Origin of the sequence: Enterobacter sp. 200527-13, assembly GCF_027924865.1 — a bacterium.
GTDB classification, from domain to species: Bacteria; Pseudomonadota; Gammaproteobacteria; order Enterobacterales; family Enterobacteriaceae; genus Enterobacter; species Enterobacter ludwigii.
The window spans coordinates 1,550,516-1,606,324 of record NZ_BSCM01000001.1 but is presented as its reverse complement, the minus strand read 5'-3'; the positions used below and the strand labels follow the sequence as shown (position 1 = coordinate 1,606,324).

59 protein-coding genes and 1 pseudogene (2 of these 60 only partly in view) are annotated in these 55,809 nt (G+C 54.2%); 38 read left to right on the top strand and 22 right to left on the bottom strand.

Annotated features, from left to right (window positions below; genetic code table 11):
• The 18 genes from QMG44_RS07620 to QMG44_RS07535 all read left to right on the top strand — a co-directional run.
• A protein-coding gene (locus QMG44_RS07620) for a hypothetical protein (protein ID WP_281853030.1) crosses the window boundary here: on the top strand, positions 1 to 28 show its 3' end. 401 nt of this gene lie to the left of the window's left edge; 28 of the gene's 429 nt are visible here — the last part of the coding sequence; the start codon falls outside the window, past its left edge; the stop codon is at positions 26 to 28.
• The gene (locus tag QMG44_RS07615; protein WP_281853029.1) at positions 15 to 959 is read left to right on the top strand and encodes a hypothetical protein; all 945 of its coding nucleotides are present in this window, start codon (positions 15 to 17) and stop codon (positions 957 to 959) included. Before QMG44_RS07620 ends, QMG44_RS07615 begins: the two co-directional genes overlap by 14 nt.
• Positions 959 to 2,284, top strand: a complete 1,326-nt coding sequence (locus tag QMG44_RS07610; protein ID WP_281853028.1) for a hypothetical protein — start codon at positions 959 to 961, stop codon at positions 2,282 to 2,284. Before QMG44_RS07615 ends, QMG44_RS07610 begins: the two co-directional genes overlap by 1 nt.
• Before the next feature lie 22 nt (positions 2,285 to 2,306).
• Positions 2,307 to 2,735, top strand: coding sequence for a hypothetical protein (locus tag QMG44_RS07605; RefSeq protein ID WP_281853076.1), 429 nt, complete (start codon positions 2,307 to 2,309; stop codon positions 2,733 to 2,735).
• On the top strand, positions 2,735 to 3,367 hold the full coding sequence (locus tag QMG44_RS07600; protein ID WP_281853027.1) for a hypothetical protein: 633 nt from the start codon (positions 2,735 to 2,737) through the stop codon (positions 3,365 to 3,367). The genes QMG44_RS07605 and QMG44_RS07600 overlap by 1 nt, the downstream gene beginning before the upstream one ends.
• A gap of 64 nt (positions 3,368 to 3,431) precedes the next feature.
• Positions 3,432 to 5,300, top strand: a complete 1,869-nt coding sequence (locus QMG44_RS07595) for a lytic transglycosylase domain-containing protein (RefSeq protein WP_281853026.1) — start codon at positions 3,432 to 3,434, stop codon at positions 5,298 to 5,300.
• A 3-nt stretch (positions 5,301 to 5,303) separates the two neighbouring features.
• Positions 5,304 to 5,975 (top strand): hypothetical protein, encoded by a 672-nt coding sequence (locus QMG44_RS07590; RefSeq protein WP_281853025.1) that lies wholly within the window; start codon positions 5,304 to 5,306, stop codon positions 5,973 to 5,975.
• An 8-nt stretch (positions 5,976 to 5,983) separates the two neighbouring features.
• Positions 5,984 to 6,250, top strand: coding sequence for a hypothetical protein (locus tag QMG44_RS07585; RefSeq protein ID WP_281853024.1), 267 nt, complete (start codon positions 5,984 to 5,986; stop codon positions 6,248 to 6,250).
• Positions 6,250 to 7,254 carry a hypothetical protein gene (locus QMG44_RS07580; protein WP_281853023.1) on the top strand — a complete coding sequence of 335 codons (1,005 nt, stop codon included), beginning with the start codon at positions 6,250 to 6,252 and terminating at the stop codon, positions 7,252 to 7,254. Before QMG44_RS07585 ends, QMG44_RS07580 begins: the two co-directional genes overlap by 1 nt.
• A complete protein-coding gene (locus QMG44_RS07575) occupies positions 7,251 to 7,970 on the top strand; it encodes a phage baseplate protein (protein WP_281853022.1) in 720 nt (239 codons plus the stop codon). Before QMG44_RS07580 ends, QMG44_RS07575 begins: the two co-directional genes overlap by 4 nt.
• 2 nt (positions 7,971 to 7,972) lie before the next feature.
• Positions 7,973 to 8,320, top strand: coding sequence for a hypothetical protein (locus QMG44_RS07570; protein ID WP_281853021.1), 348 nt, complete (start codon positions 7,973 to 7,975; stop codon positions 8,318 to 8,320).
• 27 nt (positions 8,321 to 8,347) lie between these two features.
• The gene (locus QMG44_RS07565; protein ID WP_281853020.1) at positions 8,348 to 8,566 is read left to right on the top strand and encodes a hypothetical protein; all 219 of its coding nucleotides are present in this window, start codon (positions 8,348 to 8,350) and stop codon (positions 8,564 to 8,566) included.
• A 52-nt stretch (positions 8,567 to 8,618) separates the two neighbouring features.
• A complete protein-coding gene (locus QMG44_RS07560) occupies positions 8,619 to 9,848 on the top strand; it encodes a baseplate J/gp47 family protein (RefSeq protein WP_281853019.1) in 1,230 nt (409 codons plus the stop codon).
• Positions 9,829 to 10,455, top strand: coding sequence for a hypothetical protein (locus tag QMG44_RS07555; protein ID WP_281853018.1), 627 nt, complete (start codon positions 9,829 to 9,831; stop codon positions 10,453 to 10,455). The genes QMG44_RS07560 and QMG44_RS07555 overlap by 20 nt, the downstream gene beginning before the upstream one ends.
• Positions 10,452 to 12,221, top strand: a complete 1,770-nt coding sequence (locus QMG44_RS07550) for a pyocin knob domain-containing protein (RefSeq protein WP_281853017.1) — start codon at positions 10,452 to 10,454, stop codon at positions 12,219 to 12,221. Before QMG44_RS07555 ends, QMG44_RS07550 begins: the two co-directional genes overlap by 4 nt.
• Positions 12,222 to 12,231: 10 nt before the next feature.
• On the top strand, positions 12,232 to 12,729 hold the full coding sequence (locus QMG44_RS07545) for a tail fiber assembly protein (RefSeq protein ID WP_281853016.1): 498 nt from the start codon (positions 12,232 to 12,234) through the stop codon (positions 12,727 to 12,729).
• Positions 12,730 to 13,104: 375 nt separating this feature from the next.
• On the top strand, positions 13,105 to 13,344 hold the full coding sequence (locus QMG44_RS07540; RefSeq protein WP_281853015.1) for a DNA polymerase V: 240 nt from the start codon (positions 13,105 to 13,107) through the stop codon (positions 13,342 to 13,344).
• A gap of 1 nt (position 13,345) precedes the next feature.
• Entirely contained in the window at positions 13,346 to 13,732 is a 387-nt protein-coding gene (locus tag QMG44_RS07535) for a S24 family peptidase (protein WP_281853014.1), read from the top strand.
• A gap of 301 nt (positions 13,733 to 14,033) precedes the next feature.
• Here the strand turns inward: QMG44_RS07535 and QMG44_RS07530 are convergent, their stop codons facing one another.
• The 4 genes from QMG44_RS07530 to QMG44_RS07515 form a co-directional block, all read right to left on the bottom strand.
• Entirely contained in the window at positions 14,034 to 15,731 is a 1,698-nt protein-coding gene (locus QMG44_RS07530) for an NAD-dependent malic enzyme (protein ID WP_020884079.1), read from the bottom strand.
• Positions 15,732 to 15,907: 176 nt separating this feature from the next.
• Positions 15,908 to 16,045 (bottom strand): stationary-phase-induced ribosome-associated protein, encoded by a 138-nt coding sequence (gene sra / locus QMG44_RS07525; RefSeq protein ID WP_013096533.1) that lies wholly within the window; start codon positions 16,043 to 16,045, stop codon positions 15,908 to 15,910.
• A 95-nt stretch (positions 16,046 to 16,140) separates the two neighbouring features.
• On the bottom strand, positions 16,141 to 16,356 hold the full coding sequence (gene bdm, locus QMG44_RS07520; RefSeq protein ID WP_020884080.1) for a biofilm-dependent modulation protein: 216 nt from the start codon (positions 16,354 to 16,356) through the stop codon (positions 16,141 to 16,143).
• A 231-nt stretch (positions 16,357 to 16,587) separates the two neighbouring features.
• Positions 16,588 to 17,439: a Vmh family MBL fold metallo-hydrolase gene (locus tag QMG44_RS07515; protein WP_281853075.1), complete on the bottom strand. Its 852-nt coding sequence runs from the start codon at positions 17,437 to 17,439 to the stop codon at positions 16,588 to 16,590.
• Between the two features lie 111 nt (positions 17,440 to 17,550).
• Between QMG44_RS07515 and QMG44_RS07510 the strand changes: the two genes are divergently transcribed.
• Positions 17,551 to 18,426, top strand: a complete 876-nt coding sequence (locus QMG44_RS07510; protein ID WP_281853013.1) for a LysR family transcriptional regulator — start codon at positions 17,551 to 17,553, stop codon at positions 18,424 to 18,426.
• A 23-nt stretch (positions 18,427 to 18,449) separates the two neighbouring features.
• Here QMG44_RS07510 and QMG44_RS07505 read toward each other — a convergent pair whose 3' ends face one another.
• On the bottom strand, positions 18,450 to 19,409 hold the full coding sequence (locus QMG44_RS07505) for a hypothetical protein (protein WP_086532483.1): 960 nt from the start codon (positions 19,407 to 19,409) through the stop codon (positions 18,450 to 18,452).
• Between the two features lie 127 nt (positions 19,410 to 19,536).
• Here QMG44_RS07505 and QMG44_RS07500 point away from each other — a divergent pair, with 127 nt between their 5' ends.
• On the top strand, positions 19,537 to 19,965 hold the full coding sequence (locus tag QMG44_RS07500) for an OsmC family protein (protein WP_050736852.1): 429 nt from the start codon (positions 19,537 to 19,539) through the stop codon (positions 19,963 to 19,965).
• Between the two features lie 77 nt (positions 19,966 to 20,042).
• Here QMG44_RS07500 and QMG44_RS07495 read toward each other — a convergent pair whose 3' ends face one another.
• The 3 genes from QMG44_RS07495 to QMG44_RS07485 form a co-directional block, all read right to left on the bottom strand.
• Complete coding sequence (locus QMG44_RS07495) at positions 20,043 to 20,462, bottom strand: hypothetical protein (protein ID WP_020884084.1); 420 nt, start codon at positions 20,460 to 20,462, stop codon at positions 20,043 to 20,045.
• Positions 20,440 to 20,832 (bottom strand): polymorphic toxin type 44 domain-containing protein, encoded by a 393-nt coding sequence (locus QMG44_RS07490; RefSeq protein WP_086532484.1) that lies wholly within the window; start codon positions 20,830 to 20,832, stop codon positions 20,440 to 20,442. The genes QMG44_RS07495 and QMG44_RS07490 overlap by 23 nt, the downstream gene beginning before the upstream one ends.
• A gap of 147 nt (positions 20,833 to 20,979) precedes the next feature.
• Complete coding sequence (locus tag QMG44_RS07485) at positions 20,980 to 21,885, bottom strand: LysR family transcriptional regulator (protein ID WP_086532485.1); 906 nt, start codon at positions 21,883 to 21,885, stop codon at positions 20,980 to 20,982.
• Positions 21,886 to 22,038: 153 nt separating this feature from the next.
• Between QMG44_RS07485 and QMG44_RS07480 the strand changes: the two genes are divergently transcribed.
• The gene (locus QMG44_RS07480) at positions 22,039 to 22,788 is read left to right on the top strand and encodes an SDR family NAD(P)-dependent oxidoreductase (RefSeq protein WP_020884087.1); all 750 of its coding nucleotides are present in this window, start codon (positions 22,039 to 22,041) and stop codon (positions 22,786 to 22,788) included.
• Between the two features lie 29 nt (positions 22,789 to 22,817).
• On the opposite strand, the gene QMG44_RS07475 is transcribed toward QMG44_RS07480, so the two are convergent.
• Genes QMG44_RS07475 through QMG44_RS07445 form a run of 7 tightly spaced genes read right to left on the bottom strand, consistent with a single transcriptional unit; the run spans position 22,818 to position 29,652 of the window.
• Positions 22,818 to 23,747, bottom strand: coding sequence for an ABC transporter ATP-binding protein (locus QMG44_RS07475; protein ID WP_086532486.1), 930 nt, complete (start codon positions 23,745 to 23,747; stop codon positions 22,818 to 22,820).
• Complete coding sequence (locus tag QMG44_RS07470) at positions 23,740 to 24,726, bottom strand: ABC transporter ATP-binding protein (protein WP_086532487.1); 987 nt, start codon at positions 24,724 to 24,726, stop codon at positions 23,740 to 23,742. Before QMG44_RS07470 ends, QMG44_RS07475 begins: the two co-directional genes overlap by 8 nt.
• A complete protein-coding gene (gene ddpC, locus QMG44_RS07465; RefSeq protein ID WP_020884090.1) occupies positions 24,723 to 25,619 on the bottom strand; it encodes a D,D-dipeptide ABC transporter permease in 897 nt (298 codons plus the stop codon). The genes QMG44_RS07470 and ddpC overlap by 4 nt, the downstream gene beginning before the upstream one ends.
• On the bottom strand, positions 25,616 to 26,638 hold the full coding sequence (locus QMG44_RS07460; protein WP_014170162.1) for an ABC transporter permease: 1,023 nt from the start codon (positions 26,636 to 26,638) through the stop codon (positions 25,616 to 25,618). Before QMG44_RS07460 ends, ddpC begins: the two co-directional genes overlap by 4 nt.
• A gap of 23 nt (positions 26,639 to 26,661) precedes the next feature.
• Complete coding sequence (locus QMG44_RS07455) at positions 26,662 to 28,194, bottom strand: ABC transporter substrate-binding protein (RefSeq protein WP_086532488.1); 1,533 nt, start codon at positions 28,192 to 28,194, stop codon at positions 26,662 to 26,664.
• A gap of 15 nt (positions 28,195 to 28,209) precedes the next feature.
• Positions 28,210 to 28,785: a D-alanyl-D-alanine dipeptidase gene (gene ddpX / locus QMG44_RS07450; protein WP_014170160.1), complete on the bottom strand. Its 576-nt coding sequence runs from the start codon at positions 28,783 to 28,785 to the stop codon at positions 28,210 to 28,212.
• Between the two features lie 12 nt (positions 28,786 to 28,797).
• Positions 28,798 to 29,652, bottom strand: coding sequence for a MurR/RpiR family transcriptional regulator (locus tag QMG44_RS07445; protein ID WP_014170158.1), 855 nt, complete (start codon positions 29,650 to 29,652; stop codon positions 28,798 to 28,800).
• Positions 29,653 to 29,918: 266 nt separating this feature from the next.
• On the opposite strand from QMG44_RS07445, the gene QMG44_RS07440 reads away from it, so the two are divergent.
• From QMG44_RS07440 to QMG44_RS07405, 8 genes are all read left to right on the top strand, one after another.
• Positions 29,919 to 31,400, top strand: coding sequence for a carboxylesterase (locus tag QMG44_RS07440; RefSeq protein ID WP_151887474.1), 1,482 nt, complete (start codon positions 29,919 to 29,921; stop codon positions 31,398 to 31,400).
• 93 nt (positions 31,401 to 31,493) lie between these two features.
• A complete protein-coding gene (locus QMG44_RS07435) occupies positions 31,494 to 32,705 on the top strand; it encodes a diguanylate phosphodiesterase (protein ID WP_074439230.1) in 1,212 nt (403 codons plus the stop codon).
• A gap of 89 nt (positions 32,706 to 32,794) precedes the next feature.
• Positions 32,795 to 33,700 carry an aminoimidazole riboside kinase gene (locus tag QMG44_RS07430; protein WP_086532490.1) on the top strand — a complete coding sequence of 302 codons (906 nt, stop codon included), beginning with the start codon at positions 32,795 to 32,797 and terminating at the stop codon, positions 33,698 to 33,700.
• A 173-nt stretch (positions 33,701 to 33,873) separates the two neighbouring features.
• Positions 33,874 to 35,391 carry a carbohydrate porin gene (locus QMG44_RS07425; protein WP_014170154.1) on the top strand — a complete coding sequence of 506 codons (1,518 nt, stop codon included), beginning with the start codon at positions 33,874 to 33,876 and terminating at the stop codon, positions 35,389 to 35,391.
• A 67-nt stretch (positions 35,392 to 35,458) separates the two neighbouring features.
• A complete protein-coding gene (locus QMG44_RS07420) occupies positions 35,459 to 36,829 on the top strand; it encodes a sucrose-specific PTS transporter subunit IIBC (RefSeq protein ID WP_014170153.1) in 1,371 nt (456 codons plus the stop codon).
• Positions 36,829 to 38,235: a sucrose-6-phosphate hydrolase gene (locus QMG44_RS07415; protein ID WP_086532491.1), complete on the top strand. Its 1,407-nt coding sequence runs from the start codon at positions 36,829 to 36,831 to the stop codon at positions 38,233 to 38,235. The genes QMG44_RS07420 and QMG44_RS07415 overlap by 1 nt, the downstream gene beginning before the upstream one ends.
• A 28-nt stretch (positions 38,236 to 38,263) precedes the next feature.
• The gene (locus QMG44_RS07410; RefSeq protein ID WP_086532492.1) at positions 38,264 to 39,280 is read left to right on the top strand and encodes a LacI family DNA-binding transcriptional regulator; all 1,017 of its coding nucleotides are present in this window, start codon (positions 38,264 to 38,266) and stop codon (positions 39,278 to 39,280) included.
• A 97-nt stretch (positions 39,281 to 39,377) separates the two neighbouring features.
• On the top strand, positions 39,378 to 40,928 hold the full coding sequence (locus QMG44_RS07405) for a methyl-accepting chemotaxis protein (protein WP_086532493.1): 1,551 nt from the start codon (positions 39,378 to 39,380) through the stop codon (positions 40,926 to 40,928).
• 221 nt (positions 40,929 to 41,149) lie between these two features.
• On the opposite strand, the gene QMG44_RS07400 is transcribed toward QMG44_RS07405, so the two are convergent.
• The gene (locus QMG44_RS07400; protein WP_165764045.1) at positions 41,150 to 41,320 is read right to left on the bottom strand and encodes a hypothetical protein; all 171 of its coding nucleotides are present in this window, start codon (positions 41,318 to 41,320) and stop codon (positions 41,150 to 41,152) included.
• A gap of 175 nt (positions 41,321 to 41,495) precedes the next feature.
• On the opposite strand from QMG44_RS07400, the gene QMG44_RS07395 reads away from it, so the two are divergent.
• Complete coding sequence (locus QMG44_RS07395) at positions 41,496 to 42,284, top strand: hypothetical protein (RefSeq protein WP_281853012.1); 789 nt, start codon at positions 41,496 to 41,498, stop codon at positions 42,282 to 42,284.
• Here QMG44_RS07395 and QMG44_RS07390 read toward each other — a convergent pair.
• On the bottom strand, positions 42,261 to 43,745 hold the full coding sequence (locus QMG44_RS07390) for an SIR2 family protein (RefSeq protein ID WP_232937365.1): 1,485 nt from the start codon (positions 43,743 to 43,745) through the stop codon (positions 42,261 to 42,263). The genes QMG44_RS07395 and QMG44_RS07390 overlap by 24 nt on opposite strands.
• Positions 43,746 to 44,000: 255 nt before the next feature.
• On the opposite strand from QMG44_RS07390, the pseudogene QMG44_RS07385 reads away from it, so the two are divergent.
• From QMG44_RS07385 to dsbG, 7 genes and pseudogenes are all read left to right on the top strand, one after another.
• Positions 44,001 to 44,483, top strand: a pseudogene (locus QMG44_RS07385) (phage baseplate assembly protein V); the annotation flags it as partial.
• A 221-nt stretch (positions 44,484 to 44,704) separates the two neighbouring features.
• Positions 44,705 to 45,124, top strand: coding sequence for a hypothetical protein (locus QMG44_RS07380; RefSeq protein WP_014170113.1), 420 nt, complete (start codon positions 44,705 to 44,707; stop codon positions 45,122 to 45,124).
• A gap of 5 nt (positions 45,125 to 45,129) precedes the next feature.
• Entirely contained in the window at positions 45,130 to 45,687 is a 558-nt protein-coding gene (locus QMG44_RS07375) for an RNA polymerase sigma factor (RefSeq protein WP_172425432.1), read from the top strand.
• Positions 45,688 to 45,774: 87 nt separating this feature from the next.
• A complete protein-coding gene (locus QMG44_RS07370; protein WP_086532496.1) occupies positions 45,775 to 46,146 on the top strand; it encodes a hypothetical protein in 372 nt (123 codons plus the stop codon).
• A 47-nt stretch (positions 46,147 to 46,193) separates the two neighbouring features.
• A complete protein-coding gene (locus QMG44_RS07365; RefSeq protein WP_086532497.1) occupies positions 46,194 to 48,227 on the top strand; it encodes a protein-disulfide reductase DsbD in 2,034 nt (677 codons plus the stop codon).
• 7 nt (positions 48,228 to 48,234) lie between these two features.
• Positions 48,235 to 48,846, top strand: coding sequence for a DsbA family protein (locus tag QMG44_RS07360; protein WP_014170108.1), 612 nt, complete (start codon positions 48,235 to 48,237; stop codon positions 48,844 to 48,846).
• 43 nt (positions 48,847 to 48,889) lie between these two features.
• The gene (gene dsbG / locus QMG44_RS07355; RefSeq protein ID WP_032678179.1) at positions 48,890 to 49,648 is read left to right on the top strand and encodes a thiol:disulfide interchange protein DsbG; all 759 of its coding nucleotides are present in this window, start codon (positions 48,890 to 48,892) and stop codon (positions 49,646 to 49,648) included.
• Positions 49,649 to 49,695: 47 nt separating this feature from the next.
• Here the strand turns inward: dsbG and QMG44_RS07350 are convergent, their stop codons facing one another.
• The 3 genes from QMG44_RS07350 to QMG44_RS07340 form a co-directional block, all read right to left on the bottom strand.
• Positions 49,696 to 50,988, bottom strand: coding sequence for a glycoside hydrolase family 10 protein (locus QMG44_RS07350; RefSeq protein ID WP_014170106.1), 1,293 nt, complete (start codon positions 50,986 to 50,988; stop codon positions 49,696 to 49,698).
• Between the two features lie 7 nt (positions 50,989 to 50,995).
• On the bottom strand, positions 50,996 to 51,283 hold the full coding sequence (locus QMG44_RS07345) for a VF530 family DNA-binding protein (protein ID WP_014170105.1): 288 nt from the start codon (positions 51,281 to 51,283) through the stop codon (positions 50,996 to 50,998).
• 153 nt (positions 51,284 to 51,436) lie between these two features.
• The gene (locus tag QMG44_RS07340) at positions 51,437 to 52,927 is read right to left on the bottom strand and encodes a UbiD family decarboxylase (RefSeq protein WP_086532498.1); all 1,491 of its coding nucleotides are present in this window, start codon (positions 52,925 to 52,927) and stop codon (positions 51,437 to 51,439) included.
• Positions 52,928 to 53,042: 115 nt separating this feature from the next.
• Between QMG44_RS07340 and QMG44_RS07335 the strand changes: the two genes are divergently transcribed.
• Positions 53,043 to 53,927 (top strand): LysR substrate-binding domain-containing protein, encoded by an 885-nt coding sequence (locus QMG44_RS07335; RefSeq protein ID WP_059306093.1) that lies wholly within the window; start codon positions 53,043 to 53,045, stop codon positions 53,925 to 53,927.
• Here the strand turns inward: QMG44_RS07335 and QMG44_RS07330 are convergent.
• On the bottom strand, positions 53,918 to 54,829 hold the full coding sequence (locus QMG44_RS07330) for a LysR family transcriptional regulator (RefSeq protein WP_086532499.1): 912 nt from the start codon (positions 54,827 to 54,829) through the stop codon (positions 53,918 to 53,920). The genes QMG44_RS07335 and QMG44_RS07330 overlap by 10 nt on opposite strands.
• Positions 54,830 to 54,842: 13 nt before the next feature.
• A protein-coding gene (locus QMG44_RS07325; RefSeq protein ID WP_014170098.1) for an MBL fold metallo-hydrolase crosses the window boundary here: on the bottom strand, positions 54,843 to 55,809 show its 3' portion. It continues 20 nt past the right edge of the window; only the last 967 of its 987 coding nucleotides appear in the window; its start codon lies off the right edge, out of view; its stop codon occupies positions 54,843 to 54,845.

The following is a 55,809-nucleotide window of genomic DNA, read 5'->3' as shown; positions in this document are numbered from 1 at the left end:
ATGGATAGGTAACGATGCCGAGTCTTGATGAAATTGCCGAGAATACCGGCACCCAACTCTCGAGCGTTCTCCAGGCTGCAGTCGAAACAATCTCATCCGGGCAGGAGATCACCTTTCGCCTCTATGTGCGCCAGGTGCTCCCGCTCGACGGTTTCGTGTACTGGATAAACGCTGAGATTATCAATCCTGATGAGCTGGTGCGGATGGGGATCGCAAACCCTCTAACCACGACGATTAAGGGAAGCCTGCACCGTCAGGTGGTCACTGAGCAGTCCGAAAGCCATTCGCGAGATATCAACAATATTATTTTCACGCCAGTGGAGAAAGCGGACGATTTTAACGTCGAAAGTCCAAACGCTATTTATCTGGGGGAATACGAGGGAACGCAGTTTGCCTTTTCGCGTATGGAAAGCCGGTACACACAATCCGGCATTTTTCACTACCGGGGAATGGCAATCCTGCCCACCATGCGGTCGCAGATTATCGACTGCCCGGACGACATCAGCGACGAGCTAATTATTTCGAACAGCACACCCATCTGGTTGTCGCTGAAGCAGTTCGCGACGGTCTACCCGTCGTTTCTCGTTCCTTCCAACCTTAAACCGCCGTACATCGCGGCTGATGTTCGCGCTACTACGCCACTTCAGATGGCTCCGCTGGTGGTGAATGGCGTGCGCTACCAGCACACGCAGGACACTGTACGCATCACCCTCTACGGATTCAGCAACCAGCGGGCGCTGGATTTCGTCGATTACGTGGTGAGCGCGGCGCTGGAAGATGAGGTTTTCGGCATTACCAACATCCCGGTCGTGAGTGACGCCAAATCCAGCCAGGTGGAAATCAACGCGCTGGCGAAAAAGAAAACCGTCGATTTTGACGTCAATTACTACCAGACCACGACGCGCGAGATATCTCAGCAGCTCATTAAAGAAGTTATTTTCAACTACGAGGTCAAATAATGTCCTACCGTATTGTCACCGTTAACGTCTCGCAGACCATCGGCGCTATCCCGTCGAACCTGCAACAAATGTCCGCCATTTTGTCCTTCGGCGGAACCCTGCATGAGCCGGGTAAGCCGGTTCTTCTCACTCAGGATGAGGATATCACTGACCTCGTACACAACAGCATCGGCTCACTCAATGCCGAAGAGCAGTCTTTTGGCTCTGACTTCACCATGACGTTACCGGCTGGGGTGACCATTGACCGCGAAACGGGCAGCGAGGTTGCTGTGACGATTTCGGGTTGCTTCCCGTCGGCCTGGAACGGCGACTACACGGCGACGCTGGTTGATGACAGTACCCTGACATGGACTGTTATCGGTTCAACGCTGGACGGCCAGCCGGCAACGTTGGGTAAGTTTGCCCTCGATGACGGCAGCGACCTTGTTACTGCGGTCGATGCCTTCTTCGCTCAGGGAAATTCAGTGGGCACGTATCTGCTGGAGCTGGGGTGGCAGGAAGACATTGCAGCACAGACGGCAGCGCTCAAGGAATACATGGACGACCCCCTGAAGCGCTTTTATGCCTACCTGGTACCGGAGGCGTGGGATGGAGACCAGGCCTTTATCAACCTGGCGAAGCTGTATACCGCCGATACCGCGATGCAGTATTTCTTCACCCTGACCGAAACGGCGGCGGACACAAACTACCTGTCTCCGTATGCAGGCATTAAATCCATCGTGCCCACGGCGGATGACACCTGGCCTGTCACCAACGCCGCTGCTGCTGCCATGTGGAATCTGGTTTCTGCCTCACCGTCAGAAATCAACAAGGTGCCACCGATGGCGTTCCGCTACCTGCAGGCGGTGAACGCGAACAAGGCGAAGGCCAGCATTCTCAGGGTCATGACGCAGCAGAACGTCAACTATGTTGATACCGGCGCAGAAGGGGGGATTTCCAACACCATTCTGGTGAAAGGGGTCACCAGCGACGGCAACGACATGACGTACTGGTATTCGGTGGACTGGGTGCAGATTAACGTCGATATGATGCTGGCGAATGCCGTCATTAACGGCAGCAACAACCCGATTAACCCACTGTATTACAACCAGGACGGCATTGACCGTCTGCAAATGGTGGCGCAGGGCGTGTTCAATACCGGCATTTCTTACGGGCTGGTCAACGGTCCCGCGCCTGTGAATGCGATCCCGTTCAAAACCTACGTCAAGGACAACCCGAACGACTACGGCATTGGCCGTTATGCCGGGTTTTCCGCCACCTACACGCCGATGCGCGGTTTTGTGTCCATCATCTTCAATATCAACGTGACCATGCAGCCGTCATAAGGAATCAACCGTGCCAAATCCAATGATTAGCCCTGGTACGCTTAACCGCGTCCGGGCCAGCGTTAAGTTTACCGACCATCCTGAGCTGAATGTCTCTGCGTCGTATCTTTCCAAACAGGGCGTCGAACTTTCGTTTCAGGGCAATATCACCGATTTCCTGCCCGCGATGACAGGCGCGGTCCAGTCGCCGCAGCCGTACCTGATTATGCAGGCGAAAGTGCACCTGCTGCGCAGCCAGGCGCTGGCGGCACAGTACAAAGTGCAGTGGGAAGCCAACTCTGCCATCGGCGACGCGAAGCTCTACTCGGACAGTTCAGTGTTTGGTGATTTTGAAGTCTTCAATACCGCTATCACGAATGTGCAGGACATGACGTTTGCGGGCGGCGAGCCCGGTGTGGCCCTCACCATCACCGGGACCTATTACGTGAACTCTGAAATGTGGGATCTCTGATGAAAATTGCACGAAACATGAACCTTGTGCTCCCGGTACAAACCGAGATGGGCAGCGCTTACATCCACGCCTCACCGATTTCGAAAGAAGTGTACCGGGAGCACTTTTTTATTCTCGGAAAAGTGTTCTCAGCCATTTTCTCGGAAGGGCTGGGTGTGGTGGCCGGGCCGCGTGTGGCGTACCTGATGCTGGAGCGCATTTGCCTCGGAACCAAATCCGGTGATCCCAATATCTGGGATGGTGAGAACGGGGTCAGGAATACGCTGGTTAACGAGATTATTCGTCTGTCGAATCTGGTCTACCCGCTGAAAGATAAAGGCTGGGACACCAAGCCGCTGGAGGTGGCGCTGGAGCGCGAGATTGTGGATCTGGACGACGTTATCGGTGAGCTTGTTTTTTTTACATGCGTCTCGTCGATCAACAAGCCCGCGCAGGCGTCTGGAGTGATGGAAGCGGTCAGTGGAATGTGGAACAGTCAGACTTCATCCTTGAGTCTTACGGACTGGATGCGTTCATTGCCGACGTCGAAGCCGGGCGACAGTTCTGGCGAGACGGTGAACACGTTATCAGCGACATCCTCGACTACAGCGCAGGCACCGGATTTAGCGAAATCTGGCTTAATACCGGAATAAACCTGAAATCGGCAGCTCAGCTTCGTGAGCTGCTGAAGTTCAAAACACCACGAGGGCCTTTCTGATGGCAGGTGATCAGTTACCCGTCCTGACGCTCGACTTTGACGACGAGAAAATCAAAGCCCTTCAGGATATTTCAGAGCAATTTAAAGCGGCGTTTTCCGTCGGGCCGGGCGGTTTTCCAATCCCGCAGCCGTTGCCGCCGGCGCACCCGGAACCCCATCCCGGCTCTGACGGGAAAAAGCCAGAAGTCCAGAGTACCTTTGACAAATTCATGAAGTCACTGAACAAGGATGCTCAGGGCACGCTCAAGACCTTCACCCTGATCAACAAAACGCTCGGGGCGACCACATCGACCTTAAAGGGGCTGTTTACCGAAACGGTGTCATGGGGCGCGCGCATTGCCGCGATTGGTGGCGGTGGGCTGTTTGGCTACGGTTTCATGGCCCAGCATGTGAGCAACCAGTACAAGTCGTCTCAGGGGCTGGCTATCACCACCGGCCAGATGCAGGCGGCACATAACGTCTATGGCTCCCGCATATCGGGTACCGGCAACATCATGCAGGCGCTGGCGGCAGCGCAGAATGACCCGACCAGTGCAAACTATGCTGGTCTGGTGAATATGGGGATTAACCCGCAGGAGGGCGCGGCGGCTAATATGCCGCAGCTGCTGTCTCGAGTGTCGCAGCTGCTTCAGCAATACAAAGGGACGGGGGTGTCTCAGACCGCTCTGAAGGCGAACGGCCTTGATGGTCTGATTGATGTTGCCACCGCGAACCAGGTGCTGGCAAACAGTGATCGCCTGCCGCAGCTTAACCAGCAGTTCTCTGACCAGTCTCAGCGACTCGACAGAGATATGGGAAGCGGCACGCAGCAGAACTGGCAGGATTTGTCTGCGAGGTTTATGGCGAACGCTGACAGCATCGGCAATACCTTCCTGAATGCGCTGGCGAAGCTCAATGGTCCAATGAGGAGAATATCGGATGAACTGACGGTCGATATTGAAAAATTCCTCAATGGACGAAACGGGAAGGCGCTGTTTGATACGCTGGCAAATGGCCTGGAAAAACTCGGTAAATGGCTGGGGAGCGATGATTTTCAGCACGATTTAGACACGTTTTCGACAGCGGTTAAGAATGTCGCTGCTGCCATTGGAGACGTCATTACGTGGATTGCGGGTAACGTACCTGGAGTAAATTTAAACGGTACCGGAGTCGGAGTGGGAACCGGGACTGATAAAGACACGGCAGATCCTGCACTGGTCAATTTTGGGAAAAAATATCTCAACGGAAATCTGCCTTACTCCGATCCGGGAACGAATCAGTACACGAGTATTTTTCCTGCCAATAAGGTCTATGAAGACTACAGGATGCCTGGAGTCCTTAAGGATAATATCCAGAACTTCGTCAATCAGACCAATGATACCTACGGATTGCCGAAAGGTTTGATGGCGGGTATCGCGCAGCGCGAGTCGTCATGGAACCCACTGGCAAAAGGAAAAGCAAACAGCAGAGGCGAGTATGCAGCAGGACTGTTCCAGTTTATGCCTGAGACGGCAAAAACCTACGGATTAAGCGACGTCGATCGCTATGATCCGAACAAGGAAACAGCCGCCGCAGGTAAGTATTTGCATGATTTGATGACGCGCTATAAGGGCAATCTGGCTGAGGTTCTGACGACGTACAACGGGGGGCATGTTGGTAAAGACGGCACGCTTAGCCTGAAGATGGAGACAGTCAAATACCTGCAGGCGCTCTTGCCGAAAGAAGCCGACAAGCAAAATCCTAATATCATGCATCAGTTAAAAGCTGCACATGAATACCTGGACCGCTCACCAGCAGGATCGACTGCGACCATTAAATTGATGTTCGAACATACCCCCGGCTCTGAAATCTCACCACAGGTAAAGGGTATCTATAACACGCCGAGGTAATCTATGGCGCTTAACTACTTCGGCCAGGCATTCAAACTGGCCTTCGAAATTTCCCCCATTCTGCTTGTTGATGGCATCGCCTCCGGTATTCCCGGCGGCATTATGCCGATCGCTGTACTGACTGAAGGTGTCAGTATTGCTGACGGCTTACTGCATGGTGATATCGGTACCGGCCCAACGGCACACTTTACGCCGATGGCGGGAACCACACTGGTGCAGCAGGAAATAGGAAATCTGAATTTTTACAACATGCTGACGGCAGCTAATGCTGTGGTAGGGAAACCCAACCGGGTCACAATGCAGATGCTTCGGCCAGCCTCCACTAAGGATGGCGGGTATGCAACTAAGGGACTGACTTTTACAGCGTTAAAAATGGCGCTGGACCAACACAACCAGAGTGGGGGGAGTTATGTGGTAATGACGCCTGCGTTCATCTACACCGGCTGTCTGATGCGCTCGATGACTGATGTGTCGGGTTTTTCTGAGCAAAATAAGCAGGTGCAGGACCTGTGGCAGCTAGATTTTGAGCAACCGCTGCTGACGATTTCGCAACTGGACGCTGCCCTTGGCGACATGATGAGCAAATTTGAGTCTGGAATGCCACCTTCCTTCCCTTCGGATACGAGGACCTGGACTGGTAATGGTGACTTAATTCCAGCGCTCCCCAAATTTTAGGTTTCCGGATGACTATTTTTATTCCTTTTAAACCTGACGGGAAAGCGCCTTTCACCTTTCAGGCGACGGTCGGCGGTGCCAGAGTCTTCGGAACCGTCCCTTATAACCTCTACGCTAACCGTTATTATCTGAAGCTGGCCGACGGGCAGGGGAACGTCGTGGCTTTTGTTCCCCTGATTGGTTCACCTGATAATTTCGATATCAATCTGGCGCTCCAGTTTGCCCCCGGAAAGCTGATCTATCGGATCGGCAGCAACCAGTTCGAGGCGACCTGATGCGTTACTACAAACTGGAAATTATCGATAAAACAGGTAACACGCCGCTGGATAGTGCGGGCAACCCCATCGGGCCATTTGATACGAGCAAAACACCCGGTGCAGGTTTGCAGCTCCAGTTCGACGCGCTGATAACCGGGTATGACGTGGTGAGCAGCGGTACGGCGCTGGCATTGTATGGTATCCCGATAACCATGCTCAGGGAGAGCACGCAGCTGGCCGGTTGCATGGTGTACCTGACCGCCGGGTTTAGTGGTGGGCTGCCGCTGGAGAACCAAAACCAGCAGGGGCTGATCCTTAGCGGGAATATTTATAACCCCTATGCTAACTGGCAGGGCACCCATCAGTCCCTGAATCTTATCGTCAACCCCAGCCCATTGCTCAACGACCGTGGGCAAGCATCCAGCATCACGCTGAATGGGAAAACGGGAGATAAACTCAGTGATGTTCTGCGCGGTGGGCTAAGCACAGCATTTCCTGGCTTTACCATCGACATCACCATCAGCGACAAGCTGGTGTGGACTGAGAATGCTCCTGCTGTCTACACGAGACTCAGTCAGCTGGCAACAACGGTACGCAGTCACTCCTTCTATACAATGAAACAGGATGATTACACAGGCGTGCAGATGGTGATTCAGGGGCAGAAAATCCGCGTTTTCGACAACACTATAGGGTCATCCGGCGGTGTGCTGATCCTGCCGCAAGAACTCATTGGGCAACCGACATGGATTGGTCCATTCAATGTTTCATTCAAATGCCCGATGCGGGCTGAACTTCATTGCGGCGATATCGTTCAGTTGCCTGAAAATATCACATCAGGCCCCGGTACACTACTGGCGGTCAGCAATGAACGGACATTATCCGCCTACCGGAATCAGGTTAATTTCTCGGGTAATTTCCTGATTACTTCCGTCCGGCATGTGGGTGATTATCTCAATCCCGACAGCAGCAATGCCTGGGTGACCACCTTTGAGGCTGTCGCACTTTCGAAACAGATACCATGAGCGATTCGCAAAAATTTCCCTTTCTTAAGGCGTTTAATAATGTCATTCAGACGGGGGCGCAGGACCGCGCGGAAATTTCAGGGCGCTCTTTGCCCTGTCATGTCGTAGCGGTAGACGGGCAGATTGTCACTGTGCAATTCGATATGCTGCCGGATGGCACGCAATATCCTCAGGTCACGATCCCAATAGCGACGTTTGAATACGTGCGCTATCCGATACAGAAAGGCGATAAAGGTGTGACGGTCGCCGCTGATGTCTCGCTTCGTGGCGTATCCGGACTCGGTACCGGGATCGCCAGCAGGGCGCTCACGTTTTCTCTGGTGCCGCTTTTCTTTGTGCCGTTATCGAACTCGGGGTGGACGAAAGAAGACCCTAACAAGATTGTGCTCTATGGCCCTGACGGCGCCATCTTAAAAACAGCGGATGGTGCCAGTAGCATCACGGTAGAGCCTGGTAAAATAACCCAGAAGGCAAATGCTGTTTATCTGACTGCACCGGATATCTATCTGACGGGCACCATTCACCTTAATGGTCCAATTGTCCAGGACCCTGAGCAGATGAGCAGCACGACAGCGACGTTGATAGGCCCGGTTAATGTAACCAACGACGTAGTAGCGGGTGGCGTAAGTCTCATGGGGCACCCTCACGATGTCGAAGGTGTGCAGCCAGGAGGCGCCACGATACCATCCCAACCACCAACGCCAGGAGCTGGCTAATCATGAGAACATGGGGGCGCGTCACGGACGCGAACGGCAAAAAACAGTGGGTGGCTGTGGAGTCAGATGCGAATGGCGATTTTTCCTATGGCTGGCTGACGACGCTGATTCAGACGCTGAAGCTTAACCTGGGTGAGTCACCGTTTTACGCGCAATACGGCATACCCGGACAGCAGTCGATTGTTCAGCAGATCCACCCGGATTATTACGTCAACATGACGCAGCAGCAGTTTTCGGGATATTTTGCATCACTTTCTATTTCAAAAGTTAGTGGTGCTAAAAATCCCACTTATAGCATAGATGTAGTCTTCTTAAACGGCGTAAGCTACTGCAAACAAGTTGCTGTATAAAACAGAGTCAGTTAACGGAAAAAAAACATGAAATTTATCGTCGCCCTTTTTCTTGCCTCATTATTATCCGGGTGTGTCATAAAAGAGCAGAGCAATACACCTGCGAGGCAGCAACAAGCTATAGCACCAGCACCACCAGAGCCGGTACTTGAATTACAAGCCAATGGGCTTACTGCGGAGCAAAACCAATTGCTTGAAAAAATGCGAAAAGATATGGCAGAAGAAGCTGCGAAGAATAAACCCTGAATTTAGTCAGTAAAATAGCCCGCCTAATGGCGGGTTTTTTTATGGAGAATTTATGTCTGATTTACCCATAATTATGACTTCGGCGGGTGCACAGCCCACGCCACCTAAAACCCTGCTGGCAACATTAATCAGTAACGTCGCACAGAAAGTGCCTGGATATACCGCTAACCTCCCGGCTGGACTGATAACGGATCTCGCCAGTACAGCAACGGGAGCGCTGGCATTAATAGACCAGGCCAGAGTTGATCTCATCAACTCGGTTTCTCCCTATGGTGCAAACGAGTTATTACTCCTTCAACTGGGGAATATTTATGGTGTGACAGAGGGCACAGGCTCAAACACGTCTGTTTATGAAGTATTTAGTGGCCCACCGGGATTCGTTATCCCAAAAGGGTTTGTGGTGTCAGACGGTAACTTTCAGTACACCGTGCAGACGAACACGGTTATTCCCGCTGGTGGTCAGACTTCACCTGTGTATTGTCTGGCGGCTTCACCGGGCACCTGGGCGGTACCTGAAGGATCCGTCACCCAGATTGTTACCTCTGTTCCGGCCAGCCAGCCGATCACGTGTACCAACCCTACAGCTGGCCTGCCGGGATCTGATAAACAAGATATCGCTTCATATCGTGCACAGGTGATGCAGTCCGGCATGTTCGCCGTTCAGGGTACCCCTGACTGTGTGGTGGCTTCACTGAAGCAGGTTGGGGGAACACAGGACAACCTCCTCAGCTACCGGCAGGTGCAAACCGACAAATGGGTGGTTGTCGTCGGAGGCGGTGATCCCTACGAGGTGGGGTACGCCATTTATAAATCGGTCCCGGATATTTCACGCCTCACTAACGACGTTGTGAATCCATCTGGTGATCCCGTCGATAAACGTACCATCCAAATCACCGTCTGGCCTGATGTTTACGATGTGCCATATGTTGACCCGGTTTCCCAGAATGCCCAGGTGTTTATTGAGTGGAATACAGTCTCGACGGCATACGTTGATCCTGCTGGTGTGAAAAACGCCGTCAGCCAGAACATCGTCGATTACGTCAATGCAATCGCCGTTGGCCAGCCGATCAATATCTTTGAAATTCAGGATATTTTCCTGCGCTCAGTATCCGCGCTGGTGCCGCCGTCGCTGATATCGATGATCGACGTTGAGATAGGTATCAACGGCACCATTGTTCCCCCGGAAACCGGGACGAATCTCGTGTATGGCGATACCTACAAATATTTCTCAACCTCTCCCGCACTCATTCAGGTAACAAAACATGGTGACACCGGTCCTTAAAATTCTCCCTGCCTACCCGTTTGTGCAGTACCGGGATGATGAAGACGTGGCGGCATTTTTCGACGCCTTCAATGAACTGGCGCAGCAGTACCTCGACTCCCTCAACAATCTGAACCTTCCCTGCTGGACATCGCCCTCGATTACGGGGGAGCTGCTGGACTGGATAGCAAAGGGGATTTACGGTGAGGAGCGGCCCGTCGTCATGATATCGAAAGAGGCTGTGGCGAAGGGTGCATATAACTCGATTGAGTACAACGCGCTGGCCTATGCGAGGCTGCGCCGCTATGTACCAGGCATTACGGAATATCTCCCCGACGATTATTTCAAACGGATCCTGACCTGGAATTTTTTCAAAGGCGACGGGTTTCATTTTTCGCTGGAGTGGCTGAAGAGAAGGGTGGCCCGGTTCATTCATGGCGCCGCCGGAATTGACCCGCCGGTACAGCACACTTTTGACGTGAGCATTACCGTTGATAACGGCACGTTCAGCATCGTCATTCCAGAGTACGGAAACGGCGTGGGTAATTTTCTCAAAGCGGCAATAGACCAGCGCCTGGTGAAGTTGCCGTTTATTTATCACTATTCAACCTCGGTGGAAGAACAATGATTTTAGGATTTGGCAATAACGTTGTCTCCGCGCTGGCATCCGAGATAACGGCATCACAAAAGACCATTCCGGTCATGCCAGGCACTGGCGCTAAATTTGAGGCGCTGCTGACGCAGGACAATGCGAACAGCTCAACGGATCTCAAAGCGTTCGCCAAAATAACACTGACCGATTCAGGTGAAACAGAATTCGAAATCTGTCATCTGCTCTCCGTCAGCGGTGACGTGCTGTCTGTTTTGCGCGGCCAGGAGGGGACAGCAGCAAAAGGCTGGATGCTGAACGATGTCGTGGCGAACTTCGCGACGCGCGGCTCGGAGAATCAGTTTGTGCAGGTCGATCACCTTCAGAGCGGGTTTTACTGCGCAGGTGTGGCCGGTGGCTCTGCCAATGCGCTGACGCTGAGCCTACCGTCATCATTCTTCCTGAATGGTGCAACTGACTGGATGTTGAGAACGCCCGTAATCGTTTACCCGACACAGAATAATACAGGGGCCGCAACGCTGCAGTTGACGATGGGCGGTGTGGTGCTCGGGACATTCCCGCTGTACAAAGGCGACAAGAAGCAGCTGGTTGCTAACGACATTCTCAAAGACGTGGCGCTGGTTTGTCTGCTGGACATCAGCAAAACGTTCTTTAACGTGTCGAACCCAGGGGCCATCTATGCCGGGCTGGGCACTGCGGCATTTTTAGACGTTACAACCTCAGCGCGTGATACAACGCCTAATCGTGTCCTTAAGACTGCCGATTATGGCATTGGCCGTGCGATCGGTACTGTCACCACGGGTATCGATTTTAAAAGTTTTGCATTTATCCAGGGTGAACATCTGTTCGTCAAAATGGATACCTGTACAAACATCCCGGCAGGGCTTAACGCCGCGACGTACTACTACATTTTCGTGAAGGGAATGCGGGACAGTGACGGCTCTCCGTGCATCGAGCTGGTGAAGTATGACACTCCCTCTGAGGTGTGGAATGCTTATGGTGCCGGAGCGGCCGGAAACCGAACCTGGTCGCTTTATCGTTCTTATAACTCAGGGTACAAACAGACTGCTGAGGATATTGGCGCGATGCCGTATTTCGGTACCGCGCTGAGTGTGGACCTCAATACGCTGGGAGCCTACAGCGCAGCTGGTGTTCACTATCAACCGACCAATGCAGGTGCAACGACAGCAAACCACTACCCGGTTGCAGAGGCCGGAGCGTTACTGGTACTCCCCAGTGCCTACGGCTGCCAGCAGGAATACACCACGTTTGGCACGGGGAGGAAATTTTTACGCGGGTTAAGCGGGGCATGGAATGGAACAAACGGCCCGTGGGGAAACTGGAACGAGCTGTATGGACCGACAAATCCCAACGAAATAGTCAGTACATCAGCAAACAGCTACCGCATTGTATACGGAGACTACGGTGCATTCTGGCGACAGGACGGTGGACATCTGTATCTGATGTTGACTAATAGCGGAGACCAACACGGCAATTACAATGCCCTGCGTCCGTTCTATGTAGACATGGCAACGGGCTACCCGGTCATGAGCAGACTTTCACTTACTGATTACACCGACTTTGACGCCCGCTATAACGCTAAATATCCAGCCCAATTCCGCGTAGGTGCAAGGGTAACGTATAAAGGCAGCGACTTTTTCAGCCATGTGCCACAAGGGGCAGTCAATATTAACAACATGACCGATGGTGATGATCGTATCAATGGCGTTCAGTACGCCTATCTGCAGTACAACCTGAACGGCAACTGGGTCAATTTTGCGTAAGGAAAACTGGATGAAAAACTTAGGAAAGTTCAAACGATACGAACCCGAGCCACCGGAGATTCCAGGGGCTATATACGTTAAAAATGAAGACGGAACTGACTGGTACACCATAGCCTGGGACAAAGAGCGTATCGCGGGGAATATCTACGCCGGCACAGACGATGAGGGAAATATAGTGTGCGTCACAGATGACGGTAGCGCCCTGTTCCCCGTCGATATGACTGTCTGGGAAATACCCGCAGACGAAGCGCCAGAGGGAATACTGACCGATGGCTATAACGCCAGAATCATTGATGGTGTCTACTCTCTCGATCCATTAATCATTGCCAGAGATACGCAGTCCCGCTTGCTGAAAGAGGCTGAAGATACCATTCGATATCTCGAACGAGCCGTTAAGCATGGTATGGCGACAGAAGAGGAAACCGTCAGTCTTGAAGCATGGGAAAAATACAGTGTGTTGGTGAGCAGGGTAAAACCCGGAGAGGACTGGCCGCTAAAACCTGAGTAACTGGTGACAGCGCTAATCTTCAGTTGAGCCGGTGCAAAGGGGGTCACTGAAGAAAAGCACCATCATGGGCGGTGGCGTTAACATGACAGATTGCAGCAACTCAGGGGATGGACATGAAAACGCCACCATTGGAATGGCGGTGCTTCTGTGGACTGCCTTCTGCTCGGGAGAGGAGAAACCAAAAGCACCGCCAGTCTGGTAAACCGGCAGGAATCCAGACACGGCGATTTTCTAAACGGTTTTCTTTGATGTCAACGTGCTACTGAATTTTCCCATTTTTTATACCGTTATAAAAAAGTGCATAATTACGGATTGACGGACTTTTTTACAAATTTATACTGTGTATACATACAGTATAAATTGACGGGGATTTTTATGCCGCGCACATACGAAATTGAAGCCGCGTTTCGCAAGTCAATAATTATAGAGCCGAGTGGAAGACGAACTGTCACAACTCAGACATTCGTTGAGAATCTGAAAGCAGTTAACTGGCATTGGTCTATGAGGCAGGCAAACATCTGGATCGAAACATACATCACGACGTTTAGGGATATCTCGGATCAGGAAGGAGAGGGGCGAACTTTTCAACTGTTCAATCCGAACGGAGGGTTGTGACATGGGATTCCCGAGCCCGGCTACAGACTACATTGAAGAACGTATATCACTGGACAAGCGCCTCATATCTCACCCCAGCGCGACGTATTTCATGCGATCGGCAAATACTTACTGGCGGGCCGGTATACAGCAGGGAGCTCTGCTGATAGTGGGCCGTTCGGCGACGCCATGCGACGGCTCTGTGGTTGTTTGTCGTCTGTCAGGGGAGTTTCACATACGCAGATTTAGGACGCACCCATACCGGCATTTTGAGCACCTTTCCGGCGACGGTCGACGGGAGAAAATAGATCCTGAGTGGGCTGATGAAAACGACGGGATTTTTGGTGTGATTATGCATGCTGTAAACGACATGCGAACGATGGAATTTGACGATAATCCGATGATGTAAGGGAAGGGATAGAGGGTACATTTTGGGGGCAAATTTGGGGGCAGAAAGCGGGAAGGGGCAGAATTTGGGGCAACACTTTTGCTGCTATTTTACGCTATTGTCTGCTGAGGGGAATTTGTAACTCATTGATTTAGCTTTAACTGATTGATTTTAAAGCGAACAAAAAAAGCACAATATAAAAGGCCTCCTTATATATTCAGTAGGTTAATGGATGAAGGCAGTGTAGCGGGGATTTTACGGCCCGGCAAGCGCGGGCAGAATGGCAGGCCGGGAGGCATGATTGCCTGACCCGGCCTGTTCTTTAGATAGACGTTCTGCGATAGCTGCGGTATTCCGGCATCCAGAAGTTGTCGTCAATGGCCTGCTGCAGCGCATCGGCGGAGGTTTTCACCGCCACGCCTTGCTGCTGTGCCATTTTTCCTACTGCGAAAGCGATCGCACGGGACACTTTATGAATGTCTTTCAGCTCTGGTAACACCAGGCCTTCACCGTTATTCACCAGCGGTGAGTGTTTCGCCAGGGTTTCGCTGGCGGACATCAGCATTTCGTCGGTAATGCGTGACGCACCGGACGCGATAACCCCCAGACCAATCCCCGGGAAGATGTAGGAGTTGTTGCACTGGGCGATCGGATAGGTTTTATCCTTCCACACCACCGGGTCGAACGGACTGCCGGTTGCCACCAGTGCGTTACCTTCGGTCCAGGCGATGATGTCCTGCGGCGTTGCTTCTACACGGGAAGTCGGGTTAGAGAGCGGCATCACGATAGGGCGTTCACAGTGTTTGTGCATTTCGCGAATAATCTCTTCGGTGAAGAGACCGGTTTGCCCGGAAACGCCGATAAGAATGTCCGGCTTCACGTTGCGCACCACGTCCAGCAGGGAGAGCACCTCGTTGTCGGTATCCCAGTTTTTCAGGTTCTCGCGTTTCTGAACCAGTCGGGTCTGGAACGGCAGGAGGTTAGGCATACCGTCGGTCAGCAGGCCGAAACGGTCAACCATATAGACGCGGGAACGGGCCAGTTCTTCACTCAAGCCCTCGCGCTGCGTCTGAGCAATAATCTGCTCGGCAATACCGCAGCCCGCAGAGCCTGCGCCCAGGAAGACGATTTTCTGGTAGCTCAACTGGCTGCCTGCCGCACGGCTGGCGGCGATCAGCGTCCCAACGGTCACGGCGGCGGTGCCCTGAATGTCGTCGTTGAATGAACAGATGTCATCGCGGTAGCGGTTCAGCAGCGGCATGGCGTTTTTCTGCGCAAAGTCTTCAAACTGCAGCAGCACGTTCGGCCAGCGTGCCTTAACGGCCTGGATAAAATCATCAACAAACTGATAATACTCATCGTCGGTAATGCGCGGATGACGCCAGCCCATGTACAGCGGATCGTTGAGCAGCTGCTGGTTGTTGGTACCCACATCCAGCACTACCGGCAGGGTGTACGCCGGGCTGATACCCCCACAGGCGGTGTACAGGGAGAGCTTACCGATTGGGATCCCCATTCCGCCAATGCCCTGATCCCCGAGGCCGAGAATACGTTCCCCGTCGGTCACAACAATGACCTTGATGTTGTGGTTCGGCACGTTCTGCAGAATATCGTCCATATTGTGACGGTTCTGATAAGAGATGAATACGCCGCGGGAGCGACGGTAGATCTCAGAGAAACGTTCACACGCCGCACCCACCGTTGGGGTGTAGATCACCGGCATCATCTCTTCGAGGTGGTTCTGAACCAGGCGATAGAAGAGGGTTTCATTGGTGTCCTGAATGTTACGCAGGTAGATGTGCTTGTCGATTTCAGTCTTGAAACCCTGATACTGGATCCACGCACGTTCAGCCTGTTCTTCAATGGTTTCCACCACTTCGGGCAGCAGACCAAGCAGGTTGAAGCTGCTGCGCTCTTCCATGCTGAAGGCGCTGCCTTTGTTGAGCAGGGGGAATTCCAGTAAAACCGGACCGGCATAAGGGATATATAAGGAACGATGTTTTTTCAGTTTGTTGTCCATGTCACTCACTCTTTTTTTGAAGATCCGTCCCTGACACTGCTGTTTGTCATCTTTCTGGCCTGTGCGGTGGGGTGCGGTCAGGCGGTATTATAAAGGAGCTAAATGTTAATTACCGCAACACATAAACAAAAACACCATCGGTTTTGCCGATGGTGTTCAGGATCTCTTACTGGAACTTACTTGCCAGCGTGGCGTTTTCTGCCGGTGGCATGGGTGACTTGCGTTTCACTGTCGCCCTCAATCACCACTTTACGTTGGTTAGAAAGCTTGTAGTTCAGTCCCAGAATATGGCGTGCCTGACGGTTCGATTTCATCTTTACTCCTCAATCCTGTTGATAGTTTTAAGGACAAGTTTGCTTACGCAAACGAAATGTAACCCCTTAGGTTGCAGATCCAGCTTAGCAGGTTTTTACAAAGAGGCATTCTGTCCACTGACCACGTAGTTAATGGTCTGTTGGTAGATGTCACTGAGGATGTCATTGTCTGTGGATTCCACCCATTTGGTCAGTTCCATCAAAATGTCATCTTCAGTCACAGCACCGTGTTCGGCGTGAAGACCCTGTGCGATCGCGTTAACGAGTTCAGGTTGTGCTGCTGCAGTATTTGCCGGGTAATAAGTAAACATGCTGCCTCCGTGTCGTTGTCTGTGTAATGGTACGGCTCGCAAAAAATGTAATTCACAAACAGAATGGCAAATATTTTCCTTGCTGTGTCTAAGATTCATCTTAGAAATAAAAATGACATAAGTGCATGCTTTTAGACACTTTTAGAAATGGAGAAATAATAACAGGGGACGAGGGGGGATATTTTGATGCTGCTCCTGCTATCCGAGAAAATAGCAGGAGCAGAGATTAATTTACCATTTCATTTCGCCGGTATTCACTTTCGCACTTAATTCCAGCGAGCTCTCTTCGGCCAGGCCCGGATACGCTTTTTTCATGGCGCTAATGACGCCAGCAGAATCTTTGTGATTAGCCAGCGTCTGCTCGAACCGCTGCAGATATTCACGGGTAAAATCGATAGCGCCGGTACCTGACGGTGGCGTCCCCAGATAGTGACCCGGGATCACGCGCTCAGGTTTGTGCGCCGCCATGTTTTCCAGCGTATCCTGCCACTGCTGGCGACGCGGCCGGGTCTGGGTATCGGCCGTCCACAGATGGATGCCCCATGAAACGCCCGTGCCGCCAAGAATCGTCTTCGCTGACGGGATCCAGACATAGGCCGCGTAGCTGTCTGGCTGTTCAATATCGATTTTCTCACCATCAACCATAAACGTGGTGGAGGTCAGCACCTGGGGAACGATCAGCGTTGTTGGCGCGCCGTCTTTCATCTGTGGGCCCCAGAAGGCCAGCTTGGCATCTTTGGTGGCCTTGATATGGTCAACCACCTGCTGAGTCGCCACGACTTTCGCATTCGGGAATGCTTTAACCAGCGGCTGCAGACCAAAGTAGAAGTCAGGATCGCCGGAGGTGATCACAATCTTGTTCAGGGTTTTACCGCTGCGGCGAATTTTCTCCACCAGTGCTTCACCGTCTTTCACGCTGAACTGCGCGTCAAACAGGACGGCCTCTTTCGGGCCAGACACCAGCGTCGACGAGACCGCAAAAATGCCTTTCTCCTGCGGGTTCCAGGTATCAATGGTCAACGGTGCGGCGAAGACCGCCGGCGTGAAGAGGGTGCATAGCAGTGCAAGGCGAGTGAGCTTCATCATCATGTCTCTTTTTATCAGGAAAGACCCTATTGTACCGAACTCTACATTTGCCAGAATTCCTGAAACAAGACATGCTTAGTTTCATAAATCGAGCAAATGGAGCGTTATATGGATCGCGTTATTGCCGCACAGGTCTATAACCGGATTTGCGAGCTGGGAAGTTTGAGTGCCGGAGCCCGTGCGCTGGGCATTTCCCGGCCCATGGTAAGCCGTTATCTTGAGCAGATGGAGAAGTGGGCGGGGACCCGGCTGGTGAACCGCTCAACGCGCAAGCTGACGCTGACCGCAGCAGGGGAAAAGGTACTGCAGAAAACGCGTACCCTTTCGCAACTGTCGCAGGAGATTGAAGGCCAGTCGGAGAAAGATTTACCTTCCGGCACCTTACGGGTAGCCTGCGCGCACTTTACCGCCATGCACATGATTGCGCCGGTACTGCCCGGGCTGCTGGCGCGTTATCCGCAGCTCAGAATTGAACTGGATGTGAATAACCATCCCGTGAGTCTGGTGGGCGAGCGTATTGACGTAGCCGTGCGTATTACCGATAACCCGGAGCCGGGGATGATTGCCCGCAGGCTGGGTGAGTGCCGTTCGGTGCTTTGCGCCTCGCCGGACTATCTTGCGCAGCACGGCACGCCCGTGACGCCTGAGGATTTGGCGCAGCACAATTGCCTGCATTACAGCTTCTTCGCGGGTCAGTCGTGGCATTTTGTGACGCTGGAAGGCGAAAGCGTGAGCGTCGCGGTGAGCGGCAATCTTAGCGCCAGCATCTCGTCGTTATTGATGGACGCGGCGGTTAAACATTGCGGTATTGCAATGCTGCCCGAGCACGAAGCGCAAGGGGCGCTCGAGCAAGGGCTGCTGGTCCCGGTGCTCACAGACTTAGTGCCTAAGCCGCTCGCCATTCACGGGATTTATCAGTCGCGGGAATATCAGCCTGCGGCCCTGCGCGTCTTTCTTGATGAAATTGCAGGGCATCTGAACTGATGCCCGCGCAGTGAGCCTGTGGCTTATTTCGTCGTCAGCCAGGGCGACGTCGTGCTCCAGAAAATAATATCTGCGCCGAGATACGCTTCTGCGAACTGAACAAACTCATCTTTGGTGAAGGGCTTGCCGGTAGCCGGGTTTCGGTAGGTGAGCGTGGGCTCCTGAACGGCCATGGCGACCAGCGGCAGTTTGTTTTTATACTGGTTAAAGAACGGATAGGCGTTTTTCATTTGCGCCTTGCGGTTGGGAACAATATCCGGTCCGCCAAGCCCGATATTATGGGCACTGGCGTATTCAAACAGCCGCCCCATGTAATTATGGTCATTGTTCCATTCACACGGCCAGAAGTTCACATACTGTACGACATGGGATTGCGTGAAAACCTTTCGCGCAAAGGCGAGGTTTTCCATTTCTCCGGCAAAATAGTTGTCGCACGAAAATCCTGTCGGCGGCTTTTTCTCATCAAGGTCAATCGCGGTTTCCGGTAAGTTCACACCGTAAACCTGGCCATCAAAACGCTTCGCCAGGGCTGCCAGTAAGGCCTGATACCGTTCACGCACGGCAGGATCCCACTGCCGGGCTACCCAGCCTGAACCTGTTGGTTTCCCTTCACCAGGATTGTCAAACTGCGGAGAAATACCACCGCTGTACTTTGTGTCTGCCATCAGATAATCAGGGACATACCGGGCATCTTTTTCGAAGAAGCGATCCTGAATTTGAATAAACAGCTTTTTATTGCTGACCTTCAGGCGCGCCAGGTCTCGCTCTATGGATGAGAAGTCATATCTGTTTTTCTCCGGCTCCAGTGCACGCCAGTTATAAACGATCTGCGCGCCACCGATATCACGACGGGCGATAAGCGCGGCGGCGGCATCAAGGTCGCCCGAGCTGGTATAGATAAAATTCTCCGGCGTGCTGGCAAAGAGGGGTAGCGTCACGGCGAGCGTGGCCAGCGCCACGACAATCCTGGTGTTTTGCATCATAGGCCTTTCCCTTTTGATGGTTCGAAGTGATGTATCGCATCAGTGCCAACCAGAATACTCTGTGTTCCAGGACGCGTCAGATCTCTGGTCTATACTTAACCCTTTGTAAGCCAAAAGGAGAGCAAGAATGACAATTCATAAGCACGGTTCAGCACACTGGTCTGGCGATATTAAACGCGGAAAAGGAACTGTTTCTACCGAGAGCGGCGTTCTCAATCAACAGCCTTACGGCTTCAACACCCGTTTTGAAGGCGAAAAAGGGACCAACCCGGAAGAACTGATTGGTGCCGCACACGCAGCCTGTTTTTCGATGGCACTGTCGCTGATGCTGGGTGAAGCAGGCTACACCGCCGATTCCATTGATACCACCGCCGACGTGTCACTGGATAAAAAAGAGGGCGGTTTCGCCATTACGAAGGTCGCACTGCAGAGCAAGGTTACTGTCCCTGGCATTGACCCTCAGCAGTTCGATGGCGTTATTCAAAAAGCGAAAGCCGGCTGCCCGGTTTCCCAGCTGTTGAACGTGGAAATCACGCTGGATTACACGCTCAATTAAACCAAAGCTCATTAAAAGCCCTCATGCGCGCAGCTGTGCGCATGAGGATAGGTGTATTTTGGGTAGCAAAAAGAACCTTAACGCGTGCCGGTTGCGTTAAGGCTGATAATGGGCATGATGGCCACATTACCTGCGTAAAAGAGATCTGAATTCGTAAACGAATAAACACGCCCGGTGAGGTTTACATTGACGTGAGAGCCGTAGCCAGAGATTTTGGCGTCGCCAGTGTCAGCTACCATAAAGGGTGAGCGTTTCTTCAGGTGCTCCAACAGATTATCCTGCAGTTTTGTGTCCAGGTAATAGCGATAAACATCTGAAACCGTCGCACCCCCGCCTTTGTACTTTGTAACGTACAAATAGACCTCGGGTGTAATTTGTTGTTGTGAGTAAAGGTCATCATCCGGTGGCTGGTTTGCAAAATACTGAAACCCTACAAAAACCAGCAGCGCGGCAGTTAGCGCTCTGTGCAGCCACTTAATAACCGTGCTGTTTGGCATAATCTATTCCCTGTTTAATCCAAAACTGGTCATGAGGGTCATCCCCATAAGGTAACTCACCGTACCATGTTCCCCATTGCGGCTTCGAAGTTCCCGCCCGGCTTTGTGCAAAACCCGCGCCCATATACAAGGTTGCTTCTGATATCCCTGCTGCAAACCCGGTGGCCCCATAATTAAAATTACCAAAATTAGCCAGGTCACGGCGTTGCTGTTTGTAATCCCACGGGCCACGATTTTTGACCTGTTGATAGAACCAGTAATAGGTTTGCGGTAGCGCCATATTCCGCCCTGCGCCATGCGTGCTAGCTTCACGCATATTGCTATCAATTAACCTTGTGCCTCCACTCGGCATTTGTGGCAATACAGCCATAACGTCATCCTTAAAGTTTGATTTTTGGTTAGATATCAACCCATTATCCGCACCAGGTCAATAAAAAACGCTGAATTAAAGGATAGAGATAAATGCATTAGCACCGGATTTTCATGGACTATAAAGTTTATCCGTACTTTGCTCCGGCTATCCCTTCAGCGCGGCAGGAAACACCTCTGCCAGCCAGGCGATAAACACTCTCAGTCGATGTGTCAGATGCCGGTTCTGCGGATAAACCACATGAAACGGATAAGCGTCAGGTCGCCAGTCGCTAAGAATTTCAGTTAACGACCCCGCCTGTAAATGCCTGTTTGCCGAATACTGAAACGTCTGAATAATGCCTAAACCTGCCACCGCCGCCGCCAGATGAGCGTTGCTTTCATTCACCCCAAGGAAGTGCGGAACGCTTATCTCCAGCCTTTCCCCCTTTTCCCTGAAGCGAAACGGGAACGCCCGACCGGTGACGGGAGAAAGGTAGCTAATCAGCTTATGGCCATTGCACAGCTCCCGCGGATAGGCCGGTACGCCATGATGTTTTAAATAATCGGACGTCGCGCAGGTGACCATTTCAGCGTCGCCCAGATGGCGGGCAATAAGGGAGGAGTCGTCCAGAGGGCCGCCGCGGATCACGCAGTCAACGTTACCGCTGATCAAATCCACGGGCCGGTCGGCCACGCCAAGATCGATGCGTATTTCCGGATAACGCTGCATAAATTCCGGGAGCAGGGGGATCAACACGTCGCGCGCGGTTGAACCGCCCACATCCACGCGCAGATGGCCTTTCGGCGTCGCGCGAGAAACGCGAAACGACGTATCAATATCTTCAATATCAATCAGCACCCTGAGCGCTTTTTCATAGTACCCGGCACCTTCCGGTGTGGTGACTACCCGTCGTGTCGTGCGATGTAAAAGCCGGATCTCCAGGTGCGCTTCGAGCGATTTCACCAGCTTGCTCAGGGTGGCGATAGGCATATTCAGAGAATCAGCCGCACGCGTAAAACTTCCGGTTTCCACCACCCGCGTAAATGCGCGCATTGCCATGAGCTGGTCCATTCGTACTCCGGATTATTTCCACCTGTGAATAGTGATTTTCATTTTTGCCCGTTTTTCATTAATCCTGCAACCGATAGAGTTTATTCAACGCAAGCGAAAACCTCTTCAACCGTTTTTGCGGGCATCCTGAAAACATGATTAAAGGTGAATAGTATGAATACGTCTCTCGCAGGTAAAATTGCCCTGGTTACGGGCGGCAGCACAGGTATCGGTCTCGCCACCGCGCAGGAACTGGCGGCCCAGGGCGCGAAGGTTTATATCACCGGACGTCGTCAGGCGGAACTGGACGCTGCCGTTGCACAAATTGCCACCGCGGCGGTCGGCATCCGTGCGGACGTCTCTCAACTTTCCGACCTCGATAAAGTCTATGCACAGATTGCAAAAGACGAAGGGCGTCTGGATATTCTGTTCGCCAATGCGGGTGGTGGCGACATGCTGCCGTTAGGCGCTATCACTGAAGAGCAGTTTGACCGCATCTTTGCAACCAACGTTCGCGGTGTACTGTTCACCGTGCAAAAAGCGTTACCGCTGTTATCTGCCGGATCGTCGATCATTCTGACCGGATCCACGGTGTCCATTAAAGGAACCGCAAACTTTAGCGTATACAGCGCCAGTAAAGCCGCCGTGCGCAACTTTGCCCGTTCGTGGGCGCTGGATTTGCAGGGGCGCGGTATTCGCGTCAACGTGGTGAGCCCGGGCCCCATCAAAACCCCGGGGCTGGGTGACCTAGTGCCGGAAGAACATCGTCAGGGGCTGTATGACGCGCTGGCCGCCCAGGTGCCGCTGGGACGCTTAGGCGCGCCGGGGGAAGTGGGGAAAGCGGTGGCGTTTCTGGCCTCAGATGCAGCAAGCTTTATCAACGCCACCGAACTGTTTGTCGACGGTGGAATGGCGCAAATTTAAACGTGAAACAGCGCCACCCTGCGTGGCTATTAGCTCAGATTGCGCCAGCAGCGCACGCTACAGCCCTCAACTGAAGGCTGTAGCGACTGCGGGCGCTCGCATCCTTGCGCTGCCTGCGGACAGCGGTCCCGGAAATAACAGCCGGTGGGAAGGTGACGATTGCCAGGAAGCTCTGTTTTACGCAGCGCCAGGTTTTCATCCAGCGGTTCACCGGTTCTGGGAACGGAATCAAGCAGCAGCCGGGTGTAGGGATGGCGCGGCCTGACAAGCACCTGATCGGTGGTTCCCAGCTCCACGATCTGGCCCAGATACATCACCGCCACACGATCGCTCATGTGTCTGACTACCGAGACGTTATGTGAGATCAACACATAGGTGAGGTTCCGTTCCTGCTGCAGTTTTACCAGCAGGTTGAGGATTTGCGCCTGCACGGAAATATCCAGCGCGCTGGTGGGTTCGTCGAGCACGATGATGTCTGGATTGGACGACAGCGCCCGGGCGATAGCAATACGCTGGCGCTGCCCGCCCGAAAAGGCATGCGGTAGCCGGTCAAGGTATTCCGCACGAATACCCACCTGTATCGCCAGCGTCTCTGCCAGCTGGCGCCGTTCGCGTTCACTGCTGCGTTTTTGCACCCACACCGGCTCGGTGATGATGCGCCACACCGGCAGACGCGGGTCGAGGGAGGAGAGCGGGTCCTGAAAAACCATCTGCATGCCGCCCGCGTGATGCGTCCGCTGATAGTCGCCGGTGCTGGGCCTGAGCATGCCCATCAATAGCTGTGCCAGCGTGCTTTTCCCGCAGCCGGATTCCCCAACAATGCCCAGCGTTTCGCCGCGACGGATCTGCAGGTCCAGCCCATTGAGGGCATGCACCTGTTCCGTGACGCGGCCCAGCCAGTTTTTGCGCGCGGGAAAGTTGACATGCACGCTATCCAGTTCAAGCAAAATGTCAGACATGGTGTTTCTCCCGTTGCGGGTACCAGCAGGCAGCCATCTGGCCCTCTGCACCATTGGGAAGCAAGCGCGGTGCCTCACCGCATTTCGTCCCGGCGGCAAAGCAGCGCTCGCGGAACGCGCAGCCTTGTGGAAGCTGGCTGAGATTAGGCACCGTGCCGGGAATGGCCGGAAGCAACTCGCGCGGCGCACCATTTTCAGGTGCACATTGCAGCAGACCGATGGAGTAGGGATGAACGGGATGGTGGATCAGCGTTTGCGTGGCACCGCTCTCAATTACGCTTCCTGCGTACATCACATACATCCGATCACAGAGCTGGGAAACCACGGCCATATCGTGGCTGATAAACAGCACCGAGGTTCCGCTGGCCCGCGCCTTGTGCTTCAGCAGACGCAGTACCTGCAGCTGCACGGTCACATCCAGCGCCGTGGTCGGCTCGTCGGCGATGATAAGTTCAGGCTCGCAGGAGAAGGCAAGGGCGATCATCACCCGCTGACGCATGCCGCCGGAGAGTTCAAACGGATAACGCGCCATCACCGCTTTCGCGTCCGGGATTTGCATCTCCTCCAGCAGGGCAATCGCTTTTTGCTGCGCCGCGCGACAGTCGAGCGGCTGATGCTGGCGGATCACCTCCACCATTTGCTTACCAATCCGCCGCGTTGGGTTCAGGGCGGTCATGGGCTCCTGAAAAATCATCGCCACTTTTGCCCCGCGCCACTGGCGAAGCTGTTTTTCCGATGCGGTCAGAACATCTTCTCCCAGCAATGTCACCTGACCGTGATGAATTCGGTAGCTGCCTTCCGGCAACAGGCGCATAGCGAGCATGGCGGTAACCGACTTCCCCGACCCCGACTCGCCCACTACGCCGACAATTTCGCCCCGTTTAATCTCCAGCGAGACGTGGTTCAGCGCATGAACCTCACCGCAGTATATCGGGAAACTCAGATGTAAATCCTCGATGGTTAAAACCGAGTCGGTCATGACTGTTTCCCTCCTGATTTCGGATCCAGCAGGTCGCGGATGCCGTCACCAAAAAGATTAAAGCCCACGGCGGTAATCAAAATGGCCGCGCCAGGAAAAGCGCAATACCACCACTGGTCGAGTACATAGTTGCGCCCTACGGCAACCATCGCGCCCCATTCGGCGGTGGGTTGCTGTGCGCCCAGACCGATAAAGCCCAGCGTGGCGGCCATCAGAATGGCGCTGCCAATATCCAGCGAAGCCTGCACAATCAGCGGCGGCAGGGCGTTGCGCAGAATATGCCAGCTGATTAAATGCCAGCGTGATGCGCCGAAGGTGCGGGCCGCCTGAACATAGGTAAACTGGCGCACGACAAGGGTTTGCCCGCGAGCCAGACGCACGTAAAACGGAATACGTACAATCGCGATGGCGAGCATTGCGTTAAACAGGCTCGGCCCCAGCGCCGCCGCCAGCGCCATGGTCAGCACCAGCGAGGGAATGGAGAGCATCACGTCCATAATGCGCATAATAATGGCGTCGCCGCGCCCGCCCAGCACGCCAGACAAACAGCCCAGCAGCGAGCCAATACCACCCGCAATCACCACGACGGCCAGCCCCGCGCTGATCGACTGCTGGCTGCCGGCGAGCACCCGGCTGAACAGATCGCGGCCAACCTCATCGGTGCCAAACCAGTGTTCGGCAGACGGAGCCTGCAGACGCGCGGTCAAATCCAGCGCATTGGGGTCATGCGGCACAATCCACGGTGATGTCACCATCAGCAGGAGCATCAGGATCATGATCGCGGCGCCAATCAGCGTGAGGGGACTTTTACGCAGCATCCAGAACAGTTTTGCCCAGTTGATGCCTGCTTTCGCTGTTTTAACCGGGACGGGCGTTTCCTGAGTCAACATCATTCGGCACCTCCGCGCCCGATTCGCGGGTCAACCCACAGATAGAGCAGATCGACCACCAGATTAACCAGCACATAGGCCAGTGAGACCACTACCGCGAAGCCCATGACGGCAGGGAAATCGAGTGCCTGAATAGAGGTGACGACCCAGGCGCCCATTCCCGGCCAGGCAAAGACGGTTTCGGTGAGGACTGCGCCATACAGCAGATCGCCCAGTGCCAGTCCAAGCACGGTAATCGACGGGATCATCGCATTGGGCAGGGCATAGCGCAGCACGATGTACCAGCCGGGCAATCCGCTGGCGCGTGCGGTTCGTATGTAATCTTCACTGAGCTGCTCCAGCATGGCCGAGCGAACCTGACGCGCCACAATGCCGAGATGAACAAATGCCAGCGTCATCGAAGGTAAAATCAGATGCTGCAGGGCATTGAAAAAGACCTCCCCGTTGCCTTCCAGCAGCGCATCCACGAGATAAAAGCCGGTAACGCGCGTCGGTGGATCGAGCCAGTCGTCAAGCCTTCCGCCGCCCGGCAGAAGTTGCAGATGCCCGTAGAAGAGGACAATCACCCCCAACCCAAGCCAGAATGCGGGCGTTGAAATGCCCGTCATCGCCATTAACCGCACCAGATGATCCAGCCAGCGGTCACGGTAGACCGCCGATAAAATCCCCAGCGGCACGCCGATAACCAGCGCCAGCAGCAGGGAACAAAAAGCCAGCTCCAGGGTGGCCGGGAAAAAGGCTTTCAAATCTTCCGCGACCGGACGTCCGGTGCGGATAGAGGTGCCTAAATCGCCATGGGCCAGGGCATCCACATAGCGACCAAACTGGATATACAGCGGTTGATCCAGCCCCAGCTGCTGGCGGATGCCTTGCACAATGTCGTCGCTGGCGCGGTCTCCGGCCAGCAGGCGGGCCGGATCGCCGGGGATCAGGTGTGAAATAATAAAGGTGATGATACAGACACCGGCCACCACCAGGATTAACCCCCAGCAGCGCTGGCGCACAATGCTCCAGAACGTCATACACTTTCCCCCGGCGAGAACCGTTATTTACTCATGGTGGCAATGTTAAAGACCTGCTCCAGCATTGGATTAAAGGTGAAGCCTTTCACCTCTTTGTTCATCGCCAGCTGGTAGTTCTTCTGGAACAGATACACGTAGGCCGCCTCGTCGATCACCACCTTCTGCGCCTGCTGGTAATCATGGGTACGCTCCGCCTGATCGGTGGTTTTCAGGGCCGCCTTCAGCAGGGCGTCGACCTCTTTGTTCTCGTAAAACGAGCGGTTACCCGGCAACCCTTTTTTGTCCGACTCAAACCAGTAGTTCATGAACATGTACGGGTCGGCAAAGTCCGGGCTCCAGTTGCCAATGGCGATGTCATAGTCACCTTTCCCGACACGATCGCGCATGGTGGCGTTAGCCAGTTTTTCCAGCTTCACGTTGATGCCGATCTTGCCGAGGCTCGCCTGCGTGGACAGGGCGATCGGCTCCCAGTTGGGGTCGTTGTCTGAATAGAGGAATGTCAGGCTTGTCGGCTTGTCTTTGACTTTCTCCAGCGCGGCTTTGGCTTTGGCCTCGTCAAAGCTGTACTGCATTGCCGTGGCGTCAAACCCCCACATGCCGTCCGGTATCGGGCCGCGCATCTGTTTACCATTGCCGCTCAGGATGCCTTTCACCATCCCCTGATAATCCGTTGCCCAGGAGACGGCCCGACGTAAATCCACCTGATTGAGCGGGGCTTTGCTGTTATTCAGATAAAGATAGGTCACGCGCAGGGACGGATATTCCGCCACCGCCACTTTGCCTTCTTGCTTAAGGGCTGAAAGCTGATCGACGGGCAGTGAATCGGCGATATCCAGATCGCCACGGGAAAGCTGCAGACGGCGTGAAGCGCTTTCACCAATAATTTTCACCGAAACGCGCTTGAAGTGCGGCTTCTCACCCGCCCAGTGTGGATTCGGAACGAGCACCAGCTGCTGACCTTTCTGCCAGCTTTTCAGCATGAATGGCCCGGACCCGGCGGTGTTTTGCGCTAAATAACCGCGTGCATCATCGGCAGCGTTCGCCTTTAACACCGCCGGGTTAACGATCGACGCACCGTCGTTGGCCAGGGTGTAGAGGAACGGGGCAAACGGCTGGCTGAGGGTGAATTTCACCGTGTGCGGATCGACCGCATCAATTTTGAGATCTTTCGGGAACGCTTCAGACGGCCCCTGGCTAAGCTTCAGCAGACGTTCAAAGGAGAGTTTTACCGCCTCGGCAGTAACCGGCGTGCCATCGGCGAATTTCGCGTTATCGGTAAGGGTAAAGGTCCACTCTTTCTGATCCGCTGACGCCTTCCAGCCCGTTGACAGGTCGCCCTCCACCTCGGTGGAGCCTGGCTTGTACTTCACCAGACGCTGATAGGCGGGGTAGGTCACCGTCCAGTCGTTGTTATCAATGGTCACCGCCGGGTCGAGCGTTTGCGGGTCGGCCGCTTTCCCGATCACCAGCATATCTTTCGGGACGGCAGCCAGCGCAACCGGGGCGCTGAGTGCCAGCGAGGCGGCGATCAGGTTAGTAAGAAGCGTTGTTTTCATGGCAGTGCTCCAGTTTTAAAGAGGGGTGTGCGTCAACGGGAAACAGGCAAAACGATCGTCAAGCAGGGGATAGCTGGCCGCGTTCGGCAGCTCGAAGTGCCACCATTCGCTGCTGATCCCCACAAAGCCGCCACCGGACATGATGGCGTTAAGCAGCAGGCGATTGCGCTGCGCGTGCGGCGGCACGGACGGGTGCCAGGCATGCGAGCGGTCGTGCATTTCGTCAAAACCGGCCCCCATATCCAGCACGGTATTCTGTTCGTCCATCAGCGTAACGTCGATGGCCGTCCCGCGGCTGTGATTGGAACCAATCGCCACATCAACCACGTATTCCGGGTTCGGGCAGGCATCCCACAACTGAGCCTGCGCTTCCTGCGGGCGATAAGCGTCGTAGACCACCAGCTTCAGCCCGGCCAGTGCGGCGATGCTGATGGCTTTCGCCAGCGCGGTGGCCGCATCGGTATGCAGCAGGCACAGCGCCTCCTGATAAATCGGACGACCCGTGATGTTGTCGGCTGTGGCGTATTTCAGATCGATATGCAGCGCAGGGAAGGTCTTCGCCACATCAATCAGTTCACTCTCTGGGGGCATAGCTCCGCTCCTTTAGCGTTCGAATTGACCAAACTCTTGTTGTAATTGCCGGTTTACCGCCAGCCGCGGTGGAAGGGCATCACCCAGCGCTTCCACGACACCTGACAGCAGCAGGTTGAACAGACAGCTCACAGGTGCCAGCGAATCCCAGAAATGGCCGGTTTCGGTTTTCACCTGCAGTAAATCAAGCGGGTAATCCCGCGCCCACGGGCACCAGATATCGGTGATCAGGGCCAGCGAAATACCTTTTTCGCTCGCGACCCGACAGTACTGCCGCGCAATGGTGGAATAGGTGCGGGTATCGGTCAGCACCACGTAGGGGTGGGCGAAACCGGAGTTCAGGGATTCAACCCAGCTGCCGGACGCGCCTTCGGCGTAGCTGACGCGCGGTCGAAGGTACTCAAGATGACTGAAGAAGGCGTTGGCTATCCCACGTGTCGACTGGATCCCCAGCACAAAAACCGCATCCGCGTGGGCAAGCTGATGAACCACCTGGCGGAATGCGTCGGTGTGCGCCAGCTGATAAACCTGAGTGATGGCATCCACCTCCAGCGACAGAGAGTGCTGAAGGCGGTTGGGCAGAGGGGACTGCTGCTGCCAGGAGTCCAGCCGCTCGTTCATACCCCAGGGTTGATGCGGGTCGCGCAGGCTCTTTTTGGCATCTTCCAGATTGCGGTAGCCGAGTTTTCGCAGAAAGCGTCCCACGGTAATGCCGCTGGTGCCGGTCGCCAGACCCACGCTTTCAGCCGTTTCAAACGGGATCTGTGCGGCATGCGCCAGCAACCAGCTCGCCACCCGCTTCTCGCTGGGAGTCAGCTGGCTGAAAGTGGCTTCAATACGGCTCAACACCTCGGGTTTCGTCGTCATACCGCCTCGCTGTTAACAGGCTGTCAGTCGTCAGGTTTGTGTTATTTGATTAACAATGCATGACGCGTGCCATGTCCACATCGCGACGGGACGCCGCTGTGCTGCAAACTTCATGCAATATTTAGTTAACCAATGATCAACATTTGTGCAGCGTAGTTCACTTTTGGTGCACTGGCTGAGCGGGGAGGTATGAATTTCGTGAATACGTCAGCGTCTTCACATTTTTGATAAGATAGAGACAACGTAAATATGAAAGGGATCCCGGCATGGCGAACTTGCCCTGGCGTATCAGCGTGCGCCTGATGGCGCTCGCAAAGAAAATGGCGATGATCGCAGGAGTGGTACTGATCGTCCTGCTCGCGGTTCGGGTTTATCTCTCGCAGCAGGGGCCGGAACTGCATCTCTGGCATACCTGGCGGGCAGATGAGATGTCCGTACGCGAGATCGATAAGGCGAATTTTGCCCAGTATGTCGCCCGGGAAAACGCCATTTTCACCGATCTGGATAACGCGGTAACGCGCAAAACCCAGGGTGAGGAACGCACGCCGTTAAACCGCTACTACCGTCAGAGCCTGGTTTGGCCCGGTAAATTTTCACCCGATGCTAACCGCTCCTTTGTGCTGATGCCCGCCGGAACGCCACGCGGCGCGGTGGTGTTGCTGCACGGGCTAACAGATTCGCCTTACAGCGTCCGGCATCTTGCCCGTGATTATCAGCAGCACGGTTTTGTGGCGGTGGTCCCACGCCTGCCCGGACACGGCACCGCGCCCGGCGCGCTGACGGACGTTGACTGGGAGAGGTGGCTGGCAGCGACGCGCCTTGCCGTGCGTGAAGCCACGCGGCTGGCGGGAGACAATGTTCCCCTGCATCTGGTGGGTTACTCCAACGGTGGGGCGCTGGCGATGAAATATGCCCTTGATGCGCTGGACACGCCTGCGCTTCGCAAACCGCAACAGCTCATTCTGCTCTCGCCAATGATTGGCGTCACGGCGTTCGCCCGGTTTGCAGGATTGGCCGGATTGCCGGCGATGTTACCGCCGTTTGCCAAAGCGGCATGGTTAAACATCTCGCCGGAATATAACCCGTATAAATACAATTCCTTCCCGGTCAATGCGGCGCGCCAGTCATGGCTCTTGACCCAGGCCCTGCAGGAGCAAATGGGGCGGGATGCCCGGGAGCACAGACTGGACCAGCTGCCACCGGTACTCGCATTCCAGTCGGTGATGGATTCAACGGTCAGCACCCGCGCCGTGGTCACTGGCTTATTTGACCTGCTTCCGGCGAACGGCAGCGAGCTGGTTGTATTTGATATCAATCAGGCCGCCAGCTTCCGTCCTCTCTTTAAACCGTCGTCGTGGGCGGCGACCTCTGAGTTACTGCCTGTGGCGAAAAGACGTTACGGTGTCACGATTATTACCAATGCCAGCGCGGACAGTTTCGCCGCGGTGGCGAAAATAACCCCTGCGGGAGGCACCGATGAGACCGCGGTACCGCTGGCGATGTCCTGGCCGCAGGAGGTCTATTCACTGTCGCATGTCGCCGTGCCGTTCCCGCCTGATGACGATCTTTATGGCCGACATCCTGCGGAGAAAAACCGGTATGGCATTAGCCTCGGCACGATTGCGCTGTGGGGGGAAACCTCCGTGCTGAGCGTAGGTAAAGACGCGTTAATGCGGGTGACGTCGAACCCGTTTTATGCCTACATGCAGGAGAGGATTGACAGACGCATCGGGGATGAGAAAAAGTAGCCTCTCCCGCAAGGGGTTAATCTGTTAGGTCGCGCAGATGAAGTATGTTAAACAGTAATGTCCAACGCATACCTCTTATCGGAACACGTTTTTGTGCTGACTACTCTTATTTACCGCAGCCAGTTGAATTTATCCTGCCGATCCGCCGAACTCCAGACGCTGGTTGAACAGGCCAGGACGCGCAATGCCGGGTTGAATATTACCGGCGTTCTTCTTTCAAAAGGAGATGATGTCCTGCAACTCCTCGAAGGCTCGGAAGAGAGTGTGGTTAGGTTGTTTCAGAAGATCCGTGAGGATAAGCGGCATAGCGGCGTGGTTGAGCTTATGCGGGATTACGGCCCCCGCAGACGTTTTGAGAATGTCGGTATGCTGCTGTTTGACCTGCAGAACCAGTCGCCGAAAGACGTTCTGCAGTCGGTACTGCACTACAGCAAACTGGACAGTTATCTGACATCTGATGATCGGGTGTTCAAATTTATTCAGACGTTTATTACCGGCAAACGACCGGCCCCGTCGGGGGCGCGTTTTGCCCCGGAGAAATGGACGCTCTCGCCTGAGAAATCGCCGTTTGGCGAGAGTCTGGGTCTGCTGGACAAACAAACCTGCCAGTTCGCCCTCCAGCCCATCGTCGAACCGCTGGAAGGGAAAATCAGTTCGCTTGAAGCCCTTATCCGCGGTAATGACGGGGGAAGCCCGGAGCATTTTTTCAGCCGCCTCGATCAGGACAAAATCTATGAAGTCGATCTCCAGACCAAGGCCTGGGCTTTTGCGCTGGCCGACAAACTGGGGATCGGGAGCCATAAAATCGCGGTAAATCTTCTCCCGATGTCGCTGGTGAAAGTGCCTGGCGCCGTGGAGTTTCTGGTAGAACAGATTAAACAACATGGGCTTCAGCCGGAGCAGGTGGTCATTGAAGTGACCGAAAACGAGATGATTTCCGGGTTCAATAAGTTCAATAGCGCCATTAAACACCTGCGTGCTGAAGGTATTGGCCTGGCGATCGATGATTTCGGTTCCGGTTACGCCGGGCTTTCATTGCTGACCCGATTCCAGCCGGATAAAATTAAAATTGACCGCGAAATTGTCAGCAATATTCATCTCAGTGGGCCAAAACAGGCGATTGTGCGCTCGATAGTCAGCTGCTGCACCGACCTTGAAATCACCCTGGTGGCGGAAGGCATCGAGAAGCTGGAAGAGTGGTGCTGGCTTGAATCTGCCGGGATCCGACGTTTTCAGGGCTTTCTGTTTGCCCGTCCAGCGCTGAATGGCGTAGGTGATATTAGCTGGCCACACCTGGTGCGTTAAGCCAATTTTCCTTCCGTATTATTTCCCCTTCGTCCTGCCTGTGCTTAAATAGCTAAAACGGTTTAACATTGTTTAGCTGAGAGGATCACATGCAAAAAATCTGGGTACTTGGCGATGCGGTAGTGGATTTATTACCGGAGGGAGAAGGCCGGTTGCTGCAATGCCCCGGCGGCGCGCCGGCGAACGTGGCGGTCGGTATTGCCCGTCTGGGCGGGAAAAGCGCCTTTATCGGCAGGGTCGGCGACGATCCTTTCGGTCGCTTTATGCATAAAACGCTGGCTGACGAGCAGGTTGACGTAAAGTGGATGCGCCTCGACCCGGCACACCGCACGTCAACCGTGGTCGTGGATCTGGACGAACAGGGCGAACGCTCTTTCACCTTTATGGTTCGCCCGAGCGCCGATCTGTTTCTGGCATCAGCCGACCTGCCGCCCTTTAGCGCAGGAGAGTGGCTGCATGTTTGTTCCATTGCCCTGAGCGCTGAACCGAGCCGTTCTGCAACGTTTCAGGCCATGAACGCGGTCAGGGAAGCGGGGGGTTATGTCAGTTTCGACCCCAATATTCGCCCGGATCTCTGGCCGGATGAGGACGACCTGCGCCGCTGCCTCGAACAGGCGCTGCAATGCGCTGACGTCGTCAAACTCTCCGTCGAAGAACTGGCTTTTTTAACCGCCGACCTTGGGGTCACGGAAGGGCTGGCCGCGCTGATGCGCCGCTGTCCGGCCCGGCTGGTGCTGGTCACTCAGGGCAAAGATGGGGTCATCGCCTGGCATGACGGAACGATGAAGCATTATCCGGCAACCCCCGTTGAATGCGTGGACACCACCGGCGCAGGTGATGCCTTCGTGGCGGGACTGCTTTATGGACTGGCTTTCGCTGGAAGTATCGACAGCCACGATCTTCCACGCGTGATCGCATTAGCCCAGCGCTGCGGCGCGTTAGCCACCACGGCTAAAGGGGCGATGACCGCGCTGCCTTATCACCCGCAACTGTAATTCCTCCCGCAACGGGCCGTCCGTCGGCGGCCTGAATTGTCGCCTCGATCACACTTACTAAATCGGTTTAGCAAAAAAGATTGCCGATCCAAAATTGGCAGGTTTAGTATCATCAACCTAAACCGGTTTAGCAATTTAGCACTTTCAATGACTTCTTTTAGGGATGCGACAAAATGTATAAAAAACGCAGACTTGCCGTGATGATAGGCATGCTGGCCGGGAGTACCTCTGTTTTTGCCCAAACGGATATGACGAGTATCGAAGCGCGTCTTGCTGCTCTGGAGCAGCGTCTTCAGGCTGCGGAAACCCGCGCGCAGGTTGCGGAGAAACGCGCCACCGACGCAGAACAAAAAACGCAGCAGTTGGTGACTGCCCAGCAGCAGGCGCAAACAACAACCCAGCAAGTGGCGCAGCGTACCGCCGCACTGGAGAAGAAAGCCGATCAGAGCAGTGGGTTTGAGTTTCATGGCTATGCCCGTTCTGGCCTGCTGATGAACGATGCGGCGTCGAGCAGTAAAAGCGGCCCTTATCTGACGCCAGCCGGGGAAACCGGTGGCGCGGTCGGGCGTCTGGGGAATGAAGCCGATACCTACGTTGAGCTGAATGTGGAACACAAACAGACCCTGGATAACGGGGCGACCACGCGCTTCAAGGCCATGCTGGCGGATGGTCAGAAAACCTATAACGACTGGTCCGCTGACACCAGCGATCTCAATATTCGTCAGGCGTTTGCTGAACTGGGCAATCTGCCTGATTTTACCGGCGCGCTGAAGGGCAGTACCTTCTGGGCCGGTAAACGCTTCGACCGCGATAACTTTGATATTCACTGGCTGGACTCCGATGTGGTGTTCCTGGCCGGTACCGGTGGTGGCGTGTATGACGTGAAATGGAATGAATCGCTGCGCAGCAACTTCTCTCTTTACGGGCGTAACTTCGGCAGCGAAGAGCAAATCGACAATAACGTTCAAAACTACATCCTTAGCATGAACCACTTCGCCGGGCCGTTCCAGCTGATGGTGAGCGGCCTGCGGGCAAAAGACAACGACGACCGCAAAGACAGCAATGGCGATCTGATAAAAACCGACGCCGCCAACAATGGCGTCCATGCCCTGGTCGGATTGCACAATGAAAGTTTCTACGGCCTGCGTGAAGGTTCAGCCAAAACGGCGCTGCTGTACGGCCACGGGCTGGGGGCAGAGGTGAAGAGCATCGGTTCCGATGGCGCATTGCTCTCTGAAGCCGATACCTGGCGATTTGCAAGTTACGGTGTCACGCCTCTAGGTGGCGGCTGGCATATCGCGCCTGCCGTTCTGGCCCAGAGCAGTAAAGACCGCTATGTCAAAGGCGACAGCTATGAGTGGGTCACGCTCAATACCCGCCTGATTAAAGAGGTCACGCAGAATTTCGCCCTGGCGTTTGAGGGCAGCTATCAGTACATGGATTTAAATCCGGAAGGGTATAAAGACCGAAACGCCGTCAACGGAAGTTTCTACAAGCTGACCTTTGCCCCAACGTTAAAAGCGGGCAAGATCGGCGATTTCTTCAGCCGTCCTGAGTTGCGTCTGTTCGCCACCTGGATGGACTGGAGCAGCAAACTGGATAATTACGCCAGCGATGATGCCTTTGGCAGCAGCGGTTTCAACGCCGGCGGGGAATGGAACTTTGGGGTACAGATGGAAACCTGGTTTTAACCTTTTACGCTCCCGCAGTGCGGGAGCGTTTCTCACATCATAAAAATACAGTCAGGCAGAGGTATCTATGGATTTTGATAATATCGCCCGCGCGCTCATTCCGCTGCTCGGTGGCAAAGAGAACATCGCCAGTGCGGCGCACTGCGCAACGCGTCTTCGACTGGTGCTGGTCGACGACACGCTTGCCGATCAACAAGCCATCGGCAAGGTTGATGGCGTTAAAGGCTGTTTTCGCAACGCCGGGCAGATGCAGGTGATTTTTGGTACGGGGGTGGTTAATAAGGTCTACGCCGCGTTTATCCAGGCGGCAGGGATTAGCGAATCCAGCAAGTCCGAAGCGGCCGACATGGCGGCACGCAAGCTGAACCCGTTCCAGCGCATTGCCCGACTGCTCTCAAACATCTTTGTGCCGATCATTCCTGCGATTGTGGCCTCCGGTTTACTGATGGGCCTGCTCGGGATGGTCAAAACCTACGGCTGGGTCAATGCCGATAACGCGCTCTATATCATGCTGGATATGTGCAGCTCAGCGGCATTTATCATTCTGCCGATCCTGATTGGCTTCACGGCCGCGCGTGAATTTGGCGGTAACCCTTATCTGGGGGCGACCCTCGGCGGCATTCTGACGCACCCGGCGCTGACAAACGCCTGGGGCGTGGCGTCTGGCTTCCACACCATGAACTTCTTCGGCCTTGAGATTGCCATGATTGGCTATCAGGGAACGGTGTTCCCGGTGCTGCTGGCCGTCTGGTTTATGAGTATCGTGGAGAAAAACCTGCGCCGTATTATTCCGGATGCGTTAGATCTGATCCTGACGCCGTTCCTCACCGTTATTCTCTCCGGCTTTATTGCCTTGCTGATCATTGGCCCGGCCGGGCGTGCGTTAGGGGATGGCATCTCCTTTGTTCTGAGCACCCTGATCGCCCATGCGGGCTGGCTGGCCGGGCTGTTATTTGGCGGGCTTTACTCGGTTATCGTTATCACCGGTATTCACCACAGTTTCCATGCCATTGAAGCCGGGTTGCTGGGGAATCCGTCGATTGGCGTTAACTTCCTGCTGCCTATCTGGGCGATGGCCAACGTGGCGCAGGGGGGAGCCTGTCTGGCGGTCTGGTTTAAAACCAAAGACGCAAAAATTAAAGCCATTACGTTACCGTCCGCGTTTTCGGCCATGCTGGGTATTACCGAAGCGGCAATATTTGGTATCAACCTGCGTTTCGTGAAACCGTTTATCGCCGCGCTGATTGGCGGTGCGGCAGGCGGGGCGTGGGTGGTCTCGGTACATGTTTATATGACCGCCGTCGGGCTGACTGCCATCCCGGGCATGGCGATCGTGCAGGCAAGTTCGCTGCTCAACTATATTATCGGCATGGTGATTGCCTTCGGCGTGGCGTTTACCGTCTCGCTGCTGCTGAAATATAAAACGGATTCTGAATAATGACGTTACCTTCCCGCTGGCCTGCAATCCTGCAGGCCGTCATGAAAGGCCAGCCGCGTGCGTACGCCGACAGCCATTATCCGCAATGGCATCCGGCACCGGTGACGGGGCTGATGAACGATCCTAACGGGTTTATCTGGTTTGCCGGGCGTTACCACCTGTTCTATCAGTGGAATCCGCTGGATTGCGACCATCGCTATAAGTGCTGGGGACACTGGAGCTCCGCAGACCTGGTGCACTGGCAGCATGAACCGATGGCGCTGATGCCCGATGAGGAGTATGACCGCAACGGCTGCTATTCCGGCAGCGCCGTCGATAACAACGGTGTCCTGACGTTGTGTTATACCGGCAACGTGAAATTTGATGATGGCAGCCGCACCGCCTGGCAGTGCCTTGCCACGCAACAGGCTGACGGTACGTTCAAAAAACTCGGTCCGGTTCTTGCGCTGCCGGAAGGCTACACCGGCCACGTGCGTGACCCAAAAGTGTGGCAGCACGACGGGGTGTGGTACATGGTACTGGGGTCGCAGGATCTGCAAAAACGCGGCAAGGTGCTGCTGTTCACATCTGCCGATTTGCACCACTGGGCGTCTTGCGGAGAGATTGCCGGTCATGGCGTGAACGGCCTGACCGAGGCGGGATACATGTGGGAGTGCCCGGACCTGTTTGCCCTCGACGGGACACACGTACTGATCTGCTGCCCGCAGGGGCTGGCGCGCGAACCGCATCGCTATCTCAATACTTATCCGGCCACGTGGATGAGCGGGGCGTTCGACCATACCCGCGCTTCGTTTGAACATGGCGAGTTGCACGAGCTGGACGCCGGTTTCGAGTTCTACGCTCCCCAAACCACGGTGGCGGAAGACGGACGGCGGATCCTGATCGGCTGGATGGGCGTGCCGGACGGAGAAGAGATGCTTCAGCCCACACGGGCGCAAGGGTGGATACATCAGATGACCTGTCCGCGAGAATTACACTTCCGTGACGGCAAACTGTGGCAGACGCCGGTGCGCGAACTGCACGCACTGCGCGAAGAGGAATGTCGCTGGCAGGGTAACGCCAGCGATGCCCCGGCTCTTGATGCGACGCGCCTTGAGTTCGAGCTCACCTCATCTTCAGTAACCGTGGATTTCGCCGGTGCGTTGCGCCTTATCGTCGAGGACAGCGGGTTGCGTCTGGAACGCGCCAGCCTGAAAACCGGGGAGACATTGACCCGTTACTGGCGGGGCGACGTTCATCATTTACGCGTTCTGTGTGACAGCTCCAGCGTTGAAATTTTCATCAATCATGGCGAAGGGGTGATGAGCAGCCGCTATTTTCCTGACCATCCGGCACGGGTGCGATTCGAAGGTGGGTCCGACATCACATTACGCTACTGGTCGCTGCGCGGCTGCATGGTAGAATAGGGGTTTTGGCAGCCGGATCTAAGTCGTTGTGAGAAAAACAAAACGCGTCACAATTAAAGACATCGCGGAACTGGCGGGGGTTTCAAAAGCCACCGCCAGCCTGGTACTGAACGGGCGCAGCAAAGAGCTTCGCGTGGCGGAAGAGACGCGTGAGCGCGTGCTGGCGATTGCGAAAGAGCATCACTACCAGCCCAGCATTCACGCGCGCTCGCTGCGTGATAACCGTAGCCACACCATCGGTCTGGTGGTGCCGGAGATCACTAACTACGGCTTTGCGGTGTTTTCTCACGAACTGGAGACGCTGTGCCGTGAGGCGGGCGTTCAACTGCTCATCTCCTGCAGTGATGAAAACCCGGGGCAGGAGACGGTGGTGGTTAATAACATGGTGGCGCGTCAGGTGGACGGGCTGATTGTGGCCTCCAGTATGCTCAATGATGCCGACTACCAGAAGCTGAGCGAACAGCTGCCGGTCGTCCTTTTTGACCGCCATATGAACGACAGCACATTGCCGCTGGTGATCACCGATTCCATTACCCCGACAGCGAAACTGGTGGCCGACATTGCGCGCCAGCATCCTGATGAAATTTACTTCCTTGGCGGGCAGCCGCGGCTTTCCCCGACGCGCGATCGTCTGGAAGGGTTTAAGCAAGGGCTGCAAGAGGCCAATGTGGCGCTGCGCCCGGAGTGGATCATTCACGGAAACTATCACCCGAGCTCCGGCTACGAGATGTTCGCCGAGCTGTGCGCCCGCCTGGGACGCCCGCCAAAAGCCTTGTTCACTGCCGCTTGTGGTCTGCTGGAAGGGGTATTGCGCTATATGGGGCAGCATAACCTGATGCAAAGTGATATCCGGTTAGCCAGCTTTGACGATCACTACCTTTACGACTCGCTCACCATTCCGGTTGATACCATTCGCCAGGATAACCGCCAGCTGGCGTGGCACTGCTTTGATCTGATTGGCAAACTGATCGACGGCGAAACGCCACAACCGTTACAGCGAAAACTGGATGCCACCCTGCTGCGGCGCTATAAAGCGAAAGCATAGCCCTGGCTGCTGAAGGGAAACGTTAATAACTTTAATTAATTTAAGTTTTGGATCGGCCGATAACGATAGGGAATGTTTATTCTTGAGGTATCGGTCCATGTCGTTAAAAAAATCATCCCTGATTGTCCTTTTTGCTCTGCTTTTCTTCTTTGTCGTCAGCACCATTACCAGCGTTGGCCTCATCATTAAAAGTAATAATTCCCTGGATAATGTGAACAAAGAAATCCAGGTTGTGCTGTCGATCATTGACCCCATCAACCACAGCCGTACCTTGCGCGTCAGGGTGATGGAGTACGTGAAGATGGTGGAAGCGGGGAACTCGGCTGATGAGTCAGCGAAACTTTCCGCAGTTAAAGAGGCCCTCACAAAAGCGGATCACGCCTTTGCGGCGTTTATGGCGTCTCCGCGCCTGTCGGATGAAGCGCCGCTGGTGAGCGCGTATCAGGATGCCTGGCAAAACTACCGTAACCAGGGGCTGGCACCGTTGATTGACGCCGCTGCTGCGCACGATGTCGCGAAGTTTAATGCGCTTATCCCGGAGGTGTCCCGCCTCGACCGTCAGTATGAAATCGTTCTCGACCAGGTCCTTGCCGTTCACCAGAAATATGCCAAAACCCTGAACGAGGATGCGAGCAGTAATTTCATCTCCGGTCTGGCGATCATTGCGGCGATTGCTTTCCTGTTTGTTATCGTGATTGTTGCCGTCAGCCTGCTGATGAAGCGCTTTGTTTTCGCGCCGGTCAACCTGGCACGCGAGCACTGCAGCCAGATTGCCGCCGGTAAACTGGACATTCCAGTGCCGGTAAAAGGCACCTCCGGCAATGAAATCGATCACCTGATGGGCTCAATGGAGCAGATGCGCCAGGCGCTTCTGTCGACTATCGCTCAGGTGCGTGACGCGAGCCATACCGTCACCCACGCCGCGCAGGAAATTGCTTCCGGGAATATCGATCTGGCTTCACGCACCGAGCAGCAAGCCTCCGCGTTAACCCAGACGGCGGCCAGCATGGAAGAGCTGAGCGCGACCGTGGCGAATAACACCGATAACGTTCACCAGGCAGGAAAACTGGTGCAGGACGCGGTGAACAATGCGCACACCGGTGAGGCCGTGACCCGCGAAGTGATCGAAACGATGAATACCATAGCGGCGAACTCTAAGCGCATCGAGGACATCACCAGCGTCATCAACAGCATTGCTTTCCAGACCAATATTCTGGCGCTCAACGCCGCGGTTGAAGCAGCACGCGCCGGCACACAAGGACGCGGCTTCGCCGTGGTTGCCAGTGAAGTGCGCACCCTTGCGCAGAAAAGCGCGGTTGCCGCGAAAGACATTGAAAGCCTGATTGCCCAGTCGGTTTCCAGCGTCAAAAACGGCGCGGAGCTGGTGAACCGTTCAGGCGAGGTCATTGATTCTATTATCAGCTCCGTGAATAAAGTGAATACGTTGATGGAGCAGATCTCCGTGGCCTCTGAAGAGCAGAGCCGTGGGATCAGCCAGGTCGGACAGGCGGTGACGGAGATGGATGGCGTGACCCAGCAGAACGCCGCGCTGGTTCAGCAGTCCGCCGCAGCCGCCGCTTCCCTGGAAGAGCAGGCGCAGCAGCTCTCAAGGAGTATTTCGAGCTTTAGTTTGCCGGTGCAGGCTTGATTGATAATGAGAGGCTCCTGAGGGAGCCTTTTTAATGTCTGACGTAAATGGAAATCTGCGGAAGCACTCCTACGAGGGAAAGCGTGGGGGCATTTACGGCCAGCATTTGGACTCCGAGCTGGTACAAATTACCTGAGTAGCCGAGTGACGCATTGTTCCACAGTTTTTGGTTGTTGAGCCTTTGACTTTAAAAAGCGGCATGGCCGTGCCTCGGAGTCCTGTCAATACAGTTGTTTATCTCTTTGAAAATGCTCCTGCAGCGGCGACAGTTCATTACGCACGAACACTCGCGCCACCTTCTCAATATCACCCATTGAGCCGATATTCTCGAGCTTGCCGCCCATGAGCTGGAACGGCACGCGGTGCGCGTCGAGCAGGTCGGCGGCGCTCACATTCTATGGATTGAAAAAATAATTCAAAAAGGAATGATTTGATACTACATTTTAAATGCGCATATATTTTTATGTTGTGATTAAAAATAGTGGCTTTGACATTTTTAGTGAGCATCTTTTTTGCTTGGTTTCAGTCAGTGTGGCGTTTTAAAGTTCGCAGGAGGGGGGTAAATTAATGTTGGCTAATTTAGAACGCATGAAGAAGGCAATAACCGAATGGGCGATAAAAGATAGTCTATTACATGATGCAACGTTTTACTCCCATGCGGAATGGCTTTTACGTGGAGAGGATATGCATGACGATGCTCTATTAGTTTTAACTATTGATTCTAGCGGGTTATATCACCTGCTTAATTATGGATGTGATACCGAGGAGTTTGAGGATCTGGTTGAATCGTTCGGTTTTTATTATGAAATGGGCTATGCTTGGAGTCTGGGGTTTTATCCTTTGGAAGGTTATGATTATTCGAGGTTGTCAGGTAGTTATACTCAGAAGTTAAAGGATATTCGATGGAAGAATAAGTCAGCTCTAGTGAAGCGCAGAGCTCAAGAACATTGCCAAGACTGCGGTATGAAAAGCGTTTTGGAAGCACACCACTGCTATTATACAAATATGCGTGAAGGCTATGAACCGTGGGAATATCCGCTGAGTGCATTTAGGGCGCTATGTAGATCCTGTCATGAGAAAAGACCTGTGCCTGAAATCAGAATTAGGGCTTTTCTAGCTCAATTAACACAACAACAATTAACGGAATTAATTGATGGGCTTGATAGCGCATTTAATCGTTTTGAAACGGATTCATTCTTAGCCTTTTTGCAAAAGGTTTCTTTCCATGACCATTTGCTCGATTCTGCAATTAAGTTATTGAAAAAAACACTGATATATATGATTAGTGTAATTATGCGTTTAAGGCTTGTTCACAGCCTTAAACGCATTTTATTAATTGGCAAGGAAGTCGTATAGGCAGAGTAATTGACGATACCCAGTGTTAACATTATGTGAGTTTGCTAGTAAATAATTTTTTAGTTGTTCAATATCTATATTGTTGTCAAAAATACAGCATGTGATAGTTCCTGCGACTTTCCATGCGGGTGTTTGGCTTATGATTTCGTCGATTGACTTAAAGTCAGAGCGGCAAACAGCGCGAGATCTTTCAATCTGGCTGACAATTTTATCTAGTTGTCTATCTTTGGCTGCTGGAATGTTTTCTAACTCAGGGCAAATAGAGCTAAATGCATAAAATGGGAAGTGCTCGTGGTTACCTATTGTTTGCTTATTAAGTAGGGAGATAAGTTGAGAATTGGCTTCTTCTACTATCTTGAAGTAATTTTGAAGCATTTCAGATTTTGTTTGATATACATATTGGACTGTCCTTTCAGAGCCAACAGCGATAACCATTTCCTCGTTTCTTAACTCGTCAAGGTTTTCAGTAATTTTTACTTTTATCTCTCCACCACTTTTTATCGTATTCCAAACTTTTTGTACTTTTCTAATGTCCATTGCAGATACAGGTAGAACTAAATTTGATATTGCTTCATACACAGCTTTGTAGTTATCTGTTTTTATTTTGTTGATTCTAATAATAGATAAACCTTCAATGTTAATGTCGTGCTCGGATATTATCGTGGAGAAATTATTTTCTTCATACTCAACCAAAAGAAAATTATCCTTTATGCGTTTGGCAAGAACGGTATTTAGATCAACATAAGAGAAAATAGTTTGCAAAAGATATTTGATGTTTTTGTCACTTATGCTATATCCAATGAATATTATTGGGTTGTGTATGAAAATTGAAAGTAATTGAGCTCTTATTAACTCATATTTATTGTCAAAATTTTTATAGTCGTCGAGGGTGATGATTATATTGTTCGGATCGCTAACACATCCATGAATTTTGTAGACTGAGCCATAAGGGTTGCTTAATAATATGTTATTGCCAATTAAAGGGATGAAGTCGAAAATATTCTCAATAAGTTGGTCATAATTTGTTGTGATAACGGAGCCAATGTTTTTCCTTGTTTTAATAAGGGCGTTAACTTCCTCTTTCATATGTTCTTTGATTTTAAGCTCTTTTAATATTGATGTTAGATAGATTTTAAATCGACTGAGCTTTTTCCCCTGCTTCATGTTTTCGTAGAAAATATCATTAATGGTTTCAAATTTACCATTGCGATCTAAAGCCAGTGTTTGATTAAAAATATCCTCAAGCTTGGTGGCTAAAAGGTCATATCTATATTCATCACCTTCTAGGCTGTCAGCTTTCAGGTCGTAGTAAAATTCGGGGTTTCCAGTTAAGTCTACCGCGGCCTTCATTAATAAATCATCCCAACTATAAGAGTTTTCTAGGTAGCGGAGACTAAAACCAGTGCCGATAAATAGGACAGGGTGGTTTTTATATTGACTTACGAAATCCTTAATTTCCATGATAACCCTCAATATGAATTACTTATAATCCAATGTAATCAAATAGCAGTCAGAATTACCAATAATCTTTCAAAAATTGATTGGTATTGATTGGTGTATCTCATAGTGAAGATTGATTTTAACCCTAAACAGTAAAGGTGTTGCAAGTTTTCTTAGAACTATTCAATTCAATACTCGGGATTGATGACGGTTGTCACAACGCCCACAAAACACCGTTCCATTGCCGCTGGACTTGCTCGGCGGCATCCTTTGCGTATGAATAATCTAAATTCTCTGCAGGAAATCGCACGTACGATCCGCAACCTAATCCGCACCGGCATCGTGACCGACGTCAACCACGACGAGGGATTGTGTCGCGTTCAGACCGGCGGCATTGAAACTACCTGGCTAAACTGGCTTACCTCTCGCGCCGGTCGTTCCCGCATGTGGTGGGCTCCCTCGGTAGGTGAGCAGGTGTTATTGCTGGCCATCGGCGGTGAACTCGATACCGCTTTTGTGCTGCAGGGCATTTTCTCTGATGACCATCCCGCACCCTCGTCCTCACCCGATACGTTTCATGTGTGCTTTCCTGATGGCGCTGTCATCGAGTATGAACCCGAAAACGGCGCGCTCACCGTGTCAGGCATCAAAACCGCCGACGTCACCGCGTCAGATTCCATTACGGCGACCGTGTCGGTGGCACTGGTGAAAGCCTCGACCCGCACACCCGAGGTGGTATGCACCAACAAGCTGACCACCGTCTGCGCATTCAGCAGACCTTAGAGGGGCTAATTAGTTAAACGAATGTTTCGTATGAGATGATGTCCGGGAGGCGACGCATAGCGCCCACCCGTCGCGAGCGATATGCGTTAAAATCCGTAAGCACAAAAAATTTTATATTCTCCCCAGCAATATTTCCCCGCTTCATCCGTCTACCTCATCACAAGCCATAATCAATCACTGTAAATGAGGTAAACACCATGAGAGATTTCGATATGCACGGAAGAGGGCACGGACGCGGGTTTGGCCGCCACCGTATGGGTAAAGGGCTGGTGATAGGCGCGGTAATCGTCCTTGTACTGGGACTGGTGGTCATGACCCTGTGGAATGCCTTACTCCCGGCCATTCTTGGCGTGAAAGCCATCGGTTTCTGGCAGGCGCTGGGGATTCTGGTATTAAGCCGGATCCTGTTCGGTGGGCTGGGCTTCCGTCCGGGAATGTTCGGCGCGCACCGTCGTATGCACGAACGCTGGATGAACATGACCCCCGAACAGCGTGAGGCGTTTATTCAGCAGCGTCGCGAAGGCTTTGGTCGCCATGGTCGCGGGCACTGCGGCTGGCACGGTCATCGCGAAGATAAACGCGACGACAGCGCGCCGAAAACGCCGGAAGCAGAGTGAGCGAGATGAAAACCGGGCTGGCGGGAGAGTCATTGCTGATGTCGGCGCTTAATGCCTGCCGCGCCCGGCTGAAAGCCTTTATCCGCGGACGAACGTCCGTGCGCGATGATGCCGACGATATTTTGCAGGAAGTCACCTATCAGCTGATGAAAGTGGAGCAGCCGGTCGAAAACGTCGCCGCCTGGCTGTTTCGCGCGGCGCGTAATGAGATGACCGACCGGGCGCGAAAAAAACGTGAGGTCTCTCTTTCAGGATATTTTACCGGGGATGATGAGGACTTCCCCGAAGATGAACTGGCGGAAACCCTGTTCGGTGTCCCGCATACGCCGGAGGAGGAGTACCTCAAAACGCTGCTGTGGGAAGAACTGGGCCAGGCGCTGTCTGAACTTCCGCCGCCTCAGCGCGAGGTTTTTGAAAAAACGGAGCTCCAGGGCTACAGCATTAAAATGCTGGCAGAGGAAACCGGGGCCAGCGAGCAGGCGCTGTTATCGCGTAAGCACAAGGCGGTGCTTTTCCTGCGCACGCGACTGCGGGACGTCTATGATGCGCTGACCGGTGACTAATGCCGACAGACAAAACCTTACATTGTCAGGACTTGTAGATTCATCACTATCGTTTATGATCGGGGCGTCTGGTAAATTTGGAACGTTATGCGCAACCGTCAGCTTCTGGGAAAATGCCTTTTGATAATCACGTGTCTGGCGATGGCTATTTGCCTGGTGCAGCGTGCGGTTTATCTCAACCATTTTTTGCAGGGACTGGATCCGCAAACGACCCTGATTGCTGATGCCCCGGTTCAAACCAGCGACGCTGAGCCGTCCGGGCCATCGCCGTGTCAGTTAGGCGCGCACTCGCTGCTTTGTGCTCAGCCTCTGTTCTTTGATGGTGCGCTACCGGCGATTATCATCTTCTTCGCGCTACTTCAGTTGCTTACGCAAGGGCGGGCATGCATTCCGAGAGAACAGCCCGTTCAGGCACCGCCTCCCCGAATACACCTCAAAAACTGCGTTTTCCGTGAATGAAAAGCATCGTCACCACACGATAATTTTCACTATTCACGGAGTAAAACATGTTTAACCTCTTCAGGGGATTCGTCTTCCTGTGGCTGTCCTGCATCGGCATTGTCCATGCGGCGGATACAGGCTGGCTGGTTTCCCCGCAAAACGATCATGCCCGGATCCGCGTTCAGGCGGAAAGGGAGCAAAACCGCATCCTCGCGCTGCTCACCGTTGAGCTGCAGCCAGGCTGGAAAACCTACTGGCGTTCACCCGGCGAGGGCGGTGTAGCCCCGAAAATCACCTGGCCTGCTGGCGTAACGGATGACTGGCACTGGCCGGTGCCTTCGCGCTTTGATATCTCCGGGATGACTACCCAGGGCTATCACGATAAGGTCATCATCCCCATCACCCTCGACGGTGCGGCAGGGGATGCGCTCGACGGGACGCTTACCCTTTCCACGTGCAGTAATGTCTGTCTGCTGACGGACTATAAGCTGCACCTTGATTTTAACCAGCCGGTGGATGAGGGATTCAGCCACGCGTTTGAACGCGCGATGCAGGCCATTCCCGCGACATCTGGCGTGTCCGCAGACCTGTCAGCCTGGTTATCAGACGACAAGCTGATCATTACGGGAACCACACAAGGCCAATGGGACAAGCCAGGGATCTATTTTGACCCGCTGGAAGGCGACATTCTTCCCGGTGAACCGACCCTCAAAGCCGACGGCAACCAGCTTCGGGTAACGGTGCCCGTGACCGATGAGTGGGGAGATAAACCCACTTCACTGCAGGGAAAAGCGCTGTCGTTTGTGCTCACCAATGGCGATAAAGCGCAGCAAACCGTGATGATCGTCGGGGCAACGCCCGCGGAACCGTCAGCGGCGGGCGTGTCTGAGGGAACCGGCAAAATGGTGCTCTTTGCGCTACTGGGCGGCTTGATCCTGAACCTGATGCCTTGCGTGCTGCCGGTGATGGGCATGAAGCTCAACAGCGTGCTCCATGCGGGCTCAGACAGACGGATGATCAGGCTCCGTTTTCTGGCAACCAGTGCCGGGATCCTGGTCTCCTTTATGCTGCTGGCCGCAATGGTAACCGCGCTTAAGCTGACCGGTGCCTCGCTGGGCTGGGGTATTCAGTTCCAGAATCCGTGGTTTATTGGCCTGATGGTCGCGGTGACCTTCCTCTTTGCACTCAATCTGTTCGGGGCGTTTGAGATGCTGCTGCCTTCTGCCGCCGCAGGACGGCTGGCAACGGCAGGGGGAACGGGGCTTGCCGGCAGTTTCTGCGAAGGGATGTTTGCCACGCTGCTGGCCACACCATGTTCTGCGCCGTTCCTCGGCACGGCGGTGGCCTTTGCCCTTGGCGCACCGCTGCATTCCCTGTGGCTTATCTTCCTGATGCTCGGCGTGGGGATGAGTTTGCCTTGGTTGTTCGTTGCGCTGGTTCCAAAAACCGCCATGCTGCTGCCAAAACCCGGTCGCTGGATGAACGGCCTGAAGATTATTCTTGGCCTGATGATGCTGGCTTCCAGCCTGTGGCTGGTGACGTTGCTTATCCCGCATCTGGGTGAGGCGGTGAGCCAGAGCGTGATGTTAGTGCTTATCGTCGTCGCTATCGCACTGCTTGCGATGACCGGGCAGAAAACCTCGCCGTTGTTCTGGTGCGTGGTGATCGCGCTGTCAGCCTTTGGCGGGTACCAGCTGCGCGGGTTGCTTACCTCACCGCCTGTAACAAACACCGCAAGCGTCGCTCAGGCAATCCCGTGGCAACCGCTAAGTGAAGACGCTATTCAGGGTGCCCTTGCGCAGGGCAAACGGGTCTTCGTGGATATCTCCGCGGACTGGTGTGTCACCTGCAAGGTAAATGAGCATCGGGTGTTGAACCAGCCTGACGTTATTGCCGCGCTTAGCCAGCCGGACGTGGTGGCGCTGCGTGGCGACTGGAGCAAGCCGTCAGCGTTTATCGCCGAATTCCTTGAAAAGCGAAACCGTTACGCCATCCCGTTTAATGAGGTGTACGGCCCGGGCTTCCCTGAGGGGGAGATGCTTTCGCCGCTGCTGGATAAAGACACGCTTATTGCCACCCTGAACAACGCTAAAGGCTAAATGTATTATGAAAAGAATCCTTATTACGCTTCTGCTACTGTTGACCTCAGCGCAGGTGATGGCGGCGCAGACCATGACGCCGGAACAGGAGCAACGTGCACAGAAGATGGTTTATGACTTTCTGTTTAACGACCCGGACTCGCCGCGCATTGGCGCTAAGGATCCGAAGCTCACCCTGGTGGTCTTTACGGATTACAACTGCCCGTACTGCAAGAAATTCGATCCTTACCTGGAAAAGATCGTCGAAAAACACCCGGATGTGGCGGTGGTATTTAAGTTTTTGCCTTTCCGGTCGGAAAGTTCACTGACCTCAGCACGCGATGCCTTAACCGTCTGGCGCGCGCATCCTGAGCAATTTATGAAATTTAACCATACCCTGATGGCCAAAAAGGGATATCACGATGACGCCAGCATTCAGGAGGCGCAAAAACGGGCCGGGGTGAACGTCACAACGCCTGATGATGAGAGCCTGGTGACGATCAAACGCAGCCTGATCATCGCCGAAAAGATGGGTATCCAGGGAACACCGGCCACGCTGATTGGCGACGGGTTACTCCCGGGCTGGGTTCCTTTTGAACAGTTCGATGAAATGGTCAGTGACGCACTGAAAAATCGTTAACGTGAAGGGGGCGGTTCGCCCCCCAATAATCCCGGAGCGGAAAATGAAAAAATTACTGTTACTGTCGGTGCTGGCAACGTCAGGGCTGGCGCAGGCCGCTGAAGCGATACCGGATGTGGTGAAGCTCTTCAGCGAGCAGCAGAATATCAAAATCATTAAGAAAATTGATGCACCAGGGGGCGCGCCGGCCTGGCTGGGGCAGTATCAGGATATGGGCGTTACGCTGTTTTTAACCCCTGACGGCAAGCACGTAATTTCTGGCTATCTGTACGATGAAAAAGGAAAAAACCTGAGTGAAGGCTATTTCCAGAAAGAGATCTACGCCCCGATGGGACGCGAAATGTGGAAGCAACTGAACGCGGCGCATCCCCTGAAAGAGGGGGCGGATAACGCTCCGCGCAAAGTCTTCGTCTTTGCCGATCCGTTCTGCCCGTACTGTAAGCAATTCTGGTCCGAGGCGCAGCCTTGGGTGAAGGCGGGCAAGGTGCAGCTTAATACGCTGCTGGTGGCGTTTCTCAACCCCAACAGTGGGCGTAATGCCTCCGCTATCCTGAATGCGAAAGATCCCGTTTCGGCCTGGCGTGATTACGAGCTTTCAGGCGGGAAAAAATTGCCAAAACCGCAGGGCACTGCATCCCGTGAAACCGTCGACATACTGCAAAAACACCAGACGTTAATGGACAACCTGGGCGCGAACGCTACGCCCGCCATTTATTATCTGAATGCCGATAATGAGCTTCAACAGGTGGTCGGCATGCCGGATGAGAAACAGCTTGAGGCGATGTTTGGGCCGAAGCCGTAGTAAAAAAAACAGGCAGAAACAGGGTGTTTCTGCCTGATGTTGACCGGTCAGCTACCCCAGCGTCCGCGCAGGTAGCTGACGGCTTCCTGCGTCTGCGGCTGGTTAAGATAATCTTCGCGGAACAGGATCGTGCCATTCACGTTGGGCAGTGAATCGTTGAGATCGAGCTGTTTTTTCAGCTCCGGCACGCCGCCCTGAACCGTCCAGTCCGGTTCATTTTTCGACGGTTCGCCTACCTTGTAGAACGCAATGCCGATATACAGGCGGGTATGCGTCGGTTTCACCACCTCTGCCCACCATTTCGTCAGCACGTCATAGCGCGCCGCATCCCGGGAGAAAGGCCAGTAAATTTGTGGCGCGATATAGTCCAGCAGGCCCTGCTGCACCCACTGACGCGTGTCGGCATAGGATTCATCGTAGGCTGCGGCACCGCGCGTGTCTGAGCCTGCCGGGTCGAATGAGCGGTTACGCCATACGCCAGCCGGGCTGACACCAAACTCCACGCCAGGCTTCGTCTGCTTAATGGCCCGGGAAACCTGCACAATCAGCTGCTGCGTATTGTGGCGGCGCCAGTCTGCTTTAGAGGCAAAGCCCTGACCGTATTGTCTGAAAGTCTGCGCGTCATTGAGCGCGGATCCCGGTGATTCGGTATAGAAATAGTCGTCAAACTGCACGCCATCAATGGGATAGTGCGCAACCACTTCGGTGACCACCTGCGTTATCCAGTCACGCACTTGCGGAATGCCGGGGTCGAGCACAAAACGATCGCCGGCAATACGAATCCATTCCGGGTGCTGGACATAAACGCTGGAAGGGTGCAATGACGACGTGCGGTTCAGCGCGGCAATGGTCGACGGTTTGGTATTGGTTGAAACGCGGTAAGGGTTGAACCAGGCATGGACTTTCATGCCGCGTTTGTGCGCTTCATCGAGCATAAACTGCAGCGGATCGTAGCCCGGGTACTCGCCGATATTGCCGGTGAGCATATCTGACCACGGCAGAATTTTAGACGACCAGAGCGCCGTGCTGTCCGGTTTGACCTGGAAAAACACGGTATTAATACCGAGGTGCTTAAGCTTGTCGAGCTTGTTCGTCAGGGCCTGTTTTTGCATCGCGATACGGTCTTGCGCATCGCGACCATTCACTGAGGCCACCGGGGGCCAGTCCAGGCGTGAGACGGTTGCCAGCCAGATCCCACGCATCGGCTCGTTAGCCTGCTGGGTCGGTTTGCTCGCGGTCGGGAGAGGCGTTACCAGTGATTTTGGTGGTTTTGAGGAGCAACTAACAAGTAAAAGTGCGCAGGCAGTCAGCGCACCAATCCGTTTTACATGTCGCGTCATTTGCGTTTTAGCTCTTGGTTATCCGACTGTTAGCCCAGGGGTTAAAGGCGGGTTCGTCCGGTTCTGCGATCCCCTCATCATTCAGGGAATCAAGATACAGGGCTTCAACTTCTGCGCGAGCCCAGGGTGTGCGGCGCAGAAATTTCAGGCTCGATTTAACGCTTGGGTCTTTTCTGAAACAGTTAATTTTGATTCGATCGCCCAACTCACTCCAGCCATATCGCGCAACCAGGGCATTGACCTGCATCTCCAGCGTTACGCCATGTAAAGGGTCTTTAGAAAGGTGTGCAGTCATAAGCGTCCGGATGTCTCAGTTCTTGTGGGGTTGGGGTTAACGACGAAAGGGTACAAGAAAGCAGGGGAAGCGGCAATTTCCCTTTTTGCCTGCGATGAAAAACAGAAGAGCGTATGACCCGAAAGCCATACGCTCTTCTGTATCGCGAACGCGCTAGTCGTGTTTTGTGTCAAACAAATCTGGCGCCCACGGACGTGGGTCAACCTCCATAAACGGCGCGCGTTCGAAGCGGTCCTTCAGCGCCCATGGCACCGTGCAGTCGAAGATGGTCTTACAGGAAATGCCATTTCCGCGAATCGACGTGCTGTAATCCGGCGACTGCGACGGATCCAGCTGGTGGCCGCGGATCCCCGGAATAGTGGTGATGCTGACATCTCCCTGCATGCGGGTAGTCATCGCCCACAGGATGTCGTCGCTGTCGAAAATATCCACGTCTTCGTCGACAAGAATGATGTTTTTCAGCTCGGAATAGGTCGCGAGTGCGATAAGCGCCGCCTGTCCCTGACGTCCTTCATCGGATGGCTGGCGTTTTTTCACCTGCAGAATGCCGAGGAACTTACCGCCGCCCGCGGTATGCGCATAGACATTTTGCAGGAAGCCCGGAATGGCCTCTTCAACGGCATTGCGGATGCTGGCCTCCGTTGGCAGGCCTGCGAGCGTGGTGTGCTCTTCACCTGGCCCCACCAGCGTTTGCAGGATTGCCTGGTGACGCAGGGTGACGGCTTTCACTTTGATGACGGGCAAAGAAGGGTTTGCCTCGCCGCAGTAGCCCGGAAATTCCGGCATCGCATGGCCACTGTTGGTGTGCTGATCTTCTCTAACGCGCACGCCTGGCAGCAGTTCGCCTTCGATAATGATTTCAGCCCGCGCGATCGCTTTCTCTTTTACCGCCACGCCCTGCACCAGTTCGACCGGTTTCTGACGCAGCGCCCCGGCAACGCCCAGTTCGTTATAACCAAACGGCGTCGTGGGCGCTTCAAAGCACGCGCCGATATAAATCGCCGGGTCGAGCCCCATGTTGATCGTCACCGGCAGCGGTTTTCCGGCTGCTTCAGCCTTTTTACGAAAGACCTCAATGTGGCGCCCCGCAGCCAGGAACATGGAAAGCTCATCGCGCTCCTGAACGCAGAGACGGTGAATCGTGACGTCAGTCAGCGAACTGTCTTCCGGATCGCTTGCCAGTACCAGCCCCAGACAGAAGAACGGGCCAGCATCAATCGGCGTGTTGGTCGGGGCCGGAAGCAGTTTACGCAGATCAAAATCAGGATCGTCAGCGTAGAATACCTGCTCCTGGCAAGGGGCCTGCGATGCCGGAACGACAACCGGCGCGATCGGGTGTTTCACGGCCTGACCGACGTGCTGCGCGAGCGTCGAGGGTTCACATCCCAGAAGGAGTGCCGCTCTTTCCCGGCTGGCGTGCATGCCCACCAGGATACGCGAATCCGGATAGCCTTTAACGTTATTGAACATCATGGCCGGGCCCGTTCGGGTAGGGCGTTTCACCGTGCCGCCCGCACCAATATGTCGATAAACACCCGCCAGCTCCGCGTTGGGATCGACCGGATGATCCGTTTCAATATACTGTCCTTCATGGCGTTGCAGTAACGCGATGGCACTTCTGAGATCGTTGACTGGGCTTTCCATTTATTCCTCCCGTGTTTGCATGCCTCCATTTTTATGGCAATAGCCCATAGCATCAATTGCATCATTACTGCTATTTTGATAAGAAATTTATTATCAAAAAATCCGGGGAAGCGTTATGCAATTTCGTCAGATGCGTAATTTCATTGTCGTTGCGGAAGAGCTTCACATGCACCGGGCTGCGGAGCGCCTGAACATGGCACAACCCGCGCTGAGTCAGCAGATTAAAACGTTAGAGGAACGGTTAGGCGTTACGCTCTTTAGCCGGGCGAACCGCCGTTTAACCCTGACGCCGGCCGGTGAAGCTTTCCTGGAGAAAGCCAGGCTGGCGATCGCCCTGACGGAACAGGCGGTACTGGACGCCAGGCAAACGGCGAGGGGGGAGCAAGGGGTGTTGAATCTCGGGTGCGTATCGAGCGCCATGTTTGACACCAGGCTGCCTGCCGCGCTGCGCCAGATGCACAGTCGGTGGCCTGCCATCACCATGTCGCTAATGACGGGGAATGTGCAGACGCTCTATACCGCCGTGCAAAGCAACCAGCTGGATGTGGCCATCATCCGGGCGCCGCTGCCGTCTCTGCCTGACGACCTGCAAAGCCGCCCGTTTACGTCCGAGAAAACGGTGCTGGCGCTCTCTTCACAGCATCCTCTGGCGAAATCGTCCGCGCTTACGCTCGCCTCGGTGAAAGACGAAAAATGGATCTCCCTGCGCGACCCGGAGGGAATGGGCCTCGAACAGTACTTCTATGACGTTTGTTACGGCGCAGGTTTCCAGCCTGAGGTGGTACAAAACGCCACCGACGTACCTACTGTCATCAGCCTGGTCTCTGCGGGGTTTGGCATGGCGCTATTGCCGGCCTCGGCCAGGGCAGTCAGCGTGGAGAATGTCGTGTACGTCGACATCATTGACAGGCTCAGGGAAAGCGAGCTGAAGCTGGTGTGCCACCGGATCATTCGCTCAGAGGTGTTAAAGAAATTTCTGCACACCCTCGATCACATCTGACGTCCCGCGGCCAGCAGCAGTTGCTCGCGCAGCCAGAGGCTTGCCGGATCCTGGCTGTTTTTCGGGTGCCAGTACATGCTGATGGTAATCGGCTGCAGCGGCAGCGGCGGGGGAAAGATATCCAGCGTCGAGGCAAAGCGTTGCAGCATACGTTCCGGTAAGGTGCAGAGCAGGTCCGTGCTGGCGACAAGCGGAGGTGCCATGGCGTAGCTCTGCGTGGACATCACCACGTTGCGCTGATACCCCAGTCCGCCCAGGGTTTGATCCACAAAGCCGGTAAACGGGTCACCCTCTGAAGAGACCACCAGATGAGAGAGCGCGCAATAGTGCTCCAGATCCAGTGGCCCGACACCGCGGGGGTGGCCTTTTCGCAGGGCTGTTGCAAACTGGTCATCGAAAAGTTTACGTCTGACCCAGCCGTCGTGCGCGCCGGTGCTCACACCGATATAGACATCCACATCACCCTTTTCCAGCTGCTGCGGCAGGGTTGCCATTTCTGGCAGCGCGAACCGCAAGCGGATCCCCGGGGCATGGGCCCGGAACTGATTAAGCAGTTCGGCACCCAGCATCAGGGCCGGATTTTCATGCAGGGCAATCACAAATGTCCGCTGGCTGGTTTGCGCATCAAAGGTGGTGGGGGCAAACATCGCGTTAATGCCCCGCAATACGGTCATGACCTGCGGCCGCAGCGCTTCCGCTCTGGGCGTGGGCAACACCCCACGTCCATGTGGGGAAGGGATAAACAACGGTTCGCCAAAGAGCGAACGCAGGCGCGCCAGACGGGCGGACATCGCGGGCTGGCTGATGCCGAGCCGCGCGGCCGCATGGGTGATGTTCTGATCCTGGAGCAATGCATCCAGCGTCAGGATCAGGTCGATATCCATCTCAGCAACGGGCGTCATCGTGTTATCCGTTTTACTTTGCGCTGTGGCTGTCACGATTGGTATAGGTGACGGGCACCCAGGCGTAACCGCCGTGCTCGCCTTTCGTGACGTAACCGATACCCGGGAACGGCAGGTGGGGGGCTGCGACAAGGTCTCTGTTTTTCACAAAATCAGCAAAAGCATCCTGGCGGACACGTGCCGCACCGTCCTGATCCTGGTCGTAGGCGATGGTCACGGCGGGCTGCGGGAACTGTACCGCCGCGACGTGGATAATATCGCCGACAAAGGTGATTTTCTCGCCTTTACTTTCCAGCGTATAGAAGGCCGATCCAGGCGTATGGCCCGGGTGAACCGTGCCGGTTATCCCGGGCAGAAGCTGCGAGGTTCCGGAAAAAGGAACCACCTTGCCGGCATCACGATACGGTTTTAAGGTTTTCTGCGCGACATCGAAGTAGTTCTGGTCGTAGCCGGTTTTTTTCTGATTATCGTTGTTAAAGAAAAAGTCGATGTCAGGTTTGCCGACAAAAACGCGCGCATTGGTAAACACCGCCTTGCCATCTTTGACCAGGCCTCCGGCATGGTCGGAGTGTGCATGGGTCAGTAAAATCTCGGTGATGTCCTGCGGCGCGATCCCCTGCGTTGCCAGACTCTCAATCAGTCGCCCGCCGTTACCGGGGCCAAAAAGCTGGCCTGAGCCGGTATCCACCAGAATCTTGTGGCCGGGTAGCGCAATCAGAAAAGCGTTAATGGACGCCTCTACCGGGTTGGTCTGGAAATTTTGTGTGAGCAACGCATCGGTTTTCTGCGGGGTCGTCCGACGAAGTAATTTGTGCAGGTCTTGCGCCACGGTACCGTCGGTAAACGAGGTCACCATAATATCGCCAACCTGCACACTGTACCCCCCGGCAGGCTGTTTAACCACGTGCTGGGGCGTTTCTGCCGAAGCCTGAAGCGCAGGGTAGAACAATAACGAACTGGAAATCAGCGTTGTCAGGGCA

Bases quoted from the DNA above. Each gene is read 5' to 3' on its own strand.
- QMG44_RS07615 (WP_281853029.1), top strand. From the start codon at position 15: ATGCCGAGTCTTGATGAAATTGCCGAGAATACCGGCACCCAACTCTCG.
- QMG44_RS07610 (WP_281853028.1), top strand. From the start codon at position 959: ATGTCCTACCGTATTGTCACCGTTAACGTCTCGCAGACCATCGGCGCT.
- QMG44_RS07605 (WP_281853076.1), top strand. From the start codon at position 2,307: ATGATTAGCCCTGGTACGCTTAACCGCGTCCGGGCCAGCGTTAAGTTT.
- QMG44_RS07600 (WP_281853027.1), top strand. From the start codon at position 2,735: ATGAAAATTGCACGAAACATGAACCTTGTGCTCCCGGTACAAACCGAG.
- QMG44_RS07595 (WP_281853026.1), top strand. From the start codon at position 3,432: ATGGCAGGTGATCAGTTACCCGTCCTGACGCTCGACTTTGACGACGAG.
- QMG44_RS07590 (WP_281853025.1), top strand. From the start codon at position 5,304: ATGGCGCTTAACTACTTCGGCCAGGCATTCAAACTGGCCTTCGAAATT.
- QMG44_RS07585 (WP_281853024.1), top strand. From the start codon at position 5,984: ATGACTATTTTTATTCCTTTTAAACCTGACGGGAAAGCGCCTTTCACC.
- QMG44_RS07580 (WP_281853023.1), top strand. From the start codon at position 6,250: ATGCGTTACTACAAACTGGAAATTATCGATAAAACAGGTAACACGCCG.
- QMG44_RS07575 (WP_281853022.1), top strand. From the start codon at position 7,251: ATGAGCGATTCGCAAAAATTTCCCTTTCTTAAGGCGTTTAATAATGTC.
- QMG44_RS07570 (WP_281853021.1), top strand. From the start codon at position 7,973: ATGAGAACATGGGGGCGCGTCACGGACGCGAACGGCAAAAAACAGTGG.
- QMG44_RS07565 (WP_281853020.1), top strand. From the start codon at position 8,348: ATGAAATTTATCGTCGCCCTTTTTCTTGCCTCATTATTATCCGGGTGT.
- QMG44_RS07560 (WP_281853019.1), top strand. From the start codon at position 8,619: ATGTCTGATTTACCCATAATTATGACTTCGGCGGGTGCACAGCCCACG.
- QMG44_RS07555 (WP_281853018.1), top strand. From the start codon at position 9,829: ATGGTGACACCGGTCCTTAAAATTCTCCCTGCCTACCCGTTTGTGCAG.
- QMG44_RS07550 (WP_281853017.1), top strand. From the start codon at position 10,452: ATGATTTTAGGATTTGGCAATAACGTTGTCTCCGCGCTGGCATCCGAG.
- QMG44_RS07545 (WP_281853016.1), top strand. From the start codon at position 12,232: ATGAAAAACTTAGGAAAGTTCAAACGATACGAACCCGAGCCACCGGAG.
- QMG44_RS07540 (WP_281853015.1), top strand. From the start codon at position 13,105: ATGCCGCGCACATACGAAATTGAAGCCGCGTTTCGCAAGTCAATAATT.
- QMG44_RS07535 (WP_281853014.1), top strand. From the start codon at position 13,346: ATGGGATTCCCGAGCCCGGCTACAGACTACATTGAAGAACGTATATCA.
- QMG44_RS07530 (WP_020884079.1), bottom strand. From the start codon at position 15,731: ATGGACAACAAACTGAAAAAACATCGTTCCTTATATATCCCTTATGCC.
- sra (WP_013096533.1), bottom strand. From the start codon at position 16,045: ATGAAATCGAACCGTCAGGCACGCCATATTCTGGGACTGAACTACAAG.
- bdm (WP_020884080.1), bottom strand. From the start codon at position 16,356: ATGTTTACTTATTACCCGGCAAATACTGCAGCAGCACAACCTGAACTC.
- QMG44_RS07515 (WP_281853075.1), bottom strand. From the start codon at position 17,439: ATGAAGCTCACTCGCCTTGCACTGCTATGCACCCTCTTCACGCCGGCG.
- QMG44_RS07510 (WP_281853013.1), top strand. From the start codon at position 17,551: ATGGATCGCGTTATTGCCGCACAGGTCTATAACCGGATTTGCGAGCTG.
- QMG44_RS07505 (WP_086532483.1), bottom strand. From the start codon at position 19,409: ATGATGCAAAACACCAGGATTGTCGTGGCGCTGGCCACGCTCGCCGTG.
- QMG44_RS07500 (WP_050736852.1), top strand. From the start codon at position 19,537: ATGACAATTCATAAGCACGGTTCAGCACACTGGTCTGGCGATATTAAA.
- QMG44_RS07495 (WP_020884084.1), bottom strand. From the start codon at position 20,462: ATGCCAAACAGCACGGTTATTAAGTGGCTGCACAGAGCGCTAACTGCC.
- QMG44_RS07490 (WP_086532484.1), bottom strand. From the start codon at position 20,832: ATGGCTGTATTGCCACAAATGCCGAGTGGAGGCACAAGGTTAATTGAT.
- QMG44_RS07485 (WP_086532485.1), bottom strand. From the start codon at position 21,885: ATGGACCAGCTCATGGCAATGCGCGCATTTACGCGGGTGGTGGAAACC.
- QMG44_RS07480 (WP_020884087.1), top strand. From the start codon at position 22,039: ATGAATACGTCTCTCGCAGGTAAAATTGCCCTGGTTACGGGCGGCAGC.
- QMG44_RS07475 (WP_086532486.1), bottom strand. From the start codon at position 23,747: ATGTCTGACATTTTGCTTGAACTGGATAGCGTGCATGTCAACTTTCCC.
- QMG44_RS07470 (WP_086532487.1), bottom strand. From the start codon at position 24,726: ATGACCGACTCGGTTTTAACCATCGAGGATTTACATCTGAGTTTCCCG.
- ddpC (WP_020884090.1), bottom strand. From the start codon at position 25,619: ATGATGTTGACTCAGGAAACGCCCGTCCCGGTTAAAACAGCGAAAGCA.
- QMG44_RS07460 (WP_014170162.1), bottom strand. From the start codon at position 26,638: ATGACGTTCTGGAGCATTGTGCGCCAGCGCTGCTGGGGGTTAATCCTG.
- QMG44_RS07455 (WP_086532488.1), bottom strand. From the start codon at position 28,194: ATGAAAACAACGCTTCTTACTAACCTGATCGCCGCCTCGCTGGCACTC.
- ddpX (WP_014170160.1), bottom strand. From the start codon at position 28,785: ATGCCCCCAGAGAGTGAACTGATTGATGTGGCGAAGACCTTCCCTGCG.
- QMG44_RS07445 (WP_014170158.1), bottom strand. From the start codon at position 29,652: ATGACGACGAAACCCGAGGTGTTGAGCCGTATTGAAGCCACTTTCAGC.
- QMG44_RS07440 (WP_151887474.1), top strand. From the start codon at position 29,919: ATGGCGAACTTGCCCTGGCGTATCAGCGTGCGCCTGATGGCGCTCGCA.
- QMG44_RS07430 (WP_086532490.1), top strand. From the start codon at position 32,795: ATGCAAAAAATCTGGGTACTTGGCGATGCGGTAGTGGATTTATTACCG.
- QMG44_RS07425 (WP_014170154.1), top strand. From the start codon at position 33,874: ATGTATAAAAAACGCAGACTTGCCGTGATGATAGGCATGCTGGCCGGG.
- QMG44_RS07420 (WP_014170153.1), top strand. From the start codon at position 35,459: ATGGATTTTGATAATATCGCCCGCGCGCTCATTCCGCTGCTCGGTGGC.
- QMG44_RS07415 (WP_086532491.1), top strand. From the start codon at position 36,829: ATGACGTTACCTTCCCGCTGGCCTGCAATCCTGCAGGCCGTCATGAAA.
- QMG44_RS07405 (WP_086532493.1), top strand. From the start codon at position 39,378: ATGTCGTTAAAAAAATCATCCCTGATTGTCCTTTTTGCTCTGCTTTTC.
- QMG44_RS07395 (WP_281853012.1), top strand. From the start codon at position 41,496: ATGTTGGCTAATTTAGAACGCATGAAGAAGGCAATAACCGAATGGGCG.
- QMG44_RS07390 (WP_232937365.1), bottom strand. From the start codon at position 43,745: ATGGAAATTAAGGATTTCGTAAGTCAATATAAAAACCACCCTGTCCTA.
- QMG44_RS07380 (WP_014170113.1), top strand. From the start codon at position 44,705: ATGAGAGATTTCGATATGCACGGAAGAGGGCACGGACGCGGGTTTGGC.
- QMG44_RS07375 (WP_172425432.1), top strand. From the start codon at position 45,130: ATGAAAACCGGGCTGGCGGGAGAGTCATTGCTGATGTCGGCGCTTAAT.
- QMG44_RS07370 (WP_086532496.1), top strand. From the start codon at position 45,775: ATGCGCAACCGTCAGCTTCTGGGAAAATGCCTTTTGATAATCACGTGT.
- QMG44_RS07365 (WP_086532497.1), top strand. From the start codon at position 46,194: ATGTTTAACCTCTTCAGGGGATTCGTCTTCCTGTGGCTGTCCTGCATC.
- QMG44_RS07360 (WP_014170108.1), top strand. From the start codon at position 48,235: ATGAAAAGAATCCTTATTACGCTTCTGCTACTGTTGACCTCAGCGCAG.
- dsbG (WP_032678179.1), top strand. From the start codon at position 48,890: ATGAAAAAATTACTGTTACTGTCGGTGCTGGCAACGTCAGGGCTGGCG.
- QMG44_RS07350 (WP_014170106.1), bottom strand. From the start codon at position 50,988: ATGACGCGACATGTAAAACGGATTGGTGCGCTGACTGCCTGCGCACTT.
- QMG44_RS07345 (WP_014170105.1), bottom strand. From the start codon at position 51,283: ATGACTGCACACCTTTCTAAAGACCCTTTACATGGCGTAACGCTGGAG.
- QMG44_RS07340 (WP_086532498.1), bottom strand. From the start codon at position 52,927: ATGGAAAGCCCAGTCAACGATCTCAGAAGTGCCATCGCGTTACTGCAA.
- QMG44_RS07335 (WP_059306093.1), top strand. From the start codon at position 53,043: ATGCAATTTCGTCAGATGCGTAATTTCATTGTCGTTGCGGAAGAGCTT.
- QMG44_RS07330 (WP_086532499.1), bottom strand. From the start codon at position 54,829: ATGACGCCCGTTGCTGAGATGGATATCGACCTGATCCTGACGCTGGAT.